The sequence below is a fragment of the Streptomyces sp. NPDC039480 genome, assembly GCF_055597165.1.
On sequence record NZ_JBVITX010000016.1, the window covers coordinates 1 to 57,671 of the forward strand.

General features: G+C 71.6%; 46 protein-coding genes, 1 tRNA gene and 1 pseudogene (1 of these 48 running past the window's edge). 23 read left to right on the forward strand and 25 right to left on the reverse strand.

Features of this window, described 5'->3' with window-relative positions:
• Positions 1-200: 200 nt before the first annotated feature.
• The 7 genes from rsmA to ACZ56E_RS36380 all read left to right on the forward strand — a co-directional run bounded on the left by rsmA (position 201) and on the right by ACZ56E_RS36380 (position 10,092).
• On the forward strand, positions 201-1,067 hold the full coding sequence (gene rsmA / locus ACZ56E_RS36350; protein ID WP_471221018.1) for a 16S rRNA (adenine(1518)-N(6)/adenine(1519)-N(6))-dimethyltransferase RsmA: 867 nt from the start codon (positions 201-203) through the stop codon (positions 1,065-1,067).
• Positions 1,064-1,951: a 4-(cytidine 5'-diphospho)-2-C-methyl-D-erythritol kinase gene (locus tag ACZ56E_RS36355; protein WP_471221019.1), complete on the forward strand. Its 888-nt coding sequence runs from the start codon at positions 1,064-1,066 to the stop codon at positions 1,949-1,951. Before rsmA ends, ACZ56E_RS36355 begins: the two co-directional genes overlap by 4 nt.
• Positions 1,952-2,022: 71 nt before the next feature.
• The gene (locus tag ACZ56E_RS36360) at positions 2,023-3,366 is read left to right on the forward strand and encodes an acyltransferase family protein (protein ID WP_471221021.1); all 1,344 of its coding nucleotides are present in this window, start codon (positions 2,023-2,025) and stop codon (positions 3,364-3,366) included.
• Positions 3,367-3,396: 30 nt separating this feature from the next.
• Positions 3,397-5,214 carry an ABC-F family ATP-binding cassette domain-containing protein gene (locus ACZ56E_RS36365; RefSeq protein ID WP_471221023.1) on the forward strand — a complete coding sequence of 606 codons (1,818 nt, stop codon included), beginning with the start codon at positions 3,397-3,399 and terminating at the stop codon, positions 5,212-5,214.
• 156 nt (positions 5,215-5,370) lie between these two features.
• Entirely contained in the window at positions 5,371-7,209 is a 1,839-nt protein-coding gene (locus ACZ56E_RS36370) for an outer membrane protein assembly factor BamB family protein (protein WP_471221024.1), read from the forward strand.
• Between the two features lie 58 nt (positions 7,210-7,267).
• Positions 7,268-9,109 carry an outer membrane protein assembly factor BamB family protein gene (locus ACZ56E_RS36375; protein WP_471221026.1) on the forward strand — a complete coding sequence of 614 codons (1,842 nt, stop codon included), beginning with the start codon at positions 7,268-7,270 and terminating at the stop codon, positions 9,107-9,109.
• A 260-nt stretch (positions 9,110-9,369) separates the two neighbouring features.
• Positions 9,370-10,092 carry a helix-turn-helix transcriptional regulator gene (locus ACZ56E_RS36380; protein ID WP_468610215.1) on the forward strand — a complete coding sequence of 241 codons (723 nt, stop codon included), beginning with the start codon at positions 9,370-9,372 and terminating at the stop codon, positions 10,090-10,092.
• 21 nt (positions 10,093-10,113) lie between these two features.
• Here the strand turns inward: ACZ56E_RS36380 and ACZ56E_RS36385 are convergent, their stop codons facing one another.
• Positions 10,114-10,398, reverse strand: coding sequence for a hypothetical protein (locus ACZ56E_RS36385; RefSeq protein ID WP_468610213.1), 285 nt, complete (start codon positions 10,396-10,398; stop codon positions 10,114-10,116).
• A 23-nt stretch (positions 10,399-10,421) separates the two neighbouring features.
• Positions 10,422-12,107, reverse strand: a complete 1,686-nt coding sequence (locus ACZ56E_RS36390; protein ID WP_471221029.1) for a sodium:solute symporter family protein — start codon at positions 12,105-12,107, stop codon at positions 10,422-10,424.
• A 174-nt stretch (positions 12,108-12,281) separates the two neighbouring features.
• Between ACZ56E_RS36390 and galT the strand changes: the two genes are divergently transcribed.
• Genes galT through galK form a run of 3 tightly spaced genes read left to right on the forward strand, consistent with a single transcriptional unit; the run spans position 12,282 to position 15,484 of the window.
• Positions 12,282-13,343, forward strand: a complete 1,062-nt coding sequence (gene galT / locus ACZ56E_RS36395; RefSeq protein ID WP_471221031.1) for a galactose-1-phosphate uridylyltransferase — start codon at positions 12,282-12,284, stop codon at positions 13,341-13,343.
• Positions 13,340-14,293 carry a UDP-glucose 4-epimerase GalE gene (gene galE / locus ACZ56E_RS36400; protein WP_471221032.1) on the forward strand — a complete coding sequence of 318 codons (954 nt, stop codon included), beginning with the start codon at positions 13,340-13,342 and terminating at the stop codon, positions 14,291-14,293. The genes galT and galE overlap by 4 nt, the downstream gene beginning before the upstream one ends.
• Before the next feature lie 36 nt (positions 14,294-14,329).
• Positions 14,330-15,484, forward strand: coding sequence for a galactokinase (galK, locus tag ACZ56E_RS36405; protein ID WP_471221034.1), 1,155 nt, complete (start codon positions 14,330-14,332; stop codon positions 15,482-15,484).
• Here the strand turns inward: galK and ACZ56E_RS36410 are convergent.
• Positions 15,481-15,948 carry a GNAT family N-acetyltransferase gene (locus ACZ56E_RS36410; protein ID WP_471221240.1) on the reverse strand — a complete coding sequence of 156 codons (468 nt, stop codon included), beginning with the start codon at positions 15,946-15,948 and terminating at the stop codon, positions 15,481-15,483. The genes galK and ACZ56E_RS36410 overlap by 4 nt on opposite strands.
• A gap of 264 nt (positions 15,949-16,212) precedes the next feature.
• Between ACZ56E_RS36410 and ACZ56E_RS36415 the strand changes: the two genes are divergently transcribed.
• A complete protein-coding gene (locus ACZ56E_RS36415; RefSeq protein ID WP_362998590.1) occupies positions 16,213-16,989 on the forward strand; it encodes a response regulator transcription factor in 777 nt (258 codons plus the stop codon).
• Here ACZ56E_RS36415 and tamR read toward each other — a convergent pair.
• Positions 16,948-17,445, reverse strand: a complete 498-nt coding sequence (tamR, locus tag ACZ56E_RS36420; RefSeq protein ID WP_125513240.1) for a MarR family transcriptional regulator TamR — start codon at positions 17,443-17,445, stop codon at positions 16,948-16,950. The genes ACZ56E_RS36415 and tamR overlap by 42 nt on opposite strands.
• A 102-nt stretch (positions 17,446-17,547) precedes the next feature.
• On the opposite strand from tamR, the gene ACZ56E_RS36425 reads away from it, so the two are divergent.
• Positions 17,548-18,372 (forward strand): trans-aconitate 2-methyltransferase, encoded by an 825-nt coding sequence (locus ACZ56E_RS36425; RefSeq protein WP_471221037.1) that lies wholly within the window; start codon positions 17,548-17,550, stop codon positions 18,370-18,372.
• Positions 18,373-18,460: 88 nt separating this feature from the next.
• Here the strand turns inward: ACZ56E_RS36425 and ACZ56E_RS36430 are convergent, their stop codons facing one another.
• The gene (locus ACZ56E_RS36430) at positions 18,461-19,147 is read right to left on the reverse strand and encodes a TetR/AcrR family transcriptional regulator (RefSeq protein WP_404751777.1); all 687 of its coding nucleotides are present in this window, start codon (positions 19,145-19,147) and stop codon (positions 18,461-18,463) included.
• Positions 19,144-20,148 (reverse strand): acyl-CoA desaturase, encoded by a 1,005-nt coding sequence (locus ACZ56E_RS36435; protein WP_471221039.1) that lies wholly within the window; start codon positions 20,146-20,148, stop codon positions 19,144-19,146. The genes ACZ56E_RS36430 and ACZ56E_RS36435 overlap by 4 nt, the downstream gene beginning before the upstream one ends.
• A 278-nt stretch (positions 20,149-20,426) precedes the next feature.
• On the opposite strand from ACZ56E_RS36435, the gene ppc reads away from it, so the two are divergent.
• Entirely contained in the window at positions 20,427-23,171 is a 2,745-nt protein-coding gene (gene ppc / locus ACZ56E_RS36440; protein ID WP_468610200.1) for a phosphoenolpyruvate carboxylase, read from the forward strand.
• Between the two features lie 149 nt (positions 23,172-23,320).
• Here the strand turns inward: ppc and pth are convergent, their stop codons facing one another.
• The 6 genes from pth to ACZ56E_RS36470 form a co-directional block, all read right to left on the reverse strand.
• Entirely contained in the window at positions 23,321-23,923 is a 603-nt protein-coding gene (pth, locus tag ACZ56E_RS36445; protein ID WP_468610198.1) for an aminoacyl-tRNA hydrolase, read from the reverse strand.
• Between the two features lie 103 nt (positions 23,924-24,026).
• Positions 24,027-24,623 (reverse strand): 50S ribosomal protein L25/general stress protein Ctc, encoded by a 597-nt coding sequence (locus tag ACZ56E_RS36450; protein WP_471221042.1) that lies wholly within the window; start codon positions 24,621-24,623, stop codon positions 24,027-24,029.
• A 179-nt stretch (positions 24,624-24,802) separates the two neighbouring features.
• Positions 24,803-25,777, reverse strand: a complete 975-nt coding sequence (locus ACZ56E_RS36455; protein ID WP_150168841.1) for a ribose-phosphate diphosphokinase — start codon at positions 25,775-25,777, stop codon at positions 24,803-24,805.
• Positions 25,778-25,890: 113 nt separating this feature from the next.
• Complete coding sequence (gene glmU, locus ACZ56E_RS36460; RefSeq protein WP_468610194.1) at positions 25,891-27,339, reverse strand: bifunctional UDP-N-acetylglucosamine diphosphorylase/glucosamine-1-phosphate N-acetyltransferase GlmU; 1,449 nt, start codon at positions 27,337-27,339, stop codon at positions 25,891-25,893.
• A 130-nt stretch (positions 27,340-27,469) separates the two neighbouring features.
• A tRNA-Gln gene (locus ACZ56E_RS36465) sits at positions 27,470-27,542 on the reverse strand.
• A gap of 27 nt (positions 27,543-27,569) precedes the next feature.
• On the reverse strand, positions 27,570-28,445 hold the full coding sequence (locus ACZ56E_RS36470; RefSeq protein ID WP_471221045.1) for a terminase gpP N-terminus-related DNA-binding protein: 876 nt from the start codon (positions 28,443-28,445) through the stop codon (positions 27,570-27,572).
• A gap of 168 nt (positions 28,446-28,613) precedes the next feature.
• On the opposite strand from ACZ56E_RS36470, the gene ACZ56E_RS36475 reads away from it, so the two are divergent.
• Positions 28,614-29,936, forward strand: coding sequence for a sensor histidine kinase (locus tag ACZ56E_RS36475; RefSeq protein WP_471221047.1), 1,323 nt, complete (start codon positions 28,614-28,616; stop codon positions 29,934-29,936).
• 61 nt (positions 29,937-29,997) lie between these two features.
• Here the strand turns inward: ACZ56E_RS36475 and ACZ56E_RS36480 are convergent, their stop codons facing one another.
• Together ACZ56E_RS36480 and ACZ56E_RS36485 are read right to left on the reverse strand one after the other, a co-directional pair.
• A complete protein-coding gene (locus ACZ56E_RS36480; RefSeq protein ID WP_468610191.1) occupies positions 29,998-30,528 on the reverse strand; it encodes an SUKH-3 domain-containing protein in 531 nt (176 codons plus the stop codon).
• Between the two features lie 59 nt (positions 30,529-30,587).
• Positions 30,588-31,085: pseudogene (locus tag ACZ56E_RS36485) on the reverse strand (YwqJ-related putative deaminase); the annotation flags it as partial.
• 740 nt (positions 31,086-31,825) lie between these two features.
• On the opposite strand from ACZ56E_RS36485, the gene ACZ56E_RS36490 reads away from it, so the two are divergent.
• The 3 genes from ACZ56E_RS36490 to ACZ56E_RS36500 all read left to right on the forward strand — a co-directional run bounded on the left by ACZ56E_RS36490 (position 31,826) and on the right by ACZ56E_RS36500 (position 37,235).
• Positions 31,826-32,818: an SMI1/KNR4 family protein gene (locus ACZ56E_RS36490; protein ID WP_471221049.1), complete on the forward strand. Its 993-nt coding sequence runs from the start codon at positions 31,826-31,828 to the stop codon at positions 32,816-32,818.
• Between the two features lie 7 nt (positions 32,819-32,825).
• On the forward strand, positions 32,826-36,098 hold the full coding sequence (locus tag ACZ56E_RS36495; protein ID WP_471221051.1) for an SUKH-4 family immunity protein: 3,273 nt from the start codon (positions 32,826-32,828) through the stop codon (positions 36,096-36,098).
• Between the two features lie 237 nt (positions 36,099-36,335).
• Positions 36,336-37,235, forward strand: coding sequence for a cellulose-binding protein (locus ACZ56E_RS36500; protein WP_471221053.1), 900 nt, complete (start codon positions 36,336-36,338; stop codon positions 37,233-37,235).
• 68 nt (positions 37,236-37,303) lie between these two features.
• Here ACZ56E_RS36500 and ACZ56E_RS36505 read toward each other — a convergent pair whose 3' ends face one another.
• The 5 genes from ACZ56E_RS36505 to ACZ56E_RS36525 all read right to left on the reverse strand — a co-directional run bounded on the left by ACZ56E_RS36505 (position 37,304) and on the right by ACZ56E_RS36525 (position 43,361).
• Positions 37,304-37,636, reverse strand: coding sequence for a hypothetical protein (locus ACZ56E_RS36505; RefSeq protein WP_471221058.1), 333 nt, complete (start codon positions 37,634-37,636; stop codon positions 37,304-37,306).
• Positions 37,626-39,557 carry a pre-toxin TG domain-containing protein gene (locus ACZ56E_RS36510; RefSeq protein WP_471221060.1) on the reverse strand — a complete coding sequence of 644 codons (1,932 nt, stop codon included), beginning with the start codon at positions 39,555-39,557 and terminating at the stop codon, positions 37,626-37,628. Before ACZ56E_RS36510 ends, ACZ56E_RS36505 begins: the two co-directional genes overlap by 11 nt.
• Before the next feature lie 123 nt (positions 39,558-39,680).
• Positions 39,681-41,294 carry a sodium/solute symporter gene (locus ACZ56E_RS36515; RefSeq protein WP_471221062.1) on the reverse strand — a complete coding sequence of 538 codons (1,614 nt, stop codon included), beginning with the start codon at positions 41,292-41,294 and terminating at the stop codon, positions 39,681-39,683.
• On the reverse strand, positions 41,291-41,728 hold the full coding sequence (locus ACZ56E_RS36520; RefSeq protein ID WP_471221064.1) for a DUF485 domain-containing protein: 438 nt from the start codon (positions 41,726-41,728) through the stop codon (positions 41,291-41,293). The genes ACZ56E_RS36515 and ACZ56E_RS36520 overlap by 4 nt, the downstream gene beginning before the upstream one ends.
• Before the next feature lie 109 nt (positions 41,729-41,837).
• The gene (locus tag ACZ56E_RS36525) at positions 41,838-43,361 is read right to left on the reverse strand and encodes an MDR family MFS transporter (RefSeq protein WP_471221066.1); all 1,524 of its coding nucleotides are present in this window, start codon (positions 43,359-43,361) and stop codon (positions 41,838-41,840) included.
• 377 nt (positions 43,362-43,738) lie between these two features.
• Here ACZ56E_RS36525 and ACZ56E_RS36530 point away from each other — a divergent pair, with 377 nt between their 5' ends.
• Positions 43,739-44,527: an ABC transporter ATP-binding protein gene (locus ACZ56E_RS36530; protein ID WP_398303489.1), complete on the forward strand. Its 789-nt coding sequence runs from the start codon at positions 43,739-43,741 to the stop codon at positions 44,525-44,527.
• A complete protein-coding gene (locus ACZ56E_RS36535) occupies positions 44,524-47,106 on the forward strand; it encodes an ABC transporter permease (RefSeq protein ID WP_471221068.1) in 2,583 nt (860 codons plus the stop codon). Before ACZ56E_RS36530 ends, ACZ56E_RS36535 begins: the two co-directional genes overlap by 4 nt.
• 91 nt (positions 47,107-47,197) lie before the next feature.
• Here ACZ56E_RS36535 and ACZ56E_RS36540 read toward each other — a convergent pair whose 3' ends face one another.
• From ACZ56E_RS36540 to ACZ56E_RS36550, 3 genes are read right to left on the reverse strand one after another with little or no spacing between them, the layout of a single operon-like run.
• Positions 47,198-48,682 (reverse strand): DUF2079 domain-containing protein, encoded by a 1,485-nt coding sequence (locus ACZ56E_RS36540; protein ID WP_471221070.1) that lies wholly within the window; start codon positions 48,680-48,682, stop codon positions 47,198-47,200.
• 8 nt (positions 48,683-48,690) lie between these two features.
• A complete protein-coding gene (locus ACZ56E_RS36545; protein ID WP_471221072.1) occupies positions 48,691-49,146 on the reverse strand; it encodes a hypothetical protein in 456 nt (151 codons plus the stop codon).
• Positions 49,139-49,657: a SigE family RNA polymerase sigma factor gene (locus ACZ56E_RS36550; protein ID WP_468610173.1), complete on the reverse strand. Its 519-nt coding sequence runs from the start codon at positions 49,655-49,657 to the stop codon at positions 49,139-49,141. Before ACZ56E_RS36550 ends, ACZ56E_RS36545 begins: the two co-directional genes overlap by 8 nt.
• Positions 49,658-49,942: 285 nt before the next feature.
• Here ACZ56E_RS36550 and mfd point away from each other — a divergent pair, with 285 nt between their 5' ends.
• Positions 49,943-53,473 (forward strand): transcription-repair coupling factor, encoded by a 3,531-nt coding sequence (gene mfd, locus ACZ56E_RS36555; RefSeq protein ID WP_471221074.1) that lies wholly within the window; start codon positions 49,943-49,945, stop codon positions 53,471-53,473.
• Between the two features lie 14 nt (positions 53,474-53,487).
• On the opposite strand, the gene ACZ56E_RS36560 is transcribed toward mfd, so the two are convergent.
• Both ACZ56E_RS36560 and ACZ56E_RS36565 read right to left on the reverse strand, forming a co-directional pair.
• Complete coding sequence (locus tag ACZ56E_RS36560) at positions 53,488-53,913, reverse strand: nuclear transport factor 2 family protein (protein WP_471221076.1); 426 nt, start codon at positions 53,911-53,913, stop codon at positions 53,488-53,490.
• A gap of 97 nt (positions 53,914-54,010) precedes the next feature.
• The gene (locus tag ACZ56E_RS36565; RefSeq protein ID WP_471221078.1) at positions 54,011-54,430 is read right to left on the reverse strand and encodes a hypothetical protein; all 420 of its coding nucleotides are present in this window, start codon (positions 54,428-54,430) and stop codon (positions 54,011-54,013) included.
• A 90-nt stretch (positions 54,431-54,520) separates the two neighbouring features.
• Between ACZ56E_RS36565 and ACZ56E_RS36570 the strand changes: the two genes are divergently transcribed.
• From ACZ56E_RS36570 to ACZ56E_RS36580, 3 genes are all read left to right on the forward strand, one after another.
• The gene (locus ACZ56E_RS36570) at positions 54,521-55,237 is read left to right on the forward strand and encodes an MOSC domain-containing protein (protein WP_471221080.1); all 717 of its coding nucleotides are present in this window, start codon (positions 54,521-54,523) and stop codon (positions 55,235-55,237) included.
• A complete protein-coding gene (locus ACZ56E_RS36575) occupies positions 55,234-55,956 on the forward strand; it encodes an HNH endonuclease family protein (RefSeq protein WP_471221082.1) in 723 nt (240 codons plus the stop codon). Before ACZ56E_RS36570 ends, ACZ56E_RS36575 begins: the two co-directional genes overlap by 4 nt.
• 233 nt (positions 55,957-56,189) lie before the next feature.
• Positions 56,190-56,963 (forward strand): N-acetyltransferase, encoded by a 774-nt coding sequence (locus ACZ56E_RS36580; protein WP_471221084.1) that lies wholly within the window; start codon positions 56,190-56,192, stop codon positions 56,961-56,963.
• Positions 56,964-57,014: 51 nt separating this feature from the next.
• Here ACZ56E_RS36580 and ACZ56E_RS36585 read toward each other — a convergent pair whose 3' ends face one another.
• A protein-coding gene (locus ACZ56E_RS36585) for a hypothetical protein (protein WP_471221086.1) crosses the window boundary here: on the reverse strand, positions 57,015-57,671 show its 3' portion. It continues 99 nt past the right edge of the window; the window shows 657 of its 756 coding nt (coding positions 100-756); the start codon falls outside the window, past its right edge — the gene reads right to left on this strand; its stop codon occupies positions 57,015-57,017.

Here is a 57,671-nt window from a genome sequence, read left to right on the forward strand (position 1 = left end):
CACCCGCCCCCACCCCCGCAGGCCGTCGCGGTCAACCCCCACCCCACCCGCCCCTACCCCCGCTGGACGTCGCGGGGTAAACGGGTGGGTGGGTGGGAAGCATCCGCCGCGAAGCGGCGGGACTGTTCGGGCCCCGCCCCGGCGCCGGGCAAGGGGGAGACCGTGCGAGGCCCAGGGGCCAGGGCCCGTAACCTGGGACCGTGAGCACTGAGCACGGCGCCCTCCTCGGCCCCGCCGACATCCGCGAACTGGCCGCTGCCCTGGGCGTACGCCCCACCAAGCAGCGCGGCCAGAACTTCGTCATCGACGCCAACACCGTACGGCGCATCGTCCGCACCGCGGAGGTCCGCCCGGACGACGTCGTCGTGGAGGTGGGACCGGGTCTCGGCTCGCTGACCCTCGCGCTGCTGGAGACCGCCGCCCACGTCACCGCGGTCGAGATCGACGACGCGCTCGCCGGCGCGCTGCCCGCGACGGTGGAGGCCCGCCTTCCGCAGAAGGCGGGTTCCTTCGGACTCGTGCACAGCGACGCCATGCTCGTCCGGGAGCTGCCGGGCCCCGCACCCACCGCCCTCGTCGCGAACCTCCCGTACAACGTGGCCGTGCCCGTGCTCCTGCACATGCTCGACACCTTCCCGACCATCGAGCGCACGCTCGTGATGGTGCAGGCCGAGGTGGCCGACCGGCTCGCCGCCGCCCCCGGCTCGAAGGTGTACGGGGTCCCGTCCGTGAAGGCCAACTGGTACGCGGAGGTCAAGCGCGCCGGGTCCATCGGGCGGAACGTCTTCTGGCCCGCCCCGAACGTCGACTCCGGGCTCGTCTCCCTCGTGAAGCGCGCCGAGCCGGTGAAGACCACCGCGTCCAAGCGCGAGGTCTTCGCCGTCGTCGACGCCGCCTTCGCGCAGCGCAGGAAGACGCTGCGGGCGGCCCTGGCCGGCTGGGCCGGTTCCGCGGCCGCCGCGGAGGCCGCGCTGGTCGCCGCCGGGGTCTCCCCGCAGGCGCGCGGCGAGTCCCTCACGGTCGAGGAGTTCGCGCGGATCGCCGAGCACAAGGAGGCGGCGGCGTGAGCGTGACCGTACGGGTCCCCGCGAAGGTCAACGTCCAGCTCGCCGTGGGCGCCGCCCGCCCCGACGGCTTCCACGACCTCGCCAACGTCTTCCTCGCCGTCGGCCTCCACGACGAGGTCACCGCCACGCCCGCCGACGCGCTGCGGGTGACCTGCGAGGGCCCCGGCTCGGACCAGGTGCCCCTGGACCGTACGAACCTCGCCGCCCGCGCCGCCGAACTCCTCGCCGCGCGGTACGGCATCGCGCCCGACGTGCACCTCCACATCGCCAAGGACATCCCCGTCGCCGGCGGCATGGCGGGCGGCAGCGCGGACGGCGCCGCCGCGCTCGTGGCGTGCGACGCGCTGTGGGGCACGAACGCCTCCCGCGCCGAACTGCTCGACATCTGCGCGGAACTCGGCAGCGACGTGCCGTTCAGCCTGGTCGGCGGCGCCGCGCTCGGCACCGGACGCGGCGAGAAGCTCCAGCCGCTGGAGGTCGGCGGCGCCTTCCACTGGGTGTTCGCCGTCGCCGACGGAGGGCTCTCCACGCCCGCCGTGTACCGCGAGTTCGACCGCCTCACCCCCGACGCGCCCGCCCCCGAGGCGTCCCCGGCGCTGCTCGAAGCCCTGCGCACGGGCGACGTCGAAGCCCTCGCGGCCACGGTCACCAACGACCTCCAGCCCGCGGCGCTCTCCTTGTTCCCCGCACTCCACGACACCCTCGCGGCGGGCACGGCGGCGGGTGCCCTGGCCGCGCTGGTCTCCGGCTCGGGCCCGACGACGGCGTTCCTCACGGCCGACGCCGCGTCCGCCCGCAAGGTGGCCGACGCGCTGACGGCCTCCGGCACGTGCCGCACGGCGCGGGTGGCGACGTCCCCGGCCCCGGGCGCCCAGCAGATGTAGCCCGGATACTCACTCCCGGATGAGTACGGGCACGCTGACGCCGGAGGCGTACCGCGCGCGACCGTACGTACATGGGATCAAGCGTTCGCGAACTCGCCGAGAAGACGCCCGCCGGGCGTGACCGGTACGTCGACCTGCTGCGGGTCGCCTCGCTCGGCACGGTCGTCGTCGGGCACTGGCTGATGGCCGCCGTGACCGTCGGAGACGACGGCCGCGCCGAGGTCGGCAACCTCCTGGCCGAGGTGCCGGAGCTCCAGCTCCTCACGTGGGCGCTCCAGGTCATGCCCGTCTTCTTCTTCGTCGGCGGGTTCTCGCACGCCCTGTCGTACCGCTCACTGAGCCGCCGGTCCGACGGGCGGTCCGTCTATGCGGCGTTCGTGCGGGCCCGGCTCCAGCGGCTGCTGCGGCCCACCATGGTGTTCATAGGGGTGTGGGGCGCGGGCGCGCTGATCCTCCAGCTGGGCGGCCGGGGCGGCGGGCTGCTCGATGTCGCGCTGCGGCTCGTCGCGCAGCCGCTCTGGTTCATCGGCGTCTACCTCGCGATGGTCGCGTTCACGCCGCCGCTGCTGCGGCTGCACGAGCGGTGGGGCTGGGGCGCGTTCGGCGCGCTCGTGGCGGCGGCCGGCGCGGTGGACGTGGCGCGCTTCGCGTTCGGCGTGCCGTATCTGGAGTTCCTGAACTTCGCCTTCGTGTGGCTCGCCGTGCACCAGCTGGGCTTCCTGCGCGCGGACGGCAGGCTGCGGATGCCGTACGTCCTGGCGGGCGCGGGCCTCGCGGGCGCCTCGCTGCTCGTGGCCCTCGGCCCGTATCCGCTCTCCATGGTCGGCATGCCCGGCGAACCCGTGTCGAACATGGCGCCGCCCACCTTCGCCCTCCTCTGCCACGGCATGTGGCTGGTCGGCGCCGTGGAACTGCTGCGCGGCCCTGCGACGCGGTGGCTGGCGCGGCCGCGGGTGTGGCGCGGCGTGGTGGCGGCCAACGGCGTCTCCATGACGGCGTTCCTCTGGCATCTGACGGCGATGCTCGGGGTGTACGGGACGCTGCTCGCCCTCGACGTCCCGCTGCCGGAGCCCGCGAGCGCGGCGTGGTGGGCGCAGGTGCCGCTGCGGATGGCGGCGGCCGCGGCTCTGACGGCGGCGCTCGTGGCGGCCTTCCGCCGCTTCGAGCGGCCGGGGACGGCGGGCCCTGTCGCGCCGGGTACGGCGGCCGCGGGTCCGGCCTCGGCCCTCGGTGTCACGCTCTGCCTCTTCGGGGTGCTCGGCCTGTCGATGGTCGGCTTCGGGGGCCTGCTGGAGGGCCGTACGGCGCTGCTGGTGGCCGTCCATGTGACGGCACCGGCGGCGGTGGCGACGGCCCTTGCCGGGTGGGTGCTGGTGGAGCGGGCGGGGCGCTCCCGCGCGGGCGACTACGCTTGAGGATCGATCGTCCCCCCTGTCAGGAGAGAAATGGCCGTCAATCTGGTCAATGTCGAGGCAGTCAGCAAGGTGTACGGCACCCGTGCCCTGCTCGACGGCGTCTCACTCGGCGTGTCCGAGGGGGACAGGATCGGTGTCGTCGGGCGCAACGGCGACGGCAAGACCACCCTGATCCGGATGCTCGCCAAGCTGGAGGAGGCGGACACCGGCCGCGTCACGCACAACGGCGGGCTGCGGCTCGGCGTGCTGACGCAGCACGACTCGCTGGACCCCGCCGCCACCGTCAGGCACGAGGTCATCGGGGATCTCGCCGACCACGAGTGGGCGGGCAGCGCCAAGATCAGGGACGTGCTGACCGGGCTGTTCGGCGGGCTCGACATGCCGGGGTTCCCGCAGGGGCTCGACACCGTCATCGGCCCGCTCTCCGGCGGCGAGCGGCGTCGTATCGCGCTGGCCAAGCTGCTCATCGCCGAGCAGGACCTGATCGTGCTCGACGAGCCGACCAACCACCTGGACGTCGAGGGCATCGCCTGGCTCGCCGAGCACCTGCGCACGCGGCGCTCGGCGCTCGTCTGCGTGACGCACGACCGCTGGTTCCTGGACCAGGTGTGCACGCGCATGTGGGACGTGCAGAGCGGATCGGTCTTCGAGTACGAGGGCGGGTACTCGGACTACGTCTTCGCCCGTGCCGAGCGCGAGCGCATCGCGGCCACCGAGGAGACCAAGCGCAAGAACCTGATGCGCAAGGAACTGGCCTGGCTGCGGCGCGGCGCCCCGGCCCGCACCAGCAAGCCGAAGTTCCGCATCGAGGCGGCCAACGAACTGATCGCCGACGTGCCGCCGCCGCGCGACACCAGCGAGCTGATGAAGTTCGCGACGACGCGGCTCGGCAAGACGGTCTTCGACCTGGAGGACGTGTCGGTCCAGGCGGGCCCGAAGCTGCTGCTCAAGCATCTGACCTGGCAGCTCGGTCCCGGCGACCGCGTCGGTCTGGTCGGGGTGAACGGCGCGGGCAAGACGTCGCTGCTGCGGGCCATGGCGGAGGCCGCGCGCAGCGCGGGTGACGTGCAGCCCGCGGCCGGGAAGATCGTCGTCGGCAGGACCGTGAAGCTCGCCTACCTCTCGCAGGAGGTGGCCGAACTGAAGCCGACGCTGCGGGTGCTGGAGGCCGTGCAGCAGGTGCGCGAGCGCGTCGACCTCGGCAAGGGCCGGGAGATGACCGCGGGGCAGCTCTGCGAGACCTTCGGGTTCAGCAAGGAGAAGCAGTGGACGCCGGTCGGCGACCTCTCCGGCGGTGAGCGGCGCAGGCTGCAACTCCTTCGGCTGCTGATGGACGAGCCGAACGTCCTCTTCCTCGACGAGCCGACCAACGACCTGGACATCGAGACGCTGACGCAGCTCGAGGACGTGCTGGACGGCTGGCCCGGCTCCATGGTCGTCATCTCCCACGACCGGTTCTTCGTCGAGCGCACCACGGACAAGGTGTTCGCGCTGCTCGGTGACGCCACGATGCGGATGCTGCCGCGCGGCATCGACGAGTACCTGGAGCGCAGGCGCCGGATGGCGGAGACCGCGAGCGCGCCGGCGACCGCGCAGGCCGCGCCCGCGCAGGCCGCCGCGGCGAAGACCGTCTCCTCCGCCGATGCCCGCGCCGCCAAGAAGGAACTCCAGAAGATCGAGCGGCAGCTGGACAAGGTCTCCACGAAGGAGACGAAGCTCCACGCGCAAATCGCCGATAACGCTACGGACTTCGAAAAGGTGGCCAAACTGGACGCCGAACTCCGTGAACTGATCGGCGAGCGCGAAGAGTTGGAAATGCGCTGGCTGGAGCTTGCGGAAGACGCGTAGAGCTCCCGTGGAGCTCGCGTAACGGACGCATTACGGGCCGGTCCTCCCTTGGGAACAGGGGCTGGACCGGACCCGTGTGGTACGGGGGCAGGGTGATAGAAAGGCTGCCCTGAGCACCACTTGGCGTGCCGAAAATCAGTGAAGGGGGAAGCGCTGATGACTCAGCCGCCCAACCAGCCGCCGCCCGGCGGCTTCGGAGCTCCGCAGCCACCGGGGCAGGAGCCCCAGCCGGGTTACGGATACCCGCAGACACCGCCGTCCACGCCTGACAATCCGTACGCGAACCAGCCGACCCAGCCCGGCCCGTACGGCAACCCGCCGCAGCAGCCGGGTCCGTACGCGAATCCGCCGCAGCAGCCGGGTCCGTACGCGAATCCGCCGCAGCAGCCCGGCCCGTACGCGAACCAGCCGCAGCAGCCGGGTCCGTACACGGCTCCGTCCCAGCAGCCCGGCCCCTACGGTCAGCCGCAGCAGCCCGGTCCCTACGCGGCCCAGCCGCAGTACGGCTACCCGCAGCAGCCGCCGACCCAGCCGCAGTTCCCCGCGGGGACCGGCGCGCCCGGCGGCGGCAGCGGCAAGAAGCGCGGCAAGCTCCTCGTGATCGCCGCCGCGGCCGTGGCCGCGCTGCTCGTCGCGGGCGGTGTCACCTGGGCGGTCGTCAGCGGTGACGACGAGGGCAAGAAGAAGTCCGAGGCGAAGAACAAGGACCCCGAGCCCACCGCCTCCGCCCCGGTCAACCCGGGCACCGGCGACGGCGACGGCCACGAGGGCAAGGAAGACCTCAACGAAGGCCGCCAGGACGGCGAGGCGAAGGTCCTCTGGTACAAGGAGGCGCCCAAGGTGCCCGGTTCCGGAGGCGACGCCCCCGGCATGTGGGTGCACGGCGACACCGTCGTCAAGGCCGCGTACAAGCAGCTCCTCGCGTACAAGGCGGGAACCGGCAAGACCGCCTGGAAGGCCATCGAGTTCCCGCAGAAGATCTGCGCGGCGACGCAGACGGCCACCGACGACGGCAAGATCGTCGTCGCGTACAAGGAAGGCACCAAGAGCGACGCCAAGTGCAACCAGCTCCAGGTCGTCGACCTGAAGACCGGTGAAAAGGGCTGGGGCAAGCCGGTCAAGGAGGAGGGCCTCTTCGACTTCGCCCTCAAGAGCCACCTGGTCCTCGTCGGCGACGTGCTGATGGTCGGCCGCGACCAGTCCGGCACCGCGCTGCGGATGAGCGACGGCAAGAAGCTCTACGTCGCGGACAAGAAGGACGAGGGCACCTGCTTCCCCAACGGCTTCGTCGGCGGCGAGAAGCTCCTCATGGCCCTGTCCTGCGGCGCGAGCACGCCCAGCGCGCACGACGAGCTGCAGCAGCTCGACCCGAAGACCGGCCGCGCCCTGTGGACCAAGAAGTTCCCCAAGGGCTGGCGCATCGGCAAGGTCTTCTCGGACAGCCCGACGATCGTGTACCTCAGCAACGAGGACAAGAAGCAGTTCAACGTCACGGTGTTGAAGGAGAACAGCGACAAGACGCGCTCCGAGGTCATCACCAAGGACACCTTCGCGCCGGAGTGCGACACCTCGGTCCTCAGCCGTGAACTGGCCGGCTGCCTGGGCGTGGCCGTCGACGACAAGTACCTCTACCTGCCGACGAGCGAGAAGAGCGGCGCGAACGACGTGGTCGCGCTCAGCCTGGCCACCGGCAAGGAGGCCTGGCGCGCCAAGTCGCCGCTGGACGAAACGATGCTCCCGCTGAAGGTCGAGAACGGCGAGGTGATCGCGTACGTCACTCCGTCGTACGACTCCGGCGGCCGCGTCGTCTCCATCGCGACGTCCGGTTCGCACAAGCCCAAGACCCTGCTCCAGCACCCGAAGGGCACATCGCGGATCGAGAGCGGCTTCTACTCGAAGGACGTCGACTACGTGGACGGGCGCTTCTACATCTCGACCACCAGCATCATGCGCTCCTCCGGCCAGGCGAAGCTGATGCTCGCCTACGGCAAGTGACGCGCCCCCACCCAGTCATCCGCTCGACCGCTCTCGTCCCCAAGGAATAGACGACGTCATGACCCAGCCGCCCCAGCCACCCCAGCAGCCGCCGAACGAGCCCCCGCAGGGCGGCTTCGGCGCCCCGCAGGACCCTCCGCCCGGAGGCTTCGGCAAGGCCCCCGACCCGGCGTACGGCTACCCGCAGGCGCCGCCGCCCCCGCCCGCGGCTCCCCCGGCGGCCCCTCCGGCGCCGCCCGCCCAGCCCACCTACGGCTACCCGCAGGCCCCCCAGGCACCTCAAGCACCCCAGGCGCCCCCGCCGCCGCAGAGCTACGGCTACCCGACGCAGCCCGCCACGCCGCAGTACCAGCAGGGCTACCAGCAGCCGTACCAGCAGGGCTACCCGCAGCCGCCGACCATGCCGATGCAGCCGCAGCCCGGTGACTCCGGTTCCGGCGGCGGCAAGAAGTTCAACAGCCAGGTGGCGATCATCGTCGCGGCGGTCGCCGCGATCGCGCTGATCGTCGGCGGCGGGGTCTTCTACGCCTCGACGAAGGACGACGACTCCAAGAACACCGCGCAGGAGTCCGGCAAGGACGGCAAGGGCGGCAAGGGTTCGGAGAAGGGCGGGCAGGGCGGCACCGCGCCGGAGCAGGGTCCCGCCAAGGAGAAGGCACCGGCCGACGCCACGGCCAAGGTCCTCATGCAGCTGCCCCAGCCCGAGGTCCCCAAGGACCAGATCTGGAACGCCACGGGCTCCGTCCTGACCGACGACATCTACGCCAAGTCCGGCGTCTACGAGCTCAACGGCTACGACCCGGACACCGGCAAGAAGAAGTGGACGGTCCCGCTGTCCGGCATGGCCTGCGCGATGTCGCGCGAGGTCACCGAGGACGGCATCGTCGCGGTCGTCACCGAAGAGGCCAAGCGGAACAAGAAGGGCGACTACGAGCAGTGCTCCAACGTCTCCGCGATTGACCTGAAGTCCGGCGACAAGCTCTGGACCGAGAGCGTCGAGACCAACGGCGTGAAGGCGACCTTCAAGGAAGTCACCATCTCGGGCACCACCATCGCCGCCGGTGCGGGCACCTCCAGCGGCGGCGCCGCCTGGGACGTCAAGGGCAAGTCCCTGTGGAAGCCGAAGGTCGGCAAGTGCGAGGACGTCGGCTACGCCGGCGGCGACCAGCTGGTCGCGGTCCGCAAGTGCGGCACGTACGGCGACGAGCGGCTGAAGGTCCAGCTCCTCGACCCGAAGACCGGCGACGACAAGTGGACGTACCCGCTCGCCGACGGCATCGACAACGCCAAGATCATCTCGACGAACCCGGTCGTCTTCGGCCAGGACACCACCGAGATCACCGCCTCCGGTGTCACGGACGTCTTCGCCCTCGGCAGCAACGGCAAGCTGCGCGCCAAGATCTCCCTGGAGGACGGCAAGTACGACCACGACTGCGGCGTGAACATGGTGAACGACTGCAAGGCGATCACCGTGGGCAACGACCGGCTGTACGTCCCGACGCGTCAGCACGACGGCGCCGGCGACAGCTACAACCGTACCAACGAGATCGTCTCCTTCTCGCTGGCCACCGGAAAGCCCACCAGCGACCGCGCGGTCGCCGGTGAGAACGGCGAGATCTTCCCGATCCGCATGGACGGCGGCAACGTCCTCGCGTACAAGGCGCACGGCTACCAGAAGGGCGCCCAGGTCGTCTCGCTCGACGGCAAGACGATGAAGGAGACCAAGCTTCTGGAGACCCCGGGCTCCGAAGCGGTCACCGACGCGATCAGCGGCATGGTCCCGAAGTCGAACGAACTCGTGTACGCCAACGGACACTTGTTCCTCGGCAAGGAGCTGCTGAGCAAGCCCTACACGAAGGACGAGAAGGAGTTCGTGGCGCTCGGCTTCGTCGCGAAGTAGCAGCGAAGCAGCCACGAAGCAGCCGCGAAGCAGTCGCGACACGGCAGGAAGTGCACGACGGCGGCGGCCGCCCCCCACACCCACCGGGGGGCGCCCGCCGCCGTTCGTGTACCCCTCCGTACTTCCCAGCGCCCCCGAAGGGCAAGGGATTTCGGCATTCCGGGCCGCTTCTGACGGGTAGGGGGCGCGCAACGTCGAACAAGCGTGTAGCTTCCGGGGGATGGAGGGTCGGGGGGCCCGCGGGGAAGTGGGGGGTTGCTATGGGTGTGCGGCTCATGGTGGTCGACGATCACCGACTGCTCGCCGAGGCACTCGCCTCGGCACTGAAATTGCGCGGGCACCGGGTGCTCGCCGCCGCCGCGCCCGCCGCCGGTGCGGCGGAACTGGTCATCAGCAGGGCTCCGGAGGTCTGCCTACTGGGCACGGCCACACCGGCCGAGCCGGGCATGTTCGACCCGGTCGTGAAGATCAAGCGGGACCGGCCGCAGGTGGCGGTCGTGGTGCTCGGCCCGGTGCCGAACCCGCGCGGCATCGCCGCCGCCTTCGCCTCCGGCGCCTCCGGTTACGTACGCCATGACGAGCGCATCGAAGGAGTGGAGCGCGCCATCATGAAGGCGCGCGCCGGGGAGGCCGCCGTCGCGCCCCAGCTGTTGCAAGGCGCCTTCAGCGAGCTGCTCAACCCGGCGGCCCAGCCCGACGACGAGGGGCAGCGGCTGCTGCAGATGCTGACGCCCCGCGAGGTCGAGGTCCTGGTGCGGGTCGCGGACGGCGAGGACACCCGGCTGATCGCCGCGGGGATGGGGATAGCGCCCAGCACGGCGCGTACGCATGTGCAGCGGGTCCTGATGAAACTGGGCGTCGGCTCGCGTCTTGAGGCCGCCGCGCTCGCCGCGCGCACGGGCCTCCTGGAGCGCGCCGAGCGTCCCGCGTCGGCCTACGCGAACAGCGTGGACAAGCCGACGGGGCCCGATTCACCGCAGTGAACCCGGGCCCCGTGGGGGATGTCAGTCGCTCTCGTCCGGCTCCCGCGCGGGCGGCACGGCCGGGCGCAGCCACAGCCACCCGAGGAAGAAGAGCCCGAGGGCGAGCATGCCGAGGCCCGTCCACAGGTTGATGTTGATGTCCTCGGCCTTCTTCAGGTCGGCGTCGGACGCGGTGATCCCGGCGATCGTCACGATGATCCCGTAGACGACGAACAGGCCGCCGATGATCCGCCGGATGTCGAAGAGGCGGGCGGCCGTCGCGGACTCGGCCTCCAGGTCGGAGACGTGCTTGTGCAGGTCGGACACGGTGTTCGGTCCTCCGGTCGGGGCTAGAGCGAGTACGGCAGGTAGCAGGCGGCGGCGAGGACGACGGCGCCCCAGCCGAGCAGGGCCGGCTTGCGGTACCAGGCGTCGTCACCCGCCTCGGCACCCTCGTCCTCCAGGCCCGGCGAGGCCGTGCCGTAGACGAGCCCGGCCAGTTCGGCCTCCGGCTTGGGGGCGGTGAAGAGCGTGACGACGACCATCACGACGGCGCCCGCGACGAAGCCGACGATCGCCGAGACGAAGTTGGCGCCCTGGTCGGTCGGGATGTCGACGACACCCTGCTTGTAGATCCAGAAGTAGTTGACCATCGCCGCGGTGGTGCCCGCGACCAGGCCCCAGACACCGGACTTCATCGAGGCCCGCTTCCAGAACATGCCGATGATGAAGACCACGAACATCGGGACGTTGAAGAAGGAGAAGAGGGTCTGGAGGTACCCCATGATGTTCGAGAACGACGAGGCGATGAACGCCGTGCCGATCGAGGCGAGCACGCCGATCGCGGTGATGAGCCGCCCGAAGTTCAGGTAGTAGCCGTCCTCCCTGTCCTTGACCACGTACTTCGCCCAGATGTCGTACGTGAACACGGTGTTGAAGGACGAGACGTTCGCCGCCATGCCCGCCATGAACGCGGCGAGCAGACCCGTGACCGCGATGCCGAGGACGCCGTTGGGCAGCAACTCCTGCATCAGATAGGGGATCGCGTCGTTGTACGTCAGGTCGGAGCCCGGGGTGCCGATCTTCGGCACGAGGACGGCGGCGACCAGGCCCGGGATCATCACCAGGAAGACGATGAAGATCTTCGGGAAGGCGGCGATCAGCGGGGTGCGCTGGGCCGCGCTCAGGTTCTTCGCGGAGAGCGCGCGCTGCACCTCGGCGAAGTTCGTCGTCCAGTAGCCGAAGGAGAGCACGAAGCCGAGGCCGAGGATGATCGTCAGCCAGTTGGCGCCGAGCGGGTTGGCGTCGCCGATGCCCGTACCGCCCCAGGCGGTCATGAAGTTGCCGCCGTGCTGCTGTTCGATGGAGCCCGTGAGGCCGTCCCAGCCGCCGACCTTCTTCAGGCCGATGACGCAGATGGGTATCAGCGCGGCGAGGATCACGAAGAACTGCAGCACTTCGTTGTAGATCGCCGAGGAGAGACCGCCGATGGTGATGTACGCGAGCACGAAGAACCCCGCGACGACGATCGCCACCCACTGCGGCCAGCCGAGCAGCGCCTCGACGACGATCGACAGGGCGTAGAGGTTCACGCCCGCGATGAGGATCGCCGCGAAGGCGAAGAGCGCCGAGCTGAGCAGGTGCGCCGACCTGTCGAAGCGCTGGAGCAGGAACTCGGGGACGGAGCGCACCTTGCTGCGGTAGTAGAACGGCATCATGACCAGGCCGAGGAAGACCATGGCCGGGATGGCGCCGATCCAGTACCAGTGGACGACCGCGACGCCGTACTGCGCGCCGGTTGCGGCCATGCCCAGGATCTCGGTGGCGCCCAGGTTCGCGGCGACGAAGGCGAGACCGGTGACCCAGGCGGGCAGGGAGCGGCCCGAGAGGAAGAAGTCGAGGCTGGTCTTGACGGAGCGCCGGGCGGCGAAGCCGATGCCGAGGACCACGGCGAAGTAGATCGCCAGGATCGCGTAGTCGAGGCCGTTGGTGGGCAGCCGAAGCCCCTCGGCCAGAGTTGTTGTGGGGGACTGCATGTGAACTCGCTTCGTTGCGCGAACGGATCAGACGGGAACCTACGCCTCTCGCTTCAATAACTGAACAGTTCTGTTGGTGTTCTTTGTTTGATCGTGATCGAGCGTTGACGCTACTGACGCGATGTGGTTTGTTTGTGTTCGATTCTGTTGGGTTGGTGGTGAGGAGACCCGCACGTGAAGAAGACCTCGACCCGTCTCGCCGACGGTCGCGAGCTCATCTACTACGACGCGCGTGACGACGCGGTCCGCGAGGCCGTCGACCGGCGCCCGCTCGACCCCGTCTCGACCGCGTCGGAGATCCGCAGGGACCCCCTCCTCGGCGACTCCGTGGCCATCGCCTCGCACCGCCAGGGCCGCACCTACCACCCGCCGGCCGACCAGTGCCCCCTCTGCCCCTCCGCCGGGGACCGGCTCAGCGAGATCCCCGACTCCGCGTACGACGTCGTGGTCTTCGAGAACCGCTTTCCCTCGCTCGCCGGCGACGCGGGCCGCTGCGAGGTCGTCTGCTTCACCTCCGACCACGACGCGTCCTTCGCCGACCTCACCCCCGCACAGGCCGGACTCGTCCTGGAGGCCTGGACCGACCGCACCGCCGAGCTCTCCCACCTGCCCTCCGTCGAGCAGGTGTTCTGCTTCGAGAACCGCGGCGCCGAGATCGGCGTGACCCTCGGCCATCCGCACGGGCAGATCTACGCGTACCCCTTCGTCACCCCGCGCACGGCGCTGATGCTCCGCTCGCTCGCCGCGTTCAAGGAGGCGTCCGGCGGCCGGAACCTCTTCGACCACATCGTCGCCGAGGAGAGCGCGGGGGAGCGGGTCGTCCTGGAGGGCGAGCACTGGATCGCCTTCGTGCCGTACGCCGCGCACTGGCCCTACGAGGTGCACCTGTACCCCAAGCGCCGGGTGCCCGACCTGCTCGGCCTCGACGAGGCCGCGCGCACAGAGTTCCCACAGCTCTATCTGGAACTCTTGAGGCGCTTCGACCGGATCTTCGCCACCGGGCAGGCCCCGACCCCCTACATCTCCGCATGGCACCAGGCGCCGTTCGGCACCCTCGACGGATATGAGGGGATCAATCGGGATGATGTCGCCCTGCACCTCGAACTTTTCACGATTCGCCGCACTTCGGGCAAGCTGAAGTTCCTCGCGGGTTCCGAATCCGGCATGAGTGTGTTCATCAACGACGTGCCGCCGGAAGCCGCGGCCCAGCGACTGCGAGAGGTAGCGAGTTCATGAGCGGTAAGTACCTGGTCACCGGTGGAGCGGGCTACGTGGGAAGCGTGGTGGCCCAGCACCTGCTCGAGGCCGGGCACGAGGTGACCGTCCTCGACAACCTCTCGACCGGCTTCCGCGAGGGCGTCCCCTCGGGCGCGGCGTTCATCGAGGGCGACATCCGGGATGCCGCCAAGTGGCTGGACTCCTCGTACGACGCCGTGCTGCACTTCGCCGCCTTCTCGCAGGTCGGCGAGTCCGTCGTCAAGCCCGAGAAGTACTGGGACAACAACGTCGGCGGCACCATGGCGCTGCTCGCCGCGATGCGCGACGCCGACGTGCGCAGGCTCGTCTTCTCCTCCACCGCCGCGACCTACGGCGAGCCCGTGAGCACCCCCATCACGGAGACCGACCCGACCGCCCCCACCTCCCCCTACGGCGCCTCCAAGCTCGCCGTCGACCACATGATCACCGGGGAGGCGGCCGCGCACGGCCTGGCCGCCGTCTCGCTGCGCTACTTCAACGTCGCGGGCGCGTACGGCGACTGCGGCGAGCGCCACGACCCCGAGTCGCACCTCATCCCGCTGGTCCTCCAGGTCGCCCAGGGCAGGCGCGAGGCGATCAGCGTCTTCGGCGACGACTACCCGACCCCCGACGGGACCTGCGTCCGCGACTACATCCACGTCGCCGACCTCGCCGAGGCGCACCTCCTCGCCGTCGCGGCCGCCACCCCCGGCGAGCACCTCATCTGCAATCTCGGCAACGGCAACGGCTTCTCCGTCCGCGAGGTCATCGAGACCGTCCGCCAGGTCACCGGCCACCCCATCCCCGAGGTGCTCGCGCCGCGCCGCGGCGGCGACCCGGCGGTCCTCGTCGCGTCCGCCGCCACCGCACGCGAGAAGCTCGGCTGGCAGCCGTCCCGCGCGGACCTCGCGGGCATCGTCGCCGACGCCTGGGCGTTCGCCCGGCGCTGACCCGCCCGACCGAAACACCGGACCAAGGGGTAACTGATGGACGTAGCGCGGCAGTTCGCGGAGCTCTACGGGTACGAGCCGACGGGGGTCTGGTCGGCCCCCGGCCGGGTCAACCTCATCGGCGAGTACACGGACTTCAACGAGGGCTTCGTGCTGCCGCTCGCGCTGCCGCACACCGCGGTCGCGGCGGTGGCGCGCCGCACCGACGGCGTGCTGCGGCTCCACTCGGCCGACATCGACGCCCCGGTCGCCGAACTGCGCGTGGCCGAGCTGACGCCCCTGTCGCGGTACGGCCAGGGCGGCTGGGCCGCCTACCCGGCGGGCGTGGTGTGGGCGCTGCGGGACGGGGGCCACGACGTCTCCGGGGGCGCCGACATCCACCTCGCCTCGACCGTGCCGACCGGGGCCGGCCTGTCCTCGTCGGCCGCCCTGGAGGTCGTCACGGCGTTCGCCCTGAACGACCTGTACGAACTCGGCCTGGACGCACCGCGGTTGGCGGTCCTCGCCCAGCGCGCCGAGAACGCCTTCGTCGGCGTGCCGTGCGGCGTGATGGACCAGATGGCCTCCGCGTGCGCCACGGAGGGCCACGCCCTGCACCTGGACTGCCGCGACCTCTCCCTGCGCCAGGTCCCCTTCGACCTGGCGGCACAGGGGCTGAAGCTCCTCGTCGTCGACTCGCGCGTGAAGCACGCCCTCGGAGACGGCGCCTATGCGGAGCGGCGCGCCGGATGCGAGGCGGGCGCGCGGGCGCTCGGAGTCTCACACCTGCGCGACGTCCCGTACGCCGAACTCCCGGATGCCCTCGACAAGCTGACGGACGACAAGGTCCGCCGCTATGTCCGGCACGTCGTGTCGGACGACCACCGGGTCGAGCAGGTCATCGCGCTCCTGGCCGCCGGCGACGTCCGTGCGATCGGGCCCGTCCTCACCGAGGGCCACGCCTCGCTCCGCGACGACCTGCGCATCTCCTGCCCGGAGCTGGACCTGGTGGTGTCCACCGCGAACGCGGCGGGCGCGCTCGGCGCCCGGATGACCGGCGGCGGCTTCGGCGGCTCGGCGGTCGTCCTGGTGGAGTCGGCGGACGAGGACACGGTATCCAAGTCGGTCCTGGAGGCCTTCGCCGCGGCGGGCTACACGGCGCCGCGCGTGTTCCCGGCGGTGGCGTCGGCGGGCGCGCGCCGGGAGGCTTAGGCCAGGCCCTGGGCGAGCCGCTTCGTGAGCGTGAACTCCTTGACGCCCTCGGGGTAGTCGGGGATCACGCTCACCAGCTCGTACCCCTGGTTCCGGTAGAAGCCAGGGGCCTGGAAGTCCCAGGTCTCGACACGGGAGTTGCGGCAGCCGCGCTCCTCGCGGGCCATCCGCTCCGCCTCCGCCAGGAGCCGGGAGCCGAGGCCCGCGCCGCGGTGGCGGTCGTCGACCCAGAGGTGGTTCACGTGCAGCCAGCGCGCCCAGGTGTGCGCGGCGAGACCGGCCGCGAGCCCGCCGGCCGCGTCCAACGCCCAGACCGCCAGCGGCACTTCGAGGTCGTCGCGGGTCCCGCGCAGGGCGCGGAGCTCGGGTGATGCCGCCGTGTTCGTCTCGCGCAGCCGTGAACGAAGCAGACCCAGCCGCTCTTTGTCGACTCCTGTCTCCATACGAAACATACGGCTCACCATAAACGCGTCGGCCAATCAGTTCTGCAAATCGCCTTCCGCTCCTGGCGTCCGGCCCTACTCTGAAGGGCAGTGCCGGTGGGGGCCGGCACTGATCAGGGGGCGAGACAGTCGGGTACGACGCCCGGCGTGGGGGTGGCGGTCACAGCACGGCGGCGGCCGTGCGACTGTGTCGACCCTCCCTACCGGGCGCCGTACCCGCACCAGCCGTTCTCCGATGACGGGGTATCCCCAGCTCCTTGCGGGAGCGCGGGGAAGGGGGTTTCTGTGGTTCGCATTCGAGTTCTGGTCGTCGACGACCACCGCATCTTCGCCGAGTCGCTGGCCGCCGCGCTCGCGGCCGAGCCCGACGTCGACGTGTCCGCGGCCGGCAGCGGCCCCGCCGCGCTGCGCTGCCTGGAGCGGGCGGTCACCGAAGGCCGCAGATACGACGTGCTGCTCGTCGACGCCGACCTCGGCAGCACCGCGAGCGCGCTGCAGAGCACCCGGCCCGCCGTTCCCGTCCAGGACGGCAACGCCGACGGGCTCGTCGACGGCATCTCGCTGGTCGCCGGCGTCCGCTCCGGCCAGCCCGCCGTGCGCACCGTCGTGCTCGCCGAGAAGGACGACCCGCGCCGCGCGGCCCTCGCGCTCCAGGCCGGGGCCTCGGGCTGGGTCGCCAAGGACTGCTCGCTGTCCCGCCTCCTCACGGTCATACGGGGAGTGCTCCGGGACGAGACGCACCTCCCGCCCGCCCTGCTCACCGGCGTCCTGCGCGAGCTGACCGCCGCCCGCAAGCACCGCACCGAGTCCGAGCGCCTCGTGGAGTCCCTGACCCCGCGCGAGCGCGAGGTGCTGCGCTGCATGGTGGCGGGCCTCGGCCGCAAGGCCGTCGCCGAGCGCCTCTTCCTCTCCCCGCACACGGTCCGTACCCATATGCAGAACGTGCTGGGGAAACTGGGCGTCCACTCCACCCTCGCCGCGGTGGCGCTCGCCCGGCGCGCGGGCGTCGGCCCGGCCGACCTAGCCGGGGATGTTGTCGAACGGGGCGGTCAACTGGCGTAGCAGCCCCGCCAGCTCACCCCGCTGGGCGCGGGAGAGCTCGGCGAGGATCGCCCGCTCCTGCGCCAGGAGACCCGCGAGGGCCTGGTCCGCGCGGTCCCGGCCCTCGGCGGTGAGGCGCACGAGGACGCCGCGCCGGTCGCTCGGGTCGGGCAGGCGCTCCACGAGGCCCTTCTTCGCGAGCCGGTCGATGCGGTTCGTCATCGTGCCGGACGTCACGAGCGTCTGGGTCAGGAGCTGGCCGGGGGAGAGCTGATAGGGCGCGCCCGCGCGCCGCAGCGACGTCAGCACGTCGAACTCCCAGGGCTCCAGATTGTGCTCGGAGAACGCGAGTCTGCGGGCGCGGTCCAGGTGCCGCGCGAGCCTGCTCACGCGGCTGAGCACCTCGAGTGGTTCCACGTCGAGGTCCGGGCGCTCCCGGCGCCACGCTGCGACCAGCCGATCGACCTCGTCCTCCATGACGATCAGTGTAGGGGGTCTGTCGACATGAAGTCTCTTGACGTCAAGATACCTTGGGTTCAGGATGGCGGAAGACCCCCGTCACCCGAGGAGGCCCGCCCCATGCCCGCAGCCGCCCCGACCTGGGACCCGCACCAGTACCTGCGCCACGCCGGCCACCGGTCCCGCCCCTTCGCCGACCTCCTCGCCCGCGTACCCGAGCTGCCCGCCTCCGGACGGCCGCCCCGCGTCGCCGACCTGGGCTGCGGTCCTGGCAACGTCACCCGGCTCCTCGCCGAGCGGTGGCCCACCGCGCACATCACCGGGTTCGACAACTCACCGGAGATGCTGGCCCGCGCGGACCGGCTGGCCGGTCCCACCGCCGGGGGCGGCCGCCTCGACTTCGCCCCGGCCGACGCCACGCAGTGGACACCGGCCCCCGGGACGTACGACCTGATCCTGTCCAACGCGACCCTCCAGTGGGTGCCGGGCCACCCCGACTCCTTCCCCGCCTGGATCGACGCCCTGACCCCCGGCGGCACGCTCGCCTTCCAGGTCCCCGGCAACTTCGACGCCCCCAGCCACGTCCTGATGCGGGAACTCTGCGGGTCCGCCCGCTGGCGCGACCGCCTCGGGGACGTCCTGCGCCACGCGGACGCGGTGCTCGCGCCGGGGGCGTATCTGACGCGCCTCGCGGACCTCGGCTGCGAGGTCGACGCCTGGGAGACGACGTACCAACACCTCCTCACGGGCACCGACCCGGTCCTCGACTGGGTCAAGGGCACGGGCCTGCGCCCGGTCCTCACGGCCCTGGCCGACGACCCGGAGGCGACGGAGGCATTCCTCGCGGAGTACGGGGAACTGCTGCGCGGGGCGTACCCGGCGACCGCTCACGGCACGGTTTTCCCATTCCGGAGGGTGTTCGCGGTGGCCCGCAAGGAGGCCTGAGGAATGAGGGCGGGTGGGTGGGGAAACCCGCCGCGAAGCGGCGGGGCCCTTCGGGCGGGAGGAGCAGGCCCAGTAGGGGGGGGCGACGTCAGCTCTTCCGGTGACCTATCAGACGCGGCTTCGGCTCCAAGCCGTCCAACCCGTGCCACGCCAGATTCACCAGATGCGCCGCCACCTCCGCCTTCTTCGGCTTGCGGGCGTCCAGCCACCACTGGCCCGTCAGCGCGACCATGCCGACCAGCGCCTGCGCGTACAGCGGCGCCAGCTTCTGGTCGAAGCCGCGGCCCTTGAACTCCTGGCCCAGGATGTCCTCCACCTGCGTCGCGATGTCGGAGATCAGGGAGGCGAAGGTGCCGGTGGACTGGGCCACCGGCGAATCGCGGACCAGGATGCGGAAACCGTCCGTGTACGTCTCGATGTAGTCGAGCAGGGCGAACGCCGCCTGTTCGAGGAGCTCCCGGGGGTGCCCGGCGGTGAGCGCGCCCGTCACCATGTCGAGGAGCTGCCGCATCTCGCGGTCCACCACGACCGCGTACAGCCCCTCCTTGCCGCCGAAGTGCTCGTACACCACGGGCTTGGAGACGCCGGCCTTCGCGGCGATCTCCTCCACCGACGTGCCCTCGAACCCCTTCGCGGCGAACAGCGTGCGACCGATGTCGAGGAGCTGCTCCCGGCGCTCGGCACCCGTCATCCGGGTCCTGCGAGTGCGCCGGGGCTGCTTCTCTTTGCCGGCAGGGCCTGAATTGCTGGAGTCGGTCGCCACGTCGTCCATCATGCCGCGTCAGCGGCCTGCGGCTGGCGGCGGGCGTCGATGCGCGACTTCGACGGCCACCGCACGTCGTACGCCCAGCCGAGCCGCTCGCACCAGCGGATGATCCGCGCCGACGAGTCGATCTGGCCCTTCATCACACCGTGCCGCGCCGACGTCGGGTCGGCGTGGTGGAGGTTGTGCCACGACTCGCCGCAGGACAGCACCGCGAGCCACCACACGTTGCCCGAGCGGTCACGCGACTTGAAGGGCCGCTTGCCCACCGCGTGACAGATCGAGTTGATCGACCACGTGACGTGGTGCAGCAGGCAGACGCGGACCAGCGAGCCCCAGAAGAACGCCGTGAAGGCACCCCACCACGACATCGTCACCAGACCGCCCACCACCGGCGGGACGGCCAGCGACACGATCGTCCACATCAGGAACTGCCGCGAGATCCGGCGGATCGCCGGGTCCTTCATCAGATCCGGCGCGTACTTCTCCTGCGACGTCCGCTCCTCGTCGAACATCCAGCCGATGTGCGCCCACCACAGCCCCTTCATCAGGGCCGGGACGGTCTCGCCGAAGCGCCAGGGGGAGTGCGGGTCGCCCTCGGCGTCCGAGAACTTGTGGTGCTTGCGGTGGTCGGCCACCCAGCGCACCACGGGGCCCTCCACCGCCAGTGACCCGGCCACCGCGAGCGCGATCCGCAGCGGCCGCTTCGCCTTGAAGGAGCCGTGCGTGAAATAGCGGTGGAAGCCGATGGTGATGCCGTGGCACCCCAGGAAGTACATGAAGACGAGCAGGCCGAGGTCCAGCCAGCTCACCCCCCAGCCCCAGGCCAGCGGCACCGCCGCGACCAGGGCCAGGAACGGGACGGTGATGAAGAGGAGCAGGGCGATCTGTTCGACCGAACGCTTCCGCTCACCGCCCAGCGTCGCGGGCGGCGGCGAGTCGGCCGGGCCGGTCGCCCGCGGAGCGTCTTGGATCACATCGGCGTCGGAGTACGCATCGGAGGTTGTCGTCATGGGCACGTCCCCTATGGGGTCGAGGGCTGGGGTGGGAGTAGTGCACGGGCACGGTTCCTGCAACGGCTGCGATACCACGTTACCTACGGTTCCGTAACCTACGGCAACGTAAGTATGGCAGGACGGATCTCCGGGGCAAGAGCCCGCGAGGTCCGTGCCCGAAGTGACACCTATCCTTGGACACGGTCGGACAGCGCGGTCCGCTCTGTATCTCCCCGGGTTCCCACGGAACCCCCTCCCAGTCTTGAAGCGCTTCAACACTGCAAGGAGCCGCACCTGTGAGCAGTGCCGACGACCAGGGCCAGCAGGCCGCAAGCACCGCCAGCGCCGAGCTGCGCGCCGACATCCGCCGCCTCGGCGACCTGCTCGGCGAGACCCTCGTACGCCAGGAGGGTCCCGAACTCCTCGAACTGGTCGAAAAGGTCCGCCGTCTGACGCGCGAGGACGGCGAGGCCGCCGCCAAGCTCCTCGGCGGCACGGAACTGGAGACCGCGGCCAAGCTGGTCCGCGCCTTCTCCACCTACTTCCATCTGGCGAACGTCACCGAGCAGGTCCACCGCGGCCGCGAGCTGCGCGCCCGGCGCGCCGCCGAGGGCGGCCTCCTCGCCCGCACCGCGGACCGCCTCAAGGACGCCGACCCCGAACACCTGCGCCAGACCGTGCAGCACCTCAACGTGCGCCCCGTCTTCACCGCGCACCCCACCGAGGCCGCCCGCCGCTCCGTCCTCAACAAGCTCCGCCGCGTCGCCGAGCTCCTGGAGACCCCGGTCATCGAGTCCGACCGGCGCCGCCACGACACCCGACTGGCCGAGAACATCGACCTCGTCTGGCAGACCGACGAACTCCGCGTCGTCCGCCCCGAACCCGCCGACGAGGCCCGCAACGCCATCTACTACCTCGACGAGCTGCACGCCGGCGCCGTCGGGGACGTACTGGAAGACCTCACCGCCGAACTGGAGCGCGTCGGCGTCCAGCTGCCCGAAGGCACCCGCCCCCTCAGCTTCGGCACCTGGATCGGCGGCGACCGCGACGGCAACCCGAACGTGACGCCGCAGGTCACCTGGGACGTCCTGATCCTCCAGCACGAGCACGGCATCAACGACGCGCTCGACATGATCGACGAGCTGCGCGGCTTCCTCTCCAACTCCATCCGCTACACCGGAGCCACCGACGAGCTCAAGGCCTCCCTCCAGGGCGACCTGGAGCGGCTGCCCGAGATCAGCCCCCGCTACAAGCGCCTCAACGCCGAGGAGCCCTACCGCCTCAAGGCCACCTGCATCCGGCAGAAGCTGGAGAACACCAAGCAGCGCCTGGCCAAGGGCACCCCGCACGAGCCGGGCCGCGACTACCTCGGCACGAGCGAGCTCCTCGACGACCTCACCCTCATCCAGACCTCGCTGCGCGAGCACAAGGGCGCCCTCTTCGCCGACGGCCGGATGAACCGCACCATCCGCACCCTGGCGGCCTTCGGCCTCCAGCTCGCCACCATGGACGTACGCGAACACGCCGACGCCCACCACCACGCCCTCGGCCAGCTCTTCGACCGCCTCGGCGAGGAATCCTGGCGCTACGCGGACATGCCCCGCGAGTACCGCCAGAAGCTCCTCGCCAAGGAGCTCAGGTCCCGGCGCCCGCTCGGCCCGTCCCCGGCCCCCGTGGACGCCGCCGGCGAGAAGACCCTCGGTGTCTTCCTCACCGTCAAGAAGGCCCTCGAAGTCTTCGGACCCGAGGTCGTCGAGTCGTACATCATCTCGATGTGCCAGGGCGCCGACGACGTGTTCGCCGCCGCCGTCCTCGCCCGCGAGGCCGGCCTCATCGACCTGCACGCCGGCTGGGCGAAGATCGGCATCGTGCCGCTCCTGGAGACCACCGACGAGCTGCGCGCCGCCGACGTCATCCTCGACGAGATGCTCGCCGACCCGTCGTACCGCCGCCTCGTCGCCCTCCGCGGCGACGTGCAGGAGGTCATGCTCGGCTACTCGGACTCGTCCAAGTTCGGCGGCATCACCACCAGCCAGTGGGAGATCCACCGCGCCCAGCGGCGGCTGCGTGACGTCGCCCACCGCTACGGCGTGCGCCTGCGGCTCTTCCACGGCCGCGGCGGCACCGTCGGGCGCGGCGGCGGCCCCTCCCACGACGCGATCCTCGCCCAGCCCTGGGGCACCCTCGAGGGCGAGATCAAGGTGACCGAGCAGGGCGAGGTCATCTCCGACAAGTACCTCGTGCCGTCCCTGGCCCGCGAGAACCTGGAACTGACCGTCGCGGCCACCTTGCAGGCCTCCGCCCTGCACACCGCCCCGCGCCAGTCCGACGAGGCCCTCGCCCGCTGGGACGCCGCCATGGACGTCGTCTCGGACGCCGCGCACTCCGCGTACCGGCGCCTCGTCGAGGACCCGGACCTGCCGACGTACTTCCTCGCGTCGACCCCGGTCGACCAGCTCGCCGACCTGCACCTCGGCTCCCGGCCCTCCCGCCGGCCCGGCTCGGGCGTCTCGCTCGACGGTCTGCGCGCCATCCCGTGGGTCTTCGGCTGGACCCAGTCACGGCAGATCGTGCCCGGCTGGTTCGGCGTCGGCTCGGGTCTGAAGGCCCTGCGCGAGGCCGGTCTCGACACCGTCCTCGACGAGATGCACGAGCACTGGCACTTCTTCCGCAACTTCCTCTCCAACGTCGAGATGACGCTCGCGAAGACGGACCTGCGCATCGCCAGGCATTACGTCGACACACTCGTCCCGGACGAGCTCAAGCACGTCTTCGACACCATCGAGGAAGAGCACGAGCTGACGGTGCGTGAGGTCCTGCGGATCACGGGCGGGGACGAACTCCTCGGCTCCCACCCGGCGTTGCAGCAGACCTTCGCGATCCGCGACGCGTACCTCGACCCGATCTCGTATCTTCAGGTCGCGCTCCTGAAGCGGCAGCGGGATGCGGCGGCCGCGGGGGAGGAGCCTGATCCGTTGCTCGGGCGGGCGCTGTTGCTCACCGTCAACGGTGTGGCGGCGGGGCTCCGGAACACGGGCTGACCTGCCCTCGGCTCATGCGACAGGGCCCCGCATCGCTTCGGTGATGCGGGGCCCTGTCGTGTCTCGGCTGCGGGCTCGTCGTGGCCGGTCGCGCAGTTCCCCGCGCCCCTGACTCGACCGGCGCGACCGGCGACGCAGTCTGAGCGGCCTCAGGAGTTGTATGTGCTCTGGGCGCGTTCCAAGCCCTCGATGATCAGGGCCTCCACCGCGTCCGCCGCCCGGTCCACGAAGTAGTCCAGCTCCTTGCGTTCCGTCGACGAGAAGTCCTTCAGGACGAAGTCCGCGACCTGCATCCGGCCCGGCGGGCGACCGATGCCGAACCGCACCCGGTGGTAGTCGGAACCCATCGCCTTCGTCATCGACTTCAGACCGTTGTGGCCGTTGTCGCCGCCGCCCAGCTTCAGCCGCAGCGTGCCGTAGTCGATGTCCAGCTCGTCGTGGACCGCGACGATGTGCTCCGTCGGGACCTTGTAGAAGTCGCGGAGCGCCGTCACCGGGCCACCGGAGACGTTCATGTACGACATCGGCTTCACCAGGATCACCCGGCGGTTCGCGGGGCCGGGCGGACCGATGCGGCCCTCGATCACCTGCGCCTGGGCCTTCCCGGCCCGCTTGAACTTGCCGCCCATGCGGTGCGCGAGCAGGTCGGCCACCATGAAGCCCACGTTGTGCCGGTTCATGGCGTACTCGGGGCCCGGGTTGCCGAGGCCCGCGATCAGCCAGGGGGCGCTGGCGTCGGTCGTCACGTGCATGTCTCCTTCATACGCGGTCCTGCGCGCGTCTCTGACCTCATACACGGCAGCCGCCGCCCCCAGAGGGAGCGGCGGCTGCCGTGCCGAACGTGCGTCGCGAGGCTCAGGCCTCGGCGGCCGCGTCGGCCTCGGCGGAACCCTCGGCCGGGGCCTCCTCGGCCTGCGCCGAGAGGATCTGCAGGACGACGGTGTCCTCCTCGACGGCCAGCGTGGAGCCGGCGGGCAGCGGGATGTCCTTGGCGAGAACCGCGTCGCCGGCGTCCAGACCCGCGATGGAGACGGTGACCGACTCCGGGATGTGGGTGGCCTCGGCCTCGACCGGCAGGGTGTTCAGGACGTGCTCGAGCAGGTTGTTGCCCGGCGCCAGGTCGCCCTCGGTGTGGACGGGGATCTCGACGGTGACCTTCTCGCCGCGCTTCACGATGAGCAGGTCGACGTGCTCGAGGATGCCGATGCGCAGGGCGTCACGCTGGACGGCCTTCGGGATGACGAGCTCGCTGCGACCGTCGATGTCCAGGTTGATCAGGACGTTCGAGGTCTTCAGCGCCATCAGGGTGTCGTGGTGCGGAAGGGCGATGTGGACCGGGTCCGTGCCGTGGCCGTAGACGACGGCGGGCAGCTTGTCGGCGCGACGCAGACGACGGGCCGCACCCTTGCCGAACTCGGTACGGGTCTCGGCGGTGATCTTCACCTCGGACATGTGCACTCCTCGTATATGCAGTGACGGAAAAGAATCGGTCACCCGGCCACGAACGGCCTGCTACGAAGAGCGCGTCGATAACGGACAGCCACACAGAAAAGTGCGGCCTCCCTCGCCGAGCAACTGTGACAGTCTACTCGGCGCGGGAGGCCGCACCAAAAGGATCTTCCGAGCGGGTCCTACTGCTCGTCGAAGAGGCTCGTCACCGAACCGTCCTCGAAGACCTCACGCACCGCGTTGGCGATCGTCGGCGCGATGGAGAGCACCGTGATCTTGTCGAGCTCCAGCTCGCTCGGCGTGGGCAGCGTGTCCGTGAAGACGAACTCGCTGACCTTCGAGTTCTTCAGGCGGTCCGCGGCGGGACCCGAGAGCACACCGTGCGTCGCCGTCACGATGACGTCCTCCGCACCGTGCGCGAAGAGCGCGTCAGCGGCGGCGCAGATCGTGCCACCCGTGTCGATCATGTCGTCGACCAGGACGCAGACGCGGCCCTTCACCTCACCGACGACCTCGTGCACGGTGACCTGGTTCGCGACGTCCTTGTCACGGCGCTTGTGCACGATCGCCAGCGGCGCGCCGAGACGGTCGCACCAGCGGTCGGCCACCCGGACGCGGCCGGCGTCGGGGGAGACCACCGTCAGCTTCGAACGGTCGACCTTCGCGCCCACGTAGTCCGCGAGGATCGGCAGCGCGAAGAGGTGGTCGACCGGACCGTCGAAGAAGCCCTGGATCTGGTCCGTGTGCAGGTCGACCGTGAGGATGCGGTCGGCACCCGCGGTCTTCATCAGGTCCGCGATCAGACGTGCCGAGATCGGTTCACGCCCGCGGTGCTTCTTGTCCTGCCGCGCGTAACCGTAGAACGGCACGATGACCGTGATGGAGCGGGCCGACGCGCGCTTCAGCGCGTCGATCATGATCAGCTGCTCCATGATCCACTTATTGATCGGAGCGGTGTGGCTCTGGATCAGGAAGCAGTCGGCGCCGCGCGCCGACTCCTGATAGCGGACGTAGATCTCGCCGTTGGCGAAATCGAAGGCCTTCGTCGGCACGATGCCGACACCCAGCTTGTGTGCGACCTCCTCGGCCAACTCGGGGTGGGCGCGGCCGGAGAAGAGCATCAACTTCTTCTCGCCGGTCGTCTTGATCCCGGTCACAGCACTGTCTCCTCAGAGAGTTCTTCCCGCTGCCGTACTCACGCGTCCCGGTGCGTCGAGTCGGCCGAATGTGCACTATCACGGTACGCCGTGTCAGACGCACCTGTTTCCGGTCAGCTTTCGCCGGCCGGCTCCCGGGACGCCGCCTCCGCCGCCTTCGCGGCCGCGCTCCCCGGACGCTTACGGGCCACCCAGCCCTCGATATTCCGCTGCTGGCCCCGGGCGACGGCCAGCGAACCGGCCGGCACATCCTTCGTGATCACGGACCCGGCGGCGGTGTACGCGCCGTCCCCGACCGTGACAGGAGCCACAAACATGTTGTCCGAACCCGTACGACAGTGGGACCCCACCGTCGTGTGGTGCTTCGCCTCGCCGTCGTAGTTCACGAAGACGCTGGCGGCACCGATGTTGGAGTACTCGCCGATGGTCGCGTCGCCCACGTACGACAGGTGGGGCACCTTCGCGCCCTCACCGATCGTCGCGTTCTTCATCTCCACATACGTACCCGCCTTGGACTTGGTCCCAAGCCGGGTGCCCGGCCGCAGATACGCGTACGGGCCGACGCTCGCCCGCTCGCCGATCTCGGCGTGGTCCGCCACGCTGTTGTCGACCCGGGCGCCCGCGCCCACCGTCGTGTCCCTCAGCCGCGTGTTGGGGCCCACCTCGGCGCCCTTGCCCACGTGCGTGACGCCCTGCAACTGCGTCCCCGGGTGCACGACCGCGTCCCGCTCGAACGTGACCGTGGCGTCCACCCACGTCGACGCCGGGTCGATGACGGTGACGCCGGCCAGCATCGCCTCCGTCAGGAGCCGGTCGTTGAACGTCCGCCGGGCCTGGGCCAGTTGCACGCGGTTGTTGATGCCCGCGATCTCCTCGTGGTCGTCCGCCACGGCGGCGCCCACCCGGTGCCCGGCCTCGCGCAGGATCCCGAGGACGTCCGTCAGGTACTCCTCGCCCTGGCTGTTGTCCGTGCGGACCTTGCCGAGCGCCTCCGCGAGGAGCCGGCCGTCGAAGGCGAAGACACCGGAGTTGATCTCGCGGATCGCGTGCTGGGACTCGGTGGCGTCCTTGTGCTCCACGATCGCCGTCACGGCGCCGTTCGCGGCGTCGCGGACGATGCGGCCGTAGCCGGTCGCGTCCGGCACCTCGGCGGTCAGCACGGTCACGGCGTTGCCGTCGTCGCTGTGGACGGCGGCGAGCTTGCGCAGCGTCGCGCCGGTCAGGAGCGGGGTGTCGCCGCAGACCACGACGACGGTGCCGTCGACCGGGCCGCCGAGCTCCTCCAGGGCGATGCGGACGGCGTGCCCCGTGCCGTTCTGCTCCGCCTGATAGGCGGTGCGGACCTGCGGCGCGACGGCGCCCAGGTGCTCCCTGACCTGCTCGCTCTGGAAACCGACGACGGTGACGAGCTGCTCGGGCGAGAGCGCGGAGGCGGCGTGGAGCACGTGCCCGATGAGGGAACGGCCACAGATCTCGTGCAGGACCTTGGGCAGGTCCGACTTCATACGGGTGCCCTCACCCGCTGCGAGGACGACGACGGCTGCCGGGCAGGTTGCGCTCACGGGGGATGCCCTTCGGCTTCGGATGGGTTGGGGTTCCTCTGGGGGGAGGACATCCGCAGGATACCGGGGCGTTGTGGGGCGGAAATGAGGGCGGGTCCCGACCTTGACGGCCAGGACCCGGCAGAAAGTGCTCCCCCATCAGGATTCGAACCTGAACAGACGGTACCAAAAACCGCAGTGCTGCCTGATTACACCATGGGGGATGAAACTCGACTAAACCGGACATTAGGTCAAGTCGCCGAGTCGGCACCCAACACTATGCCGTACCAAGCCCCTTCCATGCGACGGTAGAGATCGGCGCTTTGGCGAACGTAGACGATGAGGCAGCCGTGATAGGCCTCCCCGGTGTTCCTCCGGACCGTGCGAGGGTTGTGCCTCTTCAGCGTCGCCCTGTTGAAGGCGGTGGCTTCGACTCCGACGACGCCCGCCCAGAAGGCCTCGGCGGCGGGCACGTCGGCACTCTCGTGGATGCTCAAGCGCAGGGTCAGCCGATCCTTCGTGACGCCCAGCGAGGCGAGCCAGCGCAGGTGGAAACGGATCACGTCCGGGTCGCTGTTGATGAACTGCAGGACCTCGCTGCGGCGGTAGGTCTTGCTCTTGGTGCCCTCGGCCCAATAGAGGGCCACCCCCGCGAGGAAGAGCTCACGCTCCGACAGGTGCCCCACTGTCCGCATCGCGGCCTCCTTCTGCGCTTGGCGTTCCCGCTCCTGCGCGGCGCGCAGTTCGGCGAGACCCGCGTTCATGCGCGTTCTCTGCTCCTCGGGCGTGCAGCGGGGCTCTGGCGAGGGCAGGTCCCGTACCCACAGCGAGACGGAACTCTTGGAGCAACCCAGCTCGGCCTGGATCTCGTTGTACGTCCATCCTTGGAGCCGCAGCTCGCGCGCTCGTCGCCGATGGCTGTCCTTCGCCCTCGGGCGTTTGGTCCACTCCGCAGGAGGCTCGCCCTGGACCAGTCGACTCAGGGTCTCCTTGCTGCGCACGCCGAGCTCGGCGGAGATCTGCCGCAGGCTCAGCCCCGCCCGTCGCAGGGCGACCGCCCTCTCCCGCAGTCCCTCGAAGTCCCCGTACTTGCCCACGCCGCCCTCGACGGGCGTGATCTCTGTCATGGATCGAACCTCGGGGCGGAATGTGGTGTTCCGGGGTGGAACCGTAAAGGGTTCAACAGTTCGAGGGATAATGGTGCGTTTCGCTTTCGGTCGAACGGGGCGTGTGCTGGATCACCGAGCGGGAAACTCACCGGAAAACCGGGGCGGAACGCCCGTACGCTGGAAGGCATGACCACGACGGGGGACGACCGCACCACGGCCTTGACCGGGCCGTGGTGGTGGGAGCGGTGGCGCGGTGCCGCGCTGGACGCGGGGCTCGGGGTGCTGTCCGCGGCGGAGTGCGGAGCGGAGGGCGTCGCCTTCGCGCGGGACGCGGGACTGCCCGTGCCGGTGGGTATCGCCTTCGGCGTGCTCGCGGGTGCCGCGCTGCTGATCCGGCGCCGCTGGCCCGTCGCCGTCGTGCTGATATCGATCGCGATCACGCCCGCGCAGATGGGCGTGCTGCTCACGGTCGTCGGTCTCTACACCCTGGCCGCCTCCGAGCTGCCGCGCCGCATCACGGGTGCCCTCGCCGGCATGTCGATGGCGGGGACGCTGATCGTCGCGCTGGTGCGGGCCAATCAGGACATGGCGGAGGGCAGCCCGTCGATCGGCAGTGAGTTCATTCCGTTCTTCGCGGTGACCGCCGCGATAGGGGTGACCGCGCCGCCGGTGCTGCTCGGTCTGTACGTCGGCGCGCGGCGCCGTCTCGTGGAGGGCATGCGGGAGCGGGCGGACAGCCTGGAGCGGGAGCTTCAGCTGCTCGCCGAGCGGGCCGAGGAGCGGGCCGAGTGGGCGCGGAACGAGGAGCGGACCCGGATCGCCCGCGAGATGCACGACGTGGTGGCGCACCGGGTGAGCCTGATGGTGGTGCACGCGGCGGCGCTGCAGGCGGTGGCCCGCAAGGACCCGGAGAAGGCCGTGCGGAACGCGGCGCTCGTGGGTGACATGGGCCGGCAGGCGCTGACGGAGCTGCGGCAGATGCTCGGGGTGCTGCGGACCGGAGACGGTACGAAGAGCGCGAAGCCCGTGGAGCCGTTGCCGCTGGCCGCCGTGGGGTTCGCGGCGGCCGCGGCGGCGTCGCGCGCGGTGGACGAGGACGGCCCGTGTCTGGCGGAGCTGGACGAGCTGGTGGGCCAGTCGCGGGCGGCGGGGATGGCGGTGGACCTGTCGGTGCAGGGGGAGCCGCGCGACTGTTCCGCGGAGGTGGAGCAGACCGCTTACCGGGTGGTGCAGGAGGCGTTGACGAACGTCCACAAGCACGCGGCGGGCGCGAAGACGTATGTGCGGCTCGCGTACCGGGGCGCGGAGATCGCGATGCAGGTGGAGAACGAGCCGCCGCCGGAGCCGGACGGGACGGCGGACGCGCGCCTGCCGAGTGGCGGCAATGGGCTGGTGGGGATGAAGGAGCGGGTCACGAACCTGGGCGGGGTGTTCGTGTCGGGCCCGACGGACGGCGGCGGTTTCCGCGTCTCGGCGGTGCTTCCGGCGGCGGCCGCGGTGGCGGGGTAGCGGCGCGCCGACGGCGTACGTAGGAAGGGGAGACCCCGGGCAGGCCCCAGGCCCACAGGGCCTAGATGCTCGCGGTGGCCGAGAGGCGGGTGGGCTGGGCGCCGGTGATGAGGGTGGCGAGGGCCTGGTCGATGTGGGCGCCGAGGAACCAGTCGCCGCTGTGGTCGAGGCTGTAGACGCGGCCTTCGACGTCGATCGCCAGGAGCGCCTGGTTGTCGGGCTCTTCGCCGATGGGGCACACCTGGGTGCCGAGGGCGCGGCCGAGGTCGCCGAGGGTGCGGGCGAGGTGCAGGCCGTACATGGGGTCGAGGTGGACCGTGGCGGGGGCTATCTGGCGGCCGGGTCCCTGGGGCGTGATGTGCAGGCCGCCGAATTCGGCCCAGGCCTCGACGGCGGCGGGGAAGACGGTGTGCCGGTGGCCGGCGGGCGAGGTGTGGCGGCGCAGGGCGTCGGCCCAGATCTCGGCCTGCTTTATGTCCCAGTGGCCGGGGCGCCAGCCGGCCGCGCGGAGGGCGGCGTCGACGGGGACGGGGAATCGCGTGCTGCCGCCGGCGGCGGGTGCGGTGGCCGTGGCGGGGTGTTCGGGGTGCATCGGGTGGCCCTTGTTCGGTCGTGCGGGCGGTCGTGGGGGGTGGTCGGCCGGGGCGGCGGTCAGGCTTCGCTTGTCGTGGGGTCGACGACCCGGACGCCGAAGTGGGCGGTGAGGGCGGTGCAGGAGCGGCAGGGCTGGGCGAAGGCGCCGTGCAGCGGGTCGCCGTCCTCGCGGATGCGGCGGGTGGTGAGTTTGGCGTGCTTGAGGGCCTTGCGGGCCTCGCCGTTGGTCATGGGTTTGCGCGAGGCGCGTTTGGAGCGGCTCGCGTCGGCCGCCGTGAGGTGGCGGGAGATCAGGATGGCTTCGGCGCAGCGGCCGGTGAAGCGTTCGCGTTGGCCGCTGGTGAGGGCGTCGAGGAAGTCCTGGACGAGCGGGTGGAGGGTGGGCGGCTCGTCGCCGCGGCGTGCGGTGCAGGTGAGGGTGGTCTGGCCGCGTACGGAGAGGGCGGCGGCGACGGTGGGCAGGATGCCGTCGCGGCGCTGGCGCAGGATGGGCGCGTGGGCGGCGGTGGAGCTCCAGCCGACGCGGGGGTCTCCTGCGCGCGGGTCTCCTCCGCGTACGTCTCCTCCGCGTACGTCTCCTCCGCGTACGTCTCCTCCGCGTACGTCTCCTCCGCGTACGTCTCCGCCTCGTGCGGCGTCTCCGCCTCGTACGGCTCCTGCGCGCGGGTCTCCGCCGCGGGCGTCCCCTGCACGTGCGGCTCCTGCGCGTGCGTCTCCGCCTCGTGCGGCTCCTGCGCGCGGGTCTCCGCCGCGGGCGTCCCCTGCGCGTGCGTCCCCGCCTCGTGCGTCTCCGGCACGTGCGGCTCCTGCGCGTGCGTCTCCGCCTCGTGCGGCTCCTGCGCGTGCGTCCCCGCTTCGTGCGTCCCGGCCCCGTGTGTCTCCCGCGCGGGCGTCACCTGCCCGTGGGGCGCCTGCGGTCGGAATGGTCGCCGGCGCGTGCCCCCGTGCGGTGGTGCCGTTCGTCGTGGTGGCCGCCGTCGTGGACAGCGTGTGGCCGGACATGCTGCTCTGTGCTGTCTGCATCGTGCTCTTCCCTCCCCCTGCTCGCGGCGTCACCGCGTGTGCCACGCCCCCGCGTTGCGGGGGACAGCCTGCCAAATGGGGCGGGTGGTGCGGAAGCTGGGGCACTGCGACACGCCTGGCTTTCCCTCGGGATTCGTCGCACGGTGACCGTCCGGTGGCTGGTGGTCATGGAACCGGAGGCCCGGTGACCGGTGCCGTTCTTGCGCATAGGCTGTGTCGACATCGCAGGACCAGAACCAGAACCTTCCACAGTGCCGCAGGGGGCAACCGCCATGACGACAGGTCGGCTGGGGCAGCAGTCCGCGCCGCCGAACGCGGCCTACGCCGGGCAGGTCGTGCACTTCCCGGACCCGGTCCGTGCCGCGCGCCATCCCAGAGGGGTGCGGGTGGACGAGCAGGGGTTCCCGGACTTCTCGTCGTACGCGCGTGCCGCCGCGGAGATCGCCGAGCCGCCCGAGGGTTTCGGTGTCGACGAACTTCGCCTGACGGACTACGTGTCGGCGAACGCGGCGATGGCGGCGGCGGGTCACGAACTGTGGGACACGATTCCCGCGGTGGCGACCCCGCACGGCTGGACCTGGCACCACGCGCCGCACAGCCGCCGTCTGGAGCTGGTCCCCGTCGAGGTGAAGGCGCTGCTGCGGCACCACGGCGGAGTGGCGACGACGGCCGTGGACCAGGAGAAGAGGGGGACGCGTCCGCTGCAGGAGACGCGGCCCGCGCACTTCGGTCTGCCGAAGGCCTCGGTCGCGGTGACCGAGGCGCAGGTGCAGAGCGTGGAGGAGGACCTGGGGTACCGGCTGCCGGGCGCCTACCGCTCCTTCCTGAAGGCGGCGGGCGGCTGCGCGCCGGTCGGCGCGGCGCTCGACGCCGAGCTGGGGCTGCTCGTGGACCAGCCGTTCTTCACGGTGCGGGACGAGGCCGCGGTCAACGACCTGGTGTACGTGAACAAGTGTCTGCGCGACCACCTGACCAAGGACTACCTGGGCGTCGGGTTTGTGCAGGGCGGTCTGCTCGCCGTGAAGGTGAAGGGCGACCGGATCGGTTCGGTGTGGTTCTGCGCGTACGACGACGCGCGTGACGTCTCGGAGGCGGCGGGGTGGCCGCCGGCCGAGCGGGTGCGGCGGCTGCTGCTGCCGTGCGGCGACGACTTCGACGTGTTCCTGTCCCGGCTCGCGGGCAATCCGCCCGAGCTGGAGACCGTGGCGAACCTGATGGTGGACGGCGGCTTCGCGCACGCCGTCCCCGTGCCGGGTGGGGAGTGACGTAACAGTGGTGACTTTCGCGCAGGCGCAGGAGCGCGCCGAGGAGTGGATCAACGGCGACGTACCGGGCTATCAGCACCGTGAGGTGCGGGTCCGGGAGTTCGACCTGGGGTTCGTCGTGTGGGCCGAGGACCGCGAGCACGGTCCGGTGTCGGACGGCGGCGGGCAGCGGCTCGTCATCGCGCGGGACAGCGGCGACGCGACGCTCTGGCCCGGGCTGCCGGTGGGCGAGGTGATCCGCCGGTACGAGGAGGAGTACGGCCTGCCGGACGCGGCACCGCAGGACGCGGTGCCGGCACCCCCGGAGCGGGTCGACCTGAACCAGACGTCGTTCCTGCTGACGCCTCCGGAGTGGCTCCAGGAGGCGGCGGACAAGATGGGGATTCCGGACCGGCGGTCGGGGGCGGGGGGTTCGACGTCCGGGGAGTCCGCAGCGGCTGAGGCGGCCGAGGAGCTTCCGGTTTCCGGTTTCCCCGAGGCGCCCGGCGCTCCCGCGACTCCCGCAACTCCCGCGACTTCTGCCGCTCCGGGTGGTGGTACGCCGTGGCCTGCGGCCGCCGCCTCCGACGAGGACGATGTGCCGGGGCGCGACGACAGCCTGCCCGCCACGTCGCCGGGCGTGCCCGCGGGGGCGACTCCGTGGGCCGGTACGGACACCAACTCCGACGCGGGCGAGGACCATTCGGTACCGCTGCCTGCAACGGTGTTCGCGCCGCCGCTGGCGGGCCTGGACGACAACGACACCCCGCCGCCGGGCGTGGCCCCGGAGGCCAAGACGGCACTGATGCACGGGGGCAGCCACCTTCCGCCGACGGCGATCGCTCCGGCACTGGACGCGCCGGCGCCGGGTGACCCGGGTGCTCCGGTGCCGGGTGCCCCTGCGGGTCCGGGTACTGCGGTGCCGGGTGGTCCTGCGGGTTCGGGTGCTTGGGCGGGCCCGGGTGCTCCGGCTCCGGGTGGTCCGGCTGCTTCGGCGTCGGGCGGTCCTGCGGGTCCGGGTGCCTCGGTTCCTGGTTCTCCGGCCGCTTCGGCGTCTGGTGGCCCTGCGGGTTCGGATGCTTCGGCGGGCCCGGGTGCTCCGGCTCCGGGTGGTTCCGCTGCTCCGGGTGCCCCGGCCCCTGGTTCTCCGGCGGCTTCGGCGTCGGGCGGTTACGCGGCTTCGGCTGCTCCGGGCGTTGGTGCTGACGCGGCCTCGGCTCCGGGCGCTCCGGCCCCGGGTGCCTCGGGTGCTCCGGCTCCGGGCGCCCCGCCCGCTTCGGCGCCGGGTGGCCCTGCGGATCCGGGTGCCCAGGCTCCTGGCGCTCCGGCCGCCGCTTCGGCGCCGGGCGGTTACGCGGCTCCGCCTGCTCCGGGCGTTGGTGCTCCCGCCGCCCGGACTCCGGGCGCTCCGGGCGCCCCCGCGCCGGGTGTTCCCGCCGCTCCTGCCGGGCCGCCCCCCGCCCCGCCGCAGCCGCCCACCGGCTCACCGACACCTCCGCCGCCCGGCGCCTCCGAGGCCCCCGATGCCTCCGCGTACGGCTACCCGCAGGCGCCCGGCGCCCCAGGGGCCGGGAACATCGCGGATGCCGCCACCAGCAAGGCGGAGGGGCCGTCGCACGGCTCCCGCGGGGGCGGGGCGAGTACGCCGCCGCCTCCCGCTCCGCCGGGTGCGCCCGGCGGGAGTACGCCGCCGCCCTCGGGGCCCGGCGCCCCCGGCACGCCCGCCGGTGGTTACGTTCCGACGCAGCTCGTGTCCTCGCTCGGTCCGGACGGCCCTCAGCCCCCGGCCGCTCCGGGTACGCCCCCGGGCGGAGTCCACCACGCGGCCACGATGCTGGCCGACCCGAGCATGGGCGGCCCCGGCGGGGTGAAGCCGCCGGCTCCCCCCGGTGCTCCGGGTGCTCCGGGTGCCCCTGGCGCGCCCCAGCCTCCCGGTCCGCCCGGTGCTCCCGGTACGCCCCCGGGCGGGGTGCACCACGCGGCGACGATGCTTGCCGACCCGAGCATGGGCGGTCAGGGCGGGCCCGGCGGTCCGGGTGGGCTCAAGCCGCCCGCACCCCCCGGGGTCCCCGGTACTCCTGGTGCGCCGCAGCCTCCCGGTCCTCCCGGGCCCCCCGGCCAGCCCGGCGCCCGCCCCGGCGCTCCGGGCGCACCCGCAGGCCCCGGCACCCCGCCGCCCCCCGGCGGCGTCCACCACGCCGCGACGATGCTGGCCGGCCCCGCGGTCGGCGGCCCGGGTGCGCCCGGTATGCCGCCGCCGCCCGCGCCGGGCCACCCCGGCGTACCGGGAGGCCAGCCGTACGGCTACCCGCAGCAGCCCACCGGTCAGCCGACCGTCGGCCCCGGCTACCAGGCCGTGCTGCGCTACCGCGCCGCGGACGGCTCCGAGCAGCAGCTCATCCGCCGTTCCGCGCCCGGCACCCCGCACCCGGAGTGGCAGATCCTGCACGAGCTGCGCGGTTTGAACGTGCCGCCGCAGCAGGTGCTCGAACTCCACACCGAGCTGGAGTCCTGCGAGCTGCCGGGCGCGTACTGCGCCCGCATGATCCGCGAGACCTGGCCGCAGGCGCGGATCACGTCGATCGCCCCGTACGGCAGGGATCACGCGTCCCGTCGCCAGGGCATGCAGCAGCTGCTCGCGCACCAGGGCGAGTTGCACCAGGTCGCGGACGGCCCCGCCAGGCCTGCGCCGGTGCGCGCACCGCTGCAGCAGGTGGCGCCCGCGCCGCCGATCCCGCCGGAGGGCGTCGCGCAGGAGCTGGCCGCGGCCTTCGGCCCTGGCATCTTCCGGTTCGACCAGCGGGCGGTGTCCCGCCAAGGCGTGCCGGACCTCGTGGCGCACACCCTCGTGGTGGCGGGCCTGCCCGTCGACTTCGGGCCGTTCTTCTGGGCACAGGCCCAGCCGGGGCGCCCGGTGCCGACGCTGGCGGAGCTGGCGCAGGAGCGGGGTGTGCAGCCGGCGTCCGACGCGGGCTCGTACCTGGTGATGGGCAGTGACTTCGGGCGCGCGCTGTGCGTCCAGTACGGCACGGCGAACATCGTGGCGGTGCCGGTGGAGGCCGGTCCCGGCGGCGCCCCCGTGCCGCCGCAGTTCGTGAACACGGGGCTGACCGAGTTCGCGCGCTGCATGGCGTTGCTCGGCCGGATGTGGCGGCTGCGCTTCGGGCTCAACCAGGAGCAGGCGGGCCGCTGGACCGTCGACTTCCAGAACCAGCTGGCGGCTCTCGACGGGGCGGCGCTCGCGTCGCCGGAGAGCTGGTGGTCGGTGCTGCTCGAGCAGATGTGGGACGGCCTGCTGTAGCCCGTGGCCACGAGTGCTCGAGCGAGGCGCCCGACCCGGGGCACGGGGCGGGCGCCTCGGCCATTCGGGGCGTGGGCGGCGGGAATGACGCCCCGATTCCGACTTCCGGCCCCAATTGACGCATCCTTGACCGGGCGGAGTGGGCGGAGTGTCGGGTTATGAGCGCTTCCGCTTGATCCATCAAGATGTGCGCCAATCGCGCTGTACGCGCGTGGTGCGTCGGAGAGGTGGTCCAGGATGAGCAGCAGCGGTGCACCGTCGTCGCACGGCTTCGTCACGGTGCGGGGGCGCGGCTACCGTCCCGAGCAGGTGGAGGCGTACGCCGCCGGTCTGTCCCGGGCGCGGGACGAGGCGTGGGAGCGGGCCGCCCGGCTGACCGTCCTCGCCAAGGACATGGAGGTGGAGGCCGAGCACCTGCGGGACGTGGTGGCGCGGCTCGCCCCCCAGACGTACGAGACGCTGGGCGAGCGCGCCCGACAGATCCTGGCTCTCGCCGAGACGGAGGCCGCCGCCCTGCGCGAGGACGCGGAGGCCGAGGCGCGGCGGCTGACGGAGACGGCCGAGGCGGCGGCGCGGGAGGTGCGGGAGGCCGCGCGCGCCCACGCCGAGGAGGTGGGCGCCGAGGCGGACGAGCGGGTGCGGCAGCGGCTCCTCGCGGACCGGGCGACGGCCGACGAGGCGCGGATCTCCGCGCGGCGGGACGTGAAGGCGTGGCGCGGCGAGGCGCTGGCCGCGCTGCGGGAGATGCGGCAGCGGTGCGAGGCGCTCTTCGCCGAGCAGGAGAAGGAGCAGGGCGAGCGGTGGGAGGCCGCCGAGCGGGAGATCGCGGAGCGGGAGGCGGTGTCGGACGCGCGGGACGCGGAACGGGTGGCCGCCGCGGAGGCGCGGCTCTCGGCGGCCAAGCGGGCGCTCGCCGAGGCGGAGGAGTCCGCGCGGCACCGGCAGGAGGACGCGGAGGCGCACGGCGCGGAGCTGGTCGCGGAGGCCGTCCTGGTCGAGGAGCGGCTGGCCCGCGACACGGAGCGGGTGCTGCGCGAGCACGGCGAGCAGTGGGACGAGGTGCGGGCCCACATGGACCACGTACGCAGCAGCCTGGCAGCCCTGACGGGCCGCGCCCCGGCGGAGGAGACGCCTTAGCCCGCCGGTTCCGGAGGCTCCCTGCCCCGTCACTTGGTGGGCCGGGGCAGGGAGAGGCCGGGGCGGATTCAGTCCAGGCCGGGCAGGACGCCTTCGGGGCCGCCGGAGTCGAGGATGCCGCGGAACGCCGCCATCATCGCGTCGACCCCGCCGGCCGGGACGACGACGAGGTCCGGGCACTGGAAGAAGGCGCCGCCCGCGCACTCCCCCGTCTCCTTCCAGCGGTCCATGACCCTGGCGATCTCGTGGAGCGTCATGAAGGTGGCGCTCCATCGTGTGCCGTCGGGCAGCCGGAGTTCGGCGTCGACGTTCTCGACGTCCTCGGCCCGGTCGCCCGCCCCCAGCATGAAGAGGGCGGTGAACTGTTCGTCCGCGACCAGGAGCTGCGGGTCACTTTCCATAGAGCTGCTTCAGCCTCGCAATCACCTTGGACTCGTTGCCCTTGTCGGACTTGCCGACGATCTCGATGCCACCCGCCACGTTCCGGAAGAACAGGCGTCCGCCGTTCCGGCCGCGGGCGTACGTGATGTCGGTTCCCGCCAGCGCCTTGCTGCCGAGCCCCGGATTCATGTTTCCACGGGACAGCTGCTCGAAGAGACCATCGAGGTCGCGCTGGACCGTCTGGTTCTTGCCGGCCTGCTGTGCGGCCTTCGACAGCTGGGAGTCCTTGCCGATGGCCGACGTGATGATCTTGCACGGGGCGGCGTTGTGCACCAGGACCGGGGTGTCGCCTGCCAGCACGTAGTACGTGTGCGCGCCGGCCACGGTGAGGTTGCGGACCTCTGCCGTCCGGGCGCTCCGCGAGGTGACCGTATCGATGCGGGCGGGCGCTCCCGCATCGGTCCGCAGTGTCATCCCGGGCCGGAGGTCGGCCGCGTTGGTCCACTGGTCCGAGCCGCCGGTCCAGAAGGGGTGCAGGTCGGTCGCGGTGACCGAGGCGGTGTGGTCGCCGCTGTCGCCGTCCACGTCCACACCGACCTCGACGAGGTTCTTCTCGCCGCTGCCCACGATGAGGTCGGTGACGGGCTGTCCCTCGGTGCGGCCGGTGGCCGGGTCGGTGGCCAGGACCTTGTCGCCCTCGTGGATCTGCTCGATGGGGCGGGCGGAACCGTCGGCCATGAGCACGGGGGTGCCCGGCAGGAAGCTGTTGCCCGCGCAGGCGGTGCCGATGTTCTTGCTCTTGCGGGCCTTGCGGACGTCGTCGGCGGTCAGGGCCTTGGCGCCCACCTTGGCGCCGACCTTGAGCCAGCGCAGGACGGCGAGGGAACCGGCCGCCCGCTCCGTCCCGCTGAGCTTCTCGCCGGTGGCCAGGTCCTTGCCGGTCAGCGCTTCCACGATGCCCTTGCCGTCACCGATGCCCGGCACCAGGTCCAGGAAGAGGGACATCCGGCGCTGCTGGGTCGCCTCGTCGAGGCCTGAGGAGCCCGTGCCCCACGAGTCGCCCACGTGGGAGAAATCGAAGTCGATGTCCGGGAGTTCGCTGAGCCGCTCGGCGCCCTTCTTGATGCCGGGGACGTGCTTGTTCGCGGTCTCCATACCGCGGTTGGCCTGGGCGATGCCGGAGTTCATCTCCTTCATGCCCTTGTTGGCTTTGGCGATTCCCTTGTTCGCCTTGGCCAGGCCCTTGTTGACCTCGTCCACGCCCTCGTTCATTACCTTGAGGCCGCGGTCCATCTGGGCGAAGCCCTTGTTCATCTGGTCGAAGGCCGCGTTGAGCTCCCTGAGCTCCTTGCCCCAGTCGGTGGTGTCCTTGACGGGCTTGACGTCCCTGGGCGGCGGGAAGCCGTAGTCGCCGACGATGACGGTGAGAACGCTGAGGACGAAGAGCGAGTCGCTCGTCGTGCCCATTGTCTCGTCGGCCTTGGCGACGTTCCTCGCGAGGTTCGCCAGGTGCGGTTTTGCGGCCTTGGCCGTCTTGACCGCCTGGGTCAGGATGCGCTCCTGCTCCTTCGGGTCGGACGTCGACGAGGGGTCCTTGAGCTCGGCGAGCTTCAGCTTGCCCAGCGCCTTCAGCTCTGTGTCGAGCGTCTTGAAGCGGGCGCCGTGATCCTTCATCGCCGACTGCGTCCCGTAGAGGAACAGGGCGGTGCCCACGCCGGCGATGAGTGCCTTGCGGCTGAACTCCCGCAGGCAGTCGGCCTTTTCGACGAGGCCGAGATCGTCGCAGTGGGCGTAGTGCGAGACGCGCTCGGCGATCTCCAGGAGGCTCGGCGGCCTCTTCTCGGCGGCGAAGGCCGTACCGCCCATGCCCGTAGCCGCCGCGAGCGAGAGGGACAGGGCGGTCGCCGTGGCGACCAGGCCGGTGGTTTTCCTGTGGTGCATGTGTTCCTTGGTCATGGGGGAACAGCGCCCATGACGGTGTGCCCCCCGAGCCTTTTCTGACGGGTACCCGCCATAATTACCGGCAAGTACGGTAACACCGCGACGTCATGGAATGTCTGACTTTCAATCACCAAGTCCGTACTTCCCCCTCTGTGCCGCCCCCGCCAGGATCCAGCCCTCCACCGCCTCGTACCGCTTGCGGTGGTCCTGGGTCTCGTCGTGGTTCGAGAGGCGGGTGCCGAGCCAGCCGAGGAGGAAGCCGAGGGGGATGGAGGCGATGCCGGTCGTCGTGAAGGGGAACCAGGTGAAGTCGTGGTTCGGGAAGGCGGCGCCGGGGCTGCCGGAGACCAGGTTCGTGCCGGTCATCAGGATCGTCGCGCCGAGTGTGCCGCCGAGCAGGGTGCAGAGCAGTCCCGTACGGGTGTAGCGGCGCCAGAAGAGGGTGTAGACGAGGGCGGGGGCGAGGGCCGAGGCGCCCAGGCAGAACGAGAGGGTGGCCAGGGGCTGGAGGCTGTGGTCCTTGACGAGGACGGCGAGGACGATCGCGAGGGCGCCGGTGGCCAGTGCGGAGGCGCGGGCCAGTGTCATCTCGCGGCGGGGCGAGCAGGCGCGGCCGTGGGCGAGGACGTCGTGGGCGAGGGAGTTGGCGCAGGCGAGGATCATGCCGGCCACGGAGGCGAGCAGCGTCAGGAACAGTGCCGTGGTGACCGTCGTGAAGACCAGCGTCTCCGCGGTCGAGGTGTGGGCGCCGAACGCCGCGCGGGCGCCGAGCAGGAAGGCGGTGTTGCCCTGCGGGTCGTCCTTCGCGATGGCGGCGCCGCCGATGAGCGCGGTCGCGCCGAATCCCACGACGGTGATGACCAGGACGAAGAGGGAGACCGCGGAGACCGCCCAGGACATGGAGCGGCGTATCTCGCGGGCGGTGCGCGCCGTGTACATGCGCATGGTGACGTGGGGGAGCGCCGCGCCGCCGAGGACCACCGTCAGCTCGGAACTGATCATGTCCAGGCGGGGGTTGGGGCTGTCCGCGAACTGGAGGCCGGACCGGAGGAAGTCCGGTCCCGCGCCGCTGCCGCGCTGTGCGGCGGTCAGCAGGGCGCCGGCGTCCCAGTCGAAGCGGCGCAGGATCAGTGCGGCGATCACCGCGCCGGAGCCGAGCAGCATCACCATCTTGAGGATCTGGATGAGGGCGGTGCCCTTCATGCCGCCGATCGCGGCGTAGCTGATCATCAGGACGCCGAGGGCGACGATGCAGCCGGTCTTCAGGCCGTCGTCGGAGAAGCCGAGCAGGAAGGCGAGGAGGTCGCCCGCGCCGGCCAGTTGGACCAGCATGAGCGGGAGCAGGGCGGCCAGGGTGGCCGCGCACACGGCGATGCGGACGGCGCGGCCCGGCATGCGGCGGGCCACGACGTCGCCCATGGTGAACCGGCCCGCGTTGCGCAGGGGTTCGGCCAGCAGGAACATCAGGAGGGTGAGGGAGAGCGCCGTGCCGAGGGCGAGGACCACGCCGTCGTAGCCGAGGAGGGCGATCACGCCGGTGGTGCCGAGGACGGTGGCGGCGGAGATGTAGTCACCCGCGATGGCGAGGCCGTTGCGCAGCGGGGAGAGCGCCCCGAAGCCGGTGTAGAACTCGTCGAGGTCGTCCCGGTCGGGTCCGGTCAGGACGCAGAGCAGCAGCGTGAGGGTGACGACGACGGTGAAGGCGACGAGGGACATGGTCTGTGCCTGGTCGCTCATGCGGGTTCGCCGCCCGTCCGTGCGGGGGCCGGTCCGCCCTGTCTGCGCAGCCGCCGGGCGAGTGGGTCGACGCGGCGGCGGGCCGTGTACTCGTACAGGACGAGGGCGAGGCAGGTGACGGGGAGTTGGCCGAGGCCGAGCAGCAGTCCGGTGTTCAGGCCGCCGGAGACGGTGCGTGCCAGGAGGGACGGGGCGAGGGCGGACAGGGTGAGGAAGAGCGTGAAGTAGCCGAGTGCGGTGAGGGTGGCGATTCTGCGCTGCCGTCGGTAGGCGCCGCGCAGCTTGCGCAGGTCGCTGTGGCGGCCGGGTGCGGGGTGGCGGGGGAGAGGGGGCGGTGGCGGCGGTGGTGGCGGGGGCGGTGGCTGCCAGGGGTAGGTGAGGTGGGGCTCGGGCCGTGGGGGCGGGACGGGGGCGTCGTACGGGGGGTGGGTCATCCCGGTTCTCCTTGCGCGGCTTCCGGTCCGTGGTGCGGACCGCAGGGAGCGAGGGGAGCGAGACGTTACTTGTAAGTAGGGGTGGCGTGCGGGGTTTTCGGGGATCCGGTCAGTCGGTCTGTTGTGTGGGGGACAACTGCTCCTGCTGAGGGGCGAGTTGCGTGTCCTTGAGGACGGGGAAGCGCCGCGGTGCCAGGAGGAGCAGGACGAGCAGGGCGAGTACGGCGGCACAGCCCGCCCCGAGATACACCGCGTCGACGGCCGAGTCGACGGCCCGCCGCAGCGGCTCGGGGTCGGCCACAGACCCCGGGTCGTCCAGGATGCGCGCCACCGAGTCGAGGGACCCGGCCCCGTCGAGGCGCGCGCTGAGCACTCCGTTGGCGACCGCGCCGAACAGGGCCGCGCCCAGCGTCTGCCCGATCTGGCGGCAGAACAGGACGGACGCGGTGGCCGTGCCGCGCTCCGCCCAGCCGACGGTGGACTGGACGCCGACGATGAGCGGCAGTTGGAAGATGCCGAGGGCCGCGCCGAGCAGCAGCATGAGCAGGGCGGGCTGCCAGGCGGAGCCGGGGTAGGGCAGCAGGGGGAACGCGAAGAGGATCAGCGCGGCCGCGGAGATGCCGATCGCCGCGGTGTTGCGGAAGCCGATCCTGCGGTACAGGTGCTGGCTGAACGCGGCGGAGACCGGCCAGCTCAGCGTCATCACGGAGAGCACGAAGCCGGCGGCGACGGGGGCGAGTCCGAGGACGGACTGGGCGTACGTGGGAAGGAAGACGGTCGGCGCGACCATCAGCAGGCCGAGTGCGCCGAGCGCGAGGTTGACGGCGGCGATGGTGCGCCTGCGCCAGACCCAGCCGGGAATGATGGGTTCCGCGGCCCGGCGCTCGACGAGGACGACGACGGCGATCAGCGCGAGCCCGGCGGCGAAGAGGGCGAGGGAGGGCGCCGACAGCCAGTCCCAGGCGACCCCGCCCTGCACGAGCGCGGTCAGGAGGGTGCCTCCGCAGGCGAAGACGGCGAGTGCGCCCGGCCAGTCGACGCGGCCGCGCGGCACGCTCTCCCGCTCGGGTTCGTGCAGGTGGCGCACGATCAGCCAGAGCGCGACCGCGCCGATGGGCAGATTGATCAGGAAGATCCAGCGCCAGTCGGTGTACGAGGTGATGAGACCGCCGAGCGCGGGCCCCGCGACGGCCGACGTGGCCCACACGGTGGACAGCTTGGCCTGGATCTTGGGGCGTTCCTTGAGCGGGTAGAGGTCGGCGGCGAGGGTCTGCACGGTGCCCTGGACGGCGCCGCCGCCGAGTCCCTGGACGACGCGGAAGGCGATGAGCGACTCCATGTTCCAGGCGAGGGCGCAGAGCGCGGAGCCGAGGAGGAAGAGCACGCAGCCCGCGATGAGCACGGGCTTGCGGCCGAACGTGTCGGAGAGCTTGCCGTAGAGGGGCAGGGTCACCGTGGCCGCGAGGAGGTAGCCGGAGAAGAGCCAGGAGAAGATCGAGAACCCGCCGAGCGTGCCCACGATCTGCGGGACGGCGGTCGACACGATGGTGGAGTCGACGGCGACCAGCGCCATGGCGAGCATCAGCGCGGCGACGACCGCACCCCTGCCCCGTATCGCTTCCTGGGTGCCCACGGAACTTCCTTCCCCCTGCACGCGGTTGCTGCGGGCCACTTTCTCACCCGGGGGAGGAGCCGGGGAGGGTGCGGGGCAGGCGCGGGGCGAGCGCGGGGCAGGGGGACGACGACCCTGAGTCGATCTCCACCGAGGGGTGGAGATCCCCTAGGGGAACCTCCGTACAACGGACTGGGGAGCGTTCGTCCCACTGGAGGATGAGCGGGGCCCGGCCGGTCCTTAGATTGGCTTTACGGCGCACCGCACCGGCGGGGGTGGGGTTTTCCCCCGGAAAAGACTGCGCTGAGCACCAGCGCGCCGGACCCCTCTGTGACACCAGACTTGTTCGCACGGCGAACGCGCCCGACTCACCGCATGACCGACATAGGAGACTTACCGTGACAACGGCTGTGACCACACCCAGGCACGGGGGCACTGGAGGGCGTACGGCCGTGGCGGCACGGGCGCGCCAGGTCGTGAAGGCGTACGGCAGCGGGGAGACCCGCGTCGTCGCACTCGACCGCATCGACGTCGACATCGCCCGCGGGCAGTTCACCGCGATCATGGGCCCCTCCGGCTCCGGCAAGTCCACCCTCATGCACTGCCTCGCGGGCCTCGACACGGTCAGCGAAGGGCAGATCTACCTCGACGAGACCGAGATCACCGGCCTCAAGGACAAGAAGCTCACGCAGCTGCGCCGGGACCGGATCGGCTTCATCTTCCAGGCGTTCAACCTCCTCCCCACGCTGAACGCCATCGAGAACATCACGCTCCCGATGGACATAGCGGGCCGCAAGCCCGACCGGGCCTGGCTCGACCAGGTCGTGGAGACCGTGGGCCTCGCCGGGCGCCTCAAGCACCGCCCGACCGAGCTCTCCGGCGGCCAGCAGCAGCGCGTCGCCGTGGCCCGCGCCCTCGCCTCCCGCCCGGAGATCATCTTCGGCGACGAGCCGACCGGAAACCTCGACTCCCGCGCCGGCGCCGAGGTGCTGGGCTTCCTGCGCCGCTCGGTGACCGACCTCGGCCAGACGATCGTGATGGTCACGCACGACCCGGTCGCCGCCTCGTACGCGGACCGCGTCCTGTACCTCGCCGACGGCCGGATCGTCGACGAGATGCACCACCCCACCGCCGACCAGGTCCTCGACCGCATGAAGTCGTTCGACGCCCGGGGGCGCACGTCATGACCGTCCTCAAGACCTCGATGCGCAACTTCTTCGCGCACAAGGGACGCATGGCGCTCTCCGCGGTGGCCGTCGTCCTGTCGGTGGCGTTCGTCTGCGGCACGCTCGTCTTCTCCGACACGATGAGCACCACCTTCGACAAGCTCTTCGCGGCGACCTCCGCCGACGTCACCGTCACCCCCAAGTCCGCGAAGGACGCGGGCGAGACACCCCGCAGCGGCAAGCCCGAGTCGCTGCCCGCCTCCGTCGTCCGTGAGGCCGGGAAGGTCGCGGGCGTGAAGGCCGCCGAAGGCGCCGTCAGCAGCCAGAGCGTGACCGTCGTCGACAAGAAGAACAAGAACATGGGGCCGACCAGCGGCGGCCCGACCATCGCGGGCAACTGGACGCGCAACGACCTGCGTTCGATGGACATCACCTCCGGCCACGCCCCGCGCGGCCCCACCGAGGTGATGGTCGACGCCGACACCGCGGACAAGCACGACCTCAAGATCGGTGACGAGCTGCGCACCATCGCCGCCACCGGCGACCACACCGCGAAGATCTCCGGCATCGCCACCTTCAAGGTGACCAACCCCGGCGCCGCGATCTTCTACTTCGACACCGCCACCTCCCAGCGCGAACTCCTCGGCGGCACCGGCCGGTTCACGCAGGTCAACCTCACCGCGGACGCGGGCGTCAGCGACACCGAGCTGAAGGCCGACGTCGCGGCGGCCCTGGACCGGGCCGCGTACGACATCAGGACGCAGAAGGAGACCGCCGACGACAACCGCAAGGACGTCGGCAGCTTCCTCGACGTCATGAAGTACGCGATGCTCGGCTTCGCCGGAATCGCCTTCCTCGTCGGCATCTTCCTCATCATCAACACCTTCTCGATGCTGGTCGCCCAGCGCACCCGCGAGATCGGCCTGATGCGCGCCATCGGCTCCAGCCGCAAGCAGGTCAACCGCTCGGTGCTCGTCGAGGCGCTGCTGCTCGGCGTGTTCGGCTCCGTCCTCGGCGTCGGCGCGGGCATCGGCCTCGCCGTCGGCCTCATGAAGCTCATGGCCGGCATGGGCATGGAGCTCTCCACCAGCGACCTGACCGTCAGCTGGACGACACCCGTCGTCGGCATGGTCCTCGGCATCGTCGTCACCGTCCTCGCCGCCTACCTCCCCGCACGACGGGCCGGCAAGGTCTCGCCGATGGCCGCGCTGCGCGACGCGGGCACCCCCGCCGACGGCAGGGCGGGCGCGCTGCGCGCCGTCACCGGCCTGGTCCTCACCGGTGCAGGCGTCCTCGCCCTCTACGCCGCCGCGCAGGCCGACAAGGCCAAGGAAGGCTCCCTCTTCCTGGGCGGCGGAGTCGTCCTCACCCTCATCGGCTTCGTCGTCATCGGCCCCGTGCTCGCCTCCGGCGTCGTCCGCGTCCTCAGCGCGGTGCTCCTGCGGGCGTTCGGCCCGGTCGGCCGGATGGCCGAGCGCAACGCCCTGCGCAACCCGCGCCGCACCGGCGCCACCGGCGCGGCCCTGATGATCGGCCTCGCCCTGGTCGCCTGCCTCTCCGTCGTCGGCTCCTCGATGGTCGCGTCCGCCACGGAGGAGCTCGACAAATCGGTCGGCGCCGACTTCATCGTGCAGCCCACCCAGCCCGGCATCTCCATCACCACGAAGGCCGCCGAGGCCCTGGAGAAGGCCGACCACATCGGCCACATCACGCGCTACAAGCAGATCGAGGCGGACCTGACCACGCCCGACGGCAAGGCCGTCGAGGGCGTCGGCCTGAGCGCCGCCGACCCGACGTACGCCAAGGACCTGCGCCGCGAGACGGTCGCCGGTGAACTGTCCGCGGCGTACGGGAAGAACGCCATGTCGGTCGGCGACGAGTTCGCCGAGAAGCACGGCCTCAAGGTGGGCGACGAGCTGAAGGTCGCCTTCGAGCACGGGAAGACGGCGAAGCTGCGGCTCGCGGCCGTCACCAAGGACGACGGCACCGTCGACAACGGCGCGATGTACCTCAACATCACGACCCTCGAGCAGTACGTCCCCGCGGACCGGATGCCGCAGAACGACATCATGTTCGCCACGGCCGACAAGGGCCAGGAGGACGCCGCGTACACCTCCCTGAAGAAGTCCCTGGAGGCGTACCCGCAGTACAAGGTGATGGACCAGACCGACTTCAAGCAGACCCTGAAGGACCAGGTCGGCCAGATCCTCAACATGGTCTACGGCCTGCTCGGACTGGCGATCATCGTCGCGATCCTGGGCGTCGTGAACACCCTGGCCCTCTCCGTGGTGGAGCGCACCCGCGAGATCGGCCTGATGCGGGCCATCGGCCTCTCGCGCCGCCAGCTGCGCCGCATGATCCGCCTGGAGTCGGTGGTCATCGCCGTCTTCGGCGCCCTCCTCGGCCTGGGCCTCGGCATGGGCTGGGGGGCGACGGCCCAGCAGCTCCTCGCCCTGGAGGGTCTGAAGGTCCTGGAGATCCCGTGGCCGACGATCATCGCGGTCTTCGTCGGATCGGCGTTCGTGGGTCTCTTCGCGGCGCTGGTCCCGGCCTTCCGGGCCGGCCGGATGAACGTCCTCAACGCCATCGCCACCGAATAGCCACCGCCACGGGGGTGCGGGGGAGACCGGCCCCGGCGGGCGCGCTCACAGCGCACCCGCCGGGGCCGGTGGTATGTGTCCCCCCTGGGCCCTACTCCTTGCGCAGCAGCACGTACCCGTACGCGGCGTCCTCGGCGACGTACCGCACGCCCGGGTGCAGCTTGCCTGCGTACGCGACGGGGTCCTTCGTCCAGCCGGAGCGGACGTCGAGAGCGATGTACTGGGGGACGACCGGGTCGGCCGCGCCCACCCAGAAGACGCGGGCCCGCGAGGTCAGCCTGCTGATCGGCCCGATGTTCGCCTCGACGGTGGCGCCGTCCGGGACCCGGTCGAGGACCCGCTCCACGGCGGTGACCTCCTTGCTCTTCCCGTACGTCCACGACTCGGTGACGCCCGCCAGCGGCAGGGACGTCGTGAGGGCGAGCGCGGCCGCCGCGGCGCAGGCCGGCAGCCGGTCCGCGTACCGGCGCAGCCACGGCCGCCGGTCGCGGCGCGCGGCGGCGACGGCGTCGGCGAGGGCGAGCAGCACGACGGGCATCAGGACGGCGCTGTAGTGCCAGTCGGTGCCCCAGTAGTGGTCGTCGGCGGAGAGGAACCGCCAGCCGAGGGTGGGGAGCGCGACCAGGAGCAGCGGCGAGCGCAGCGCGAGGAGCCCGGTGGTGGGGACGAGCAGCCAGGCGAGGGTGCGCAGCTTGGTGCCCGCGCCGTCGAGGACGCCGGCGCCGCCCGCGTCGCCGACCTTGTCCCAGTAGTCGTACGCGCCGACCGAGTTGAAGGCGGGGATGACCAGGGTGAGGGTGACGAGGGTGGCGATCGCGCCGAACGCGGCGACCCCGAGGGCGTGGCGCAGCGCCTTCGGGTCCCTGCGGCGGCACCGGATCGCCACGACCACGGCGATCGCCGCGAGGGTAGCGCCCAGGTCCTCCTTGACGAGGACGAGCGGCAGCGCCCAGAGCAGGGCGGCACGCCACCGCTGCCGCAGCAGCGCTTCGAGGGAGAAGGCGATCAGCGGCAGGGCGAAGCAGATCTCGTGGAAGTCGAAGTCGACGGCGCGCTGGACGCCCCACGACAGGCCGTACGCCACCCCGACGGCGAGCCCCTGGCCGCGCCCCAGGAGCCGGGTCGCCGCCCGCGTCACGGGGACGACGGAGACGGCGACGAGCAGCGCCTGTGCGACGAGCAGCGTGACCGGCGAGGGGAAGAGCCGGTAGGCGGGCGCGAGGAGGGCGGTGACGGGGCTGAAGTGGTCACCGAGGATGTTCGCGCCGGGCCCCTTGAGGTCGGCCACCGGCACCTGGAGGTGCGCGTACGCGCGGACGGCCTGCTCGAAGATGCCGAGGTCCCAGGAGCGCGTCTCTAGCCGCCGGTACCGGCTGACGGAGACGACGGCGTACGCGAGGAACAGGCAGGCGGCGAGCAGGTAGGGGGCGCGGTCCCAGAGGCGTCCCGCCCTGTCGGGGGCGGTGGCGGTCCGGTCCCGCTCCGGTATGAGGTCGTGGGAGGGGGAGGAGCCCGGCCCGTCCGGCGTTCGAGGAGCGGGGTCCTGGGCGGAGTCCCGTGCGGTGGTGGTGCGCATCAAAGAAGTCAGTCCCCCGGCGGAGCGGTGGTCGGTGTGGTGGGCGGCGGTGTGGTCGGTGTCGCGGAAACCGGCGGCGGCAGGGACGTCGACGGCATCCGGGACGGCGTCCCCGTCGGCGGGGGCGAGTCCCGCCCGGGAGACGGCGACCGGTCGGCGAAGGAGGCCGACTCCCGCAGGGAGGCGGACTCCGGCAGGGAGGCCGACTTCGTCGGGCTGGGCGGCGCCGCCGGCCCCACCGGTCCGCCCCCGCGCCCCACCTGCAGCGCGACGACCGCCGCGCCCCCGGACACCAGGCACACGGCGAGCGCCGCGCCCACCGCGTAGGTCCGGCGTCTGCGGCGGGCGCCGCACGCGGAGACCTGTCCGGCGGGGACCGGCGAGGCGAGCCTGCCGCCCGACGCGGCGGCCCGCTTCAGCGCGACGGCGAGGCCGTCGTCGGCGGGGGAGTGGGGCTCAGGCACGGTGCTCCTCCGAGGTGGGCGCGTCGCCGGCGGGCGCGTCGTCGAGATGCGGCGCGAGCGCCGCCCTGGCACGGGACAGGTGGGACTTGACGGTCCCGGCCGCGATCCCGGTCTCCGCGGCGACCTGCTGCACGCTCAGGTCGCACACGTAGTGCAGAACCGCCACCCGCCGCTGCCGCTCGGAGAGCCGCCGCAACGCGGCGACCAGCGCGACCGTGCCCGGCTCCGGCTCGGGCACGGTGCCCGCCCGCTCCCCGTGGTGGCGCCGCCAGGCGTCCGCGGCCCGCCCGCGCCGCCGCCACCGGCTGACGGCGAGCCGCCAGGCGACGGTCCTGATCCACGCCTCGGGCCCGGCGTCGCGCTCGAGGCGGGCACGGCGCGCCCAGGCGCGGACGAAGGCCTCCTGGACGACGTCCTGTGCCTCGTGGAGGTCGCCCGTCATCAGATACACCTGCCCGACCAGCGGTCGCACGGAGTGCGCGTAGAACGCCTCGAACTCCTCGTCGGTCAAGTGGTCTCCTGGTGCGTGTGGCGCATGGTTCTCGAAGGCAGTACGCCTGGGACGCGCGTCCGGTTTACCGGGTGGGGAAAGAATTTTCGGACGGCGGTTTCCGGTCATTGTGCGGGAGTGCGGGGGCGGCTCCGCCCGCCGGGGGCTCGCCGGGACCGCCGGTACCATGCCGCGCCGATCACCCCGTGGTCGTACGCTGGAGACCCCCGGCCCGTGCGACGTGCCGGGCGGTTCGCGTTGCCCACCCACACCGGCTCACCCCGGTACCTGGACGGAAAGCCTTCAATGAGCCTGCACGGTCTGCTCGACGCTGTCGTCAAGGACTCGGCACTCGCCGAAGCGGTCAAGGCCGCGACCGACGGCCACCGCACGCACATCGACCTGGTCGGCCCGCCCGCCGCCCGGCCCTTCGCGGTGGCGGCGCTGGCCCGCGAGTCCGGCCGCACCGTCCTCGCCGTGACGGCCACCGGCCGCGAGGCCGAGGACCTGGCCGCGGCGCTGCGCACGATCCTGCCGCCGGACGGCGTCGCGGAGTTCCCGTCGTGGGAGACACTGCCGCACGAGCGTCTCTCGCCGCGCTCCGACACGGTCGGCCGCCGCCTCGCCGTGCTGCGCCGCCTCGCCCACCCCCGCACGGACGACCCGGAGACCGGCCCGGTCTCGGTGGTCGTCGCACCCGTCCGCTCCGTCCTCCAGCCGCAGGTCAAGGGCCTCGGCGACCTGGAGCCCGTGGCGCTGCGCACCGGCGAGACCACCGATCTGAACGAGGTCGTGGCGGCGCTGGCGGCAGCGGCGTACTCCCGGGTCGAGCTGGTCGAGAAGCGCGGCGAGTTCGCCGTGCGCGGCGGCATCCTCGACGTCTTCCCGCCCACCGAGGAGCACCCGCTGCGCGTGGAGTTCTGGGGCGACGACGTCGAGGAGATCCGGTACTTCAAGGTCGCCGACCAGCGCTCGCTCGAAGTCGCGGACCACGGCCTGTGGGCGCCGCCCTGCCGCGAGCTGCTGCTCACCGACGAGGTGCGGGAGAAGGCCGCCGCCCTCGCGGAGCTGCACCCGGAGCTCGGCGAGCTGCTCGGGAAGATCGCCGAGGGCATCGCGGTCGAGGGGATGGAGTCGCTGGCCCCGGTCCTGGTGGACGACATGGAGCTGCTGCTCGACGTGCTGCCGAAGGGCTCCATGGCGGTGGTCTGCGACCCGGAGCGGGTGCGGACGCGCGCGGCGGACCTGGTCGCGACGTCGCAGGAGTTCCTCCAGGCCAGCTGGGCGGCGACGGCCGGTGGCGGCGAGGCGCCCATCGACGTGGACGCCGCGTCGCTCTGGGGCATCGCGGACGTCCGCGACCACGCCCGCGACCTCGGGATGATGTGGTGGTCGGTCTCGCCGTTCGCGGCCGACGAAGACCTTGGCGCGGACACCCTCAAGCTCGGCATGCACGCCCCCGAGACCTACCGCGGCGACACCGCGAAGGCCCTCGCCGACACCAAGGGCTGGCTCGCCGACGGCTGGCGCACCGTCTATGTGACCGAGGGCCACGGCCCCGCCGCCCGCACCGTCGAGGTCCTCGGCGGCGAGGGCATCGCGGCCCGCCTCGACGGCGACCTCGGCGAGCTCACGCCCTCGCTGGTGCACGTCTCCTGCGGCTCGATCGACTACGGCTTCATCGACCCGGCGCTCAAGCTCGCCGTGCTCACCGAGACCGACCTGTCCGGCCAGAAGGCGGCCGGCAAGGACGGCCAGCGCATGCCGGCCCGCCGCCGCAAGACCATCGACCCGCTGACCCTGGAGGCCGGCGACTACATCGTCCACGAACAGCACGGCGTCGGCCGCTACATCGAGATGGTGCAGCGCACCGTCCAGGGCGCCACCCGCGAGTACCTGGTCGTGGAGTACGCCCCCGCCAAGCGCGGCCAGCCCGGCGACCGGCTCTACATCCCCACGGACCAGCTGGAGCAGATCACCAAATACGTCGGCGGCGAGGCCCCGACGCTGCACCGGCTCGGCGGCGCCGACTGGACGAAGACGAAGGCGCGCGCGAAGAAGGCGGTCAAGGAGATCGCCGCGGACCTCATCAAGCTGTACTCCGCCCGCATGGCCGCGCCCGGCCACGCCTTCGGGCCCGACACGCCCTGGCAGCGCGAGCTGGAGGACGCCTTCCCCTATGTGGAGACGCCCGACCAGCTCACCACCATCGCCGAGGTCAAGGAGGACATGGAGAAGACGGTCCCGATGGACCGCCTGGTCTGCGGCGACGTCGGCTACGGCAAGACGGAGATCGCGGTCCGCGCCGCCTTCAAGGCGGTGCAGGACGGCAAGCAGGTCGCGGTGCTCGTGCCCACGACGCTCCTCGTCCAGCAGCACTTCGGCACGTTCTCCGAGCGGTACTCGCAGTTCCCCGTCAGCGTGAAGGCGCTCAGCCGCTTCCAGACGGAGACGGAGTCGAAGGCGACCCTGGAGGGTCTGCGCGATGGCTCGGTGGACATCGTCATCGGCACGCACCGCCTCTTCTCCTCCGAGACCAGGTTCAAGGACCTGGGCCTGGTCATCGTCGACGAGGAGCAGCGGTTCGGCGTCGAGCACAAGGAGCAGCTGAAGAAGCTCCGCGCCAACGTCGACGTCCTGACGATGTCGGCCACCCCCATTCCCCGTACGCTCGAAATGGCCGTGACCGGCATCCGCGAGATGTCGACGATCACCACCCCGCCCGAGGAGCGCCACCCGGTCCTGACCTTCGTCGGGCCGTACGAGGAGAAGCAGATCGGCGCCGCCGTCCGCCGTGAACTGCTGCGCGAGGGCCAGGTCTTCTACATCCACAACCGCGTCGAGTCGATCGACCGGGCGGCGGCCAGGCTCCGGGACATCGTCCCCGAGGCGCGCATCGCGACGGCCCACGGCCAGATGTCGGAACAGGCCCTGGAACAGGTGGTCGTCGACTTCTGGGAGAAGAAGTTCGACGTGCTCGTCTCGACGACGATCGTCGAGTCGGGCATCGACATCTCGAATGCCAACACGCTGATCGTGGAGCGGGGCGACAACTTCGGCCTGTCGCAGCTGCACCAGCTGCGCGGCCGCGTCGGCCGAGGCCGGGAACGCGGTTACGCCTACTTCCTCTACCCGCCGGAGAAACCCCTGACGGAGACCGCCCACGAGCGCCTCGCCACGATCGCCCAGCACACGGAGATGGGCGCGGGCATGTACGTGGCGATGAAGGACCTGGAGATCCGCGGCGCGGGCAACCTCCTCGGCGGCGAGCAGTCCGGCCACATCGCGGGCGTCGGCTTCGACCTGTACGTCCGCATGGTGGGCGAGGCAGTGGCCGACTACCGCGCGTCCCTGGAGGGCGGCGTGGAGGAGGAGCCGCCGCTGGAGGTCAAGATCGAGCTGCCGGTCGACGCGCACGTCCCGCACGACTACGCCCCCGGCGAGCGTCTGCGCCTCCAGGCCTACCGCGCCATCGCCTCCGCCAACACGGAGGAGGACATCAAGGCGGTACGCGAGGAACTCACCGACCGCTACGGCAAGTTGCCTGAGCCGGTCGAGAACCTCCTCCTCGTGGCGGGTCTGCGCATGCTGGCCCGCGCCTGCGGTGTCGGCGAGATCGTCCTCCAGGGCACCAACATCCGCTTCGCGCCCGTGGAGCTGCGGGAGTCGCAGGAGCTCAGGCTCAAGCGCCTCTACCCCGGCACGGTCATCAAGGCGACCGCGGGCCAGGTCCTGGTCCCCCGCCCGAAGACGGCGAAGGTCGGCGGCAAGCCGCTGGTCGGCCGCGAACTGCTCGGCTGGGTCGGGGAGTTCCTGACGTCGATCCTGGGTTCATAGCGGTACGGCAGGGGTCACGCGGTGCACGCCTCGGCGATCGAGAGACTGTTCTCGTAGAGGTGGTGCCGCGTGACCCGGCCGTCCTCGACGGTGAGGCGCAGCGCGAAGGGGCCCGCGAAGGACTTGCCGGTCGCGCGCACGGTGCCCGAGAGGTGCCCGAACAGGACGGCGTCGGTGCCGTCGACGAGGAAGGTGTCGAGGGAGGCCCTGGCGTCCTCGGCGACGGTGTGCTCGGCCATCTCCGCGGCCTGCGCGGCACACTCGGCGCCGGTGGAGCGCGGGCGGATCCACGGGACGACGGGGTTCTCGGCGAGCAGCCAGTCGACGTCGTCGGCGAACAGCTCCACCATCCGCTCGGTGTCCCCGGTGAGCCGGGCCTGGAGGAACTCCTCGACGACGGAGCGGGTGCGGGCGGCGATGTCGGTGCTCGTGGCGTTCATGGGGCCCTCCTCGGGGTGCGGCTCTCGGCTGATGTGTCCGATCCTGCCGGGAAGGCGGAGAGCGGTCGATTACCGCGGAGGTAATCGCCCACCCGTCTCAGTCCTGGAACAGCTGGTCCTCCTTGTCCCGGCACAGGGCGTGGGCCGCGCCCATGATGCGGGACGTCTGCTTCTTGGTGGTGCCGAGCCGGCGCGTGGACTCGGTGAACTGCTCGCCGAGCGCGGCCCCCCGGACGGTGCACAGGGCGTCGCCCTCGGCGACGAGCGCGTCGTCCTTGATGTGGTCGAGGTCCGGGTAGTGCTTCCGCAGCGTCTTCAGGAAGAACGCGGCCGCGGGCCCTTGCAGTCCGCGCCCCACGGGGCTGGGTGACGCGCTCACCGACGGTGACGCGCTCGCGGAAGAAGCGGAAGGAGCGGCCGGGGCGGACGAGTCGTCGGACGGGCCGCATGCCGTGGTGCCGAGGGCGACCGCGGCGAGCAGGACGACGAGCCGGGAGCGGGGCAGACGCTTGCGCATGAATCTCCTGATACGTGAGTGAACAGGAGATATTCTCACGGCCGTTACCGTGGTGGACGCGAGAGTCCGCCCAGGGGAGGAGAGAGCGCCGTGACGCTCAAGGTCGTGGGTCTGCGCCGTTATCCGGTGAAGTCGATGCTCGGCGATGTGCACGACCGGCTGGAGGTCCACGAGCGCGGCGTCGTGGGTGACCGGGTGTGGGCGCTGCGCCACGCCGACGGCAAGCTCGGCAGCGGAAAGAACCACGCACGGTTCCGCCGCATCCCGGGACTGCTCGACCACCACGCGGCGTACGACGAGGACGGTCTGCCCGTCGTCACCGCGCCGGACGGCGCCGCGCTGCGCCCCGGCGACCCCCGCATCCCCGAACGCTTCGGCGCGGGCGTCGAGCTGGCCCGGGAGGGGCCGGACAGCGGGCCGGAGGGCCACAAGGACGTCTCCGCCGTCTCCCTCGTCGGCACCGCCTCGCTCCGCGCGCTCGGCGATCTGCTCGGTGACGCCGACCCCGTCGACGTACGGCGGCTGCGCAAGAACATCGTCGTGGAGACCGAGGAGCCCTGGGTCGAGGAGAACTGGATCGGCCGCGAGATCGTCATCGGCGGCGGCGAGGGGGCGGAGCCGCTGCGGCTGCGCGGGGTCAAGCGCGTCAAGCGCTGCGTCATGGTCACCCAGGCCCAGCCCGGCCTCCCCGTGGACAACCGCGTCCTCAAGACCCTCACCGCCGTCCGCGGCATGTGCATCGGCATCCACACGGACGTCGTGACGCCCGCGGCGGTCGCCCTCGGCGACACGGTGGTGGTCCTGTGAACCGCCGTACCGCCTCGGCCCTGCTCGCCCTGGTCACCGTCCCCGCGCTCCTGACCGGCTGCGAGACCGGCTCCGAGGACACGGCGGAAGGCGGGGCGGGGTCCCGCGCCGAGGCCGGGTCCGCACTCGCCGCCGTCGACACGCTCACCGTCAAGGGCCGTGCGCCGAAGACCGGTTACGACCGCGACAGGTTCGGCAGCCCGTGGGCCGACACCGACTCCAACCGCTGCCCGACCCGGGACGACATCCTCAAGCGGGACCTGAAGGACGTCCGGTACCAGGGCGGTGAGTGCCGGGTGGTCTCCGGGAAGCTCGCGCCCGACCCGTACACGGGCAGGGAAGTGACGTTCCGGCGAGGCCGCAGCCAGGTCGACATCGACCATGTCGTGGCGCTGTCGGATGCCTGGCAGAAGGGCGCGTTCCGGTGGGAGCCGAGCAAGCGCATAGCGTTCGCCAACGACCCGCTCAACCTCCTCGCGGTCGACGCGGGCACCAACCGCGGCAAGAGCGACGGCGACACGGCGACGTGGCTGCCGCCGAACAAGTCGTACCGCTGCGCATACGTCGCCGGACAGGTCGCGGTGAAGAAGAAGTACGGGGTGTGGGTGACCGCCGCGGAACGTGACGCGATGCGAAAGGTTCTCGGGGCCTGCCCCGACGAGAAACTCCCGTCGGGCGACGCCCCGACGAAGGCCCCGCCCCGCTTCCGTGCCCCGTAAGGGGCCTTTTTAGGGGCGCGGGGAACTGCGCGACCAGCGCAAAGGCGGTCCGCAGTCGCCGGCGAGCCCGGGGCGGGCAGACGCGTCTGCGGGGTTTCGGTCCGTTGGCCCGCCGCGGGCTATCGGGGGCTGGCCGCGCAGTTCCCCGCGCCCCTGGTGGGGCACCGTCGCCCCTGTCGCGCCGCAGGAAAAACCGATACCGCCGACCCCGCAGGATGCGTACCGTGCGGCACATGGACCTCAAGATCACGACCTTGGCCGAGCGGCCCGACCTCGCGGGCCCCCTCTGGGACATGGCCGAGGACTGGCCGGAGTTCATCCTGCACGACCCGGTCGGCTGGTCGTTGATCGGACGGATCGTCAAGGACCTTCCGGAGTACGTCCTGGTGGCCACGGACGAGACCGGCGCGGGCGGGACCGGCGCGGGCGGGACCGGCAAGGTCATAGCCCGTGCGTTCAGCGTGCCGCTCGCCCTGCGCGCCCGCGGCGCGGGCGAACTGCCCGACGGCGGCTGGGACCAGGTCCTGCTGTGGGCGTTCTCCGACCTGCGGCACGGCAAGACCGCCGACACGGTGAGCGCCATCGAGATAACCGTCGACGAGGCGGCGCGCGGCAAGGGCGTATCGGGGAGGATGCTCGCGGCGATGCGGGACAACGCCCGTGCGCGCGGCTTCACCGAGGTCGTCGCGCCCGTGCGGCCGAACGCCAAGCACCTCGAACCGGCCGCGCAGATCGACGAGTACGCGTACCGCACCCGCGAGGACGGCCTGCCGCACGACCCGTGGCTGCGGGTGCACGTGCGGGCGGGCGGCGTCATCGAGAAGGTCGCGCACGCCTCCATGACGGTGTCCGGGTCGACCGCGCAGTGGCGCGAGTGGACCGGGCTGCCGTTCGACGAGGAGGGTCCTGTGGAGGTGCCGGGCGCGCTGGTGCCGGTCCACTGCGAACCGGCGCGCGGCTACGGCGTGTACGTCGAGCCGAACGTATGGGTGCGGCACACGCTCTGAGCGCCCTGAGCGCCCCGAGCGCCCCGAGCGGTCCGAGCGGCCCGAGCGGCGTCAGCCGCCCAGCTTGTCCATGTCGATGACCTTGCCGGTGGGCGGCGCGGTCTTCACGGGCTTGTCGTAGTCGCTGAACGTCAGGTACTCCGGCTTCGCCACACCCCTGTCGACGATCTTCAGCAGGTACGGCTTGCCCTTGGTGGCGACGTAGATCGTGTACTTGTCCTTGGCGTCATGGGCGTCGATCTTGATGGCGGGCGTGCCGTCGAGGGTGGTCGTCGCGCCCTTGCGGGCGTTGGAGTTGATGCCCTCGAAGTCCGTGAGCAGTTCGTCGAGATCGCACATGCCGGTGATGTCCTTCGCGTCGGCGCCCGACGCCTTCGTCTTCGCCCAGCGGCCCGCGAGCATGTCGACCACGGCGTCCGTCTCGTCCTTCGGCTCCCCCTTGCTCTGGGCGCGCAGGAACTTCTCGTCGTACTTCATGTAGACCGTGTCGTCGCCGGGCACGATCAGGTCGAACGACCCCTCGTCGCCCACCGCCAGCTTGCCCGCGCACTTGCCCGAGGTGTCGAGGGCCAGGTTCATCTTCATCAGGCCGGACTCGTCGTCCGACACCTCGCCCGCGAGCTTCAGCGACTCGGCGCCCTTCGTCGCCTTGACGGCCTTGTCGACGATCTGGGTGCCCGACATGCCCGCGAAGGGCTCCTTCGGCTT

Coding starts and splice junctions, on each gene's coding strand:
- ACZ56E_RS36360 (WP_471221021.1), top strand. CDS start 2,023: ATGGGATCAAGCGTTCGCGAACTCGCCGAGAAGACGCCCGCCGGGCGT.
- ACZ56E_RS36365 (WP_471221023.1), top strand. CDS start 3,397: ATGGCCGTCAATCTGGTCAATGTCGAGGCAGTCAGCAAGGTGTACGGC.
- ACZ56E_RS36370 (WP_471221024.1), top strand. CDS start 5,371: ATGACTCAGCCGCCCAACCAGCCGCCGCCCGGCGGCTTCGGAGCTCCG.
- ACZ56E_RS36375 (WP_471221026.1), top strand. CDS start 7,268: ATGACCCAGCCGCCCCAGCCACCCCAGCAGCCGCCGAACGAGCCCCCG.
- ACZ56E_RS36380 (WP_468610215.1), top strand. CDS start 9,370: ATGGGTGTGCGGCTCATGGTGGTCGACGATCACCGACTGCTCGCCGAG.
- ACZ56E_RS36390 (WP_471221029.1), bottom strand. CDS start 12,107: ATGCAGTCCCCCACAACAACTCTGGCCGAGGGGCTTCGGCTGCCCACC.
- galE (WP_471221032.1), top strand. CDS start 13,340: ATGAGCGGTAAGTACCTGGTCACCGGTGGAGCGGGCTACGTGGGAAGC.
- galK (WP_471221034.1), top strand. CDS start 14,330: ATGGACGTAGCGCGGCAGTTCGCGGAGCTCTACGGGTACGAGCCGACG.
- ACZ56E_RS36410 (WP_471221240.1), bottom strand. CDS start 15,948: ATGGTGAGCCGTATGTTTCGTATGGAGACAGGAGTCGACAAAGAGCGG.
- tamR (WP_125513240.1), bottom strand. CDS start 17,445: ATGGAGGACGAGGTCGATCGGCTGGTCGCAGCGTGGCGCCGGGAGCGC.
- ACZ56E_RS36425 (WP_471221037.1), top strand. CDS start 17,548: ATGCCCGCAGCCGCCCCGACCTGGGACCCGCACCAGTACCTGCGCCAC.
- ACZ56E_RS36430 (WP_404751777.1), bottom strand. CDS start 19,147: ATGATGGACGACGTGGCGACCGACTCCAGCAATTCAGGCCCTGCCGGC.
- ACZ56E_RS36435 (WP_471221039.1), bottom strand. CDS start 20,148: ATGACGACAACCTCCGATGCGTACTCCGACGCCGATGTGATCCAAGAC.
- pth (WP_468610198.1), bottom strand. CDS start 23,923: ATGCACGTGACGACCGACGCCAGCGCCCCCTGGCTGATCGCGGGCCTC.
- ACZ56E_RS36450 (WP_471221042.1), bottom strand. CDS start 24,623: ATGTCCGAGGTGAAGATCACCGCCGAGACCCGTACCGAGTTCGGCAAG.
- ACZ56E_RS36470 (WP_471221045.1), bottom strand. CDS start 28,445: ATGACAGAGATCACGCCCGTCGAGGGCGGCGTGGGCAAGTACGGGGAC.
- ACZ56E_RS36475 (WP_471221047.1), top strand. CDS start 28,614: ATGACCACGACGGGGGACGACCGCACCACGGCCTTGACCGGGCCGTGG.
- ACZ56E_RS36480 (WP_468610191.1), bottom strand. CDS start 30,528: ATGCACCCCGAACACCCCGCCACGGCCACCGCACCCGCCGCCGGCGGC.
- ACZ56E_RS36490 (WP_471221049.1), top strand. CDS start 31,826: ATGACGACAGGTCGGCTGGGGCAGCAGTCCGCGCCGCCGAACGCGGCC.
- ACZ56E_RS36500 (WP_471221053.1), top strand. CDS start 36,336: ATGAGCAGCAGCGGTGCACCGTCGTCGCACGGCTTCGTCACGGTGCGG.
- ACZ56E_RS36505 (WP_471221058.1), bottom strand. CDS start 37,636: ATGGAAAGTGACCCGCAGCTCCTGGTCGCGGACGAACAGTTCACCGCC.
- ACZ56E_RS36510 (WP_471221060.1), bottom strand. CDS start 39,557: ATGCACCACAGGAAAACCACCGGCCTGGTCGCCACGGCGACCGCCCTG.
- ACZ56E_RS36515 (WP_471221062.1), bottom strand. CDS start 41,294: ATGAGCGACCAGGCACAGACCATGTCCCTCGTCGCCTTCACCGTCGTC.
- ACZ56E_RS36520 (WP_471221064.1), bottom strand. CDS start 41,728: ATGACCCACCCCCCGTACGACGCCCCCGTCCCGCCCCCACGGCCCGAG.
- ACZ56E_RS36535 (WP_471221068.1), top strand. CDS start 44,524: ATGACCGTCCTCAAGACCTCGATGCGCAACTTCTTCGCGCACAAGGGA.
- ACZ56E_RS36540 (WP_471221070.1), bottom strand. CDS start 48,682: ATGCGCACCACCACCGCACGGGACTCCGCCCAGGACCCCGCTCCTCGA.
- mfd (WP_471221074.1), top strand. CDS start 49,943: ATGAGCCTGCACGGTCTGCTCGACGCTGTCGTCAAGGACTCGGCACTC.
- ACZ56E_RS36560 (WP_471221076.1), bottom strand. CDS start 53,913: ATGAACGCCACGAGCACCGACATCGCCGCCCGCACCCGCTCCGTCGTC.
- ACZ56E_RS36565 (WP_471221078.1), bottom strand. CDS start 54,430: ATGCGCAAGCGTCTGCCCCGCTCCCGGCTCGTCGTCCTGCTCGCCGCG.
- ACZ56E_RS36580 (WP_471221084.1), top strand. CDS start 56,190: ATGGACCTCAAGATCACGACCTTGGCCGAGCGGCCCGACCTCGCGGGC.